At 64.0% G+C, this 55,017-nt stretch carries 56 protein-coding genes, 1 other RNA gene and 3 pseudogenes (1 of these 60 only partly in view); 34 read left to right on the top strand and 26 right to left on the bottom strand.

Translation table 11 applies throughout. The features are described from left to right. The 3 genes and pseudogenes from FJ471_RS03335 to FJ471_RS03345 form a co-directional block, all read right to left on the bottom strand. Positions 1–293, bottom strand: a pseudogene (locus FJ471_RS03335) (ABC transporter permease); the annotation flags it as partial. Next, positions 290–1,180, bottom strand: a complete 891-nt coding sequence (locus tag FJ471_RS03340; protein ID WP_140801744.1) for an ABC transporter permease — start codon at positions 1,178–1,180, stop codon at positions 290–292. The pseudogene FJ471_RS03335 and the gene FJ471_RS03340, both read right to left, overlap by 4 nt. A 106-nt stretch (positions 1,181–1,286) precedes the next feature. Continuing rightward, positions 1,287–2,570, bottom strand: coding sequence for an FAD-dependent oxidoreductase (locus FJ471_RS03345; protein ID WP_140801745.1), 1,284 nt, complete (start codon positions 2,568–2,570; stop codon positions 1,287–1,289). Between the two features lie 199 nt (positions 2,571–2,769). Between FJ471_RS03345 and FJ471_RS03350 the strand changes: the two genes are divergently transcribed. The 7 genes from FJ471_RS03350 (at position 2,770) to FJ471_RS03380 (ending at position 10,728) form a co-directional block, all read left to right on the top strand. Then, positions 2,770–3,927 (top strand): fumarylacetoacetate hydrolase family protein, encoded by a 1,158-nt coding sequence (locus FJ471_RS03350; RefSeq protein WP_140801746.1) that lies wholly within the window; start codon positions 2,770–2,772, stop codon positions 3,925–3,927. A gap of 105 nt (positions 3,928–4,032) precedes the next feature. Further along, positions 4,033–5,571: a sugar ABC transporter ATP-binding protein gene (locus tag FJ471_RS03355; protein ID WP_140801747.1), complete on the top strand. Its 1,539-nt coding sequence runs from the start codon at positions 4,033–4,035 to the stop codon at positions 5,569–5,571. Beyond that, the gene (locus FJ471_RS03360) at positions 5,568–6,602 is read left to right on the top strand and encodes an ABC transporter permease (RefSeq protein ID WP_140801748.1); all 1,035 of its coding nucleotides are present in this window, start codon (positions 5,568–5,570) and stop codon (positions 6,600–6,602) included. Before FJ471_RS03355 ends, FJ471_RS03360 begins: the two co-directional genes overlap by 4 nt. 218 nt (positions 6,603–6,820) lie before the next feature. After that, entirely contained in the window at positions 6,821–7,753 is a 933-nt protein-coding gene (locus FJ471_RS03365; RefSeq protein ID WP_140801749.1) for a substrate-binding domain-containing protein, read from the top strand. 93 nt (positions 7,754–7,846) lie between these two features. Next, entirely contained in the window at positions 7,847–8,833 is a 987-nt protein-coding gene (locus FJ471_RS03370; RefSeq protein ID WP_140801750.1) for an ABC transporter permease, read from the top strand. 4 nt (positions 8,834–8,837) lie between these two features. Beyond that, positions 8,838–9,632, top strand: a complete 795-nt coding sequence (locus tag FJ471_RS03375; protein ID WP_140801751.1) for an ATP-binding cassette domain-containing protein — start codon at positions 8,838–8,840, stop codon at positions 9,630–9,632. 73 nt (positions 9,633–9,705) lie between these two features. Next, positions 9,706–10,728: a LacI family DNA-binding transcriptional regulator gene (locus tag FJ471_RS03380; RefSeq protein WP_140801752.1), complete on the top strand. Its 1,023-nt coding sequence runs from the start codon at positions 9,706–9,708 to the stop codon at positions 10,726–10,728. 407 nt (positions 10,729–11,135) lie between these two features. Here the strand turns inward: FJ471_RS03380 and FJ471_RS03385 are convergent, their stop codons facing one another. After that, entirely contained in the window at positions 11,136–11,717 is a 582-nt protein-coding gene (locus FJ471_RS03385; RefSeq protein WP_140801753.1) for a TetR/AcrR family transcriptional regulator, read from the bottom strand. Positions 11,718–11,968: 251 nt separating this feature from the next. Between FJ471_RS03385 and FJ471_RS03390 the strand changes: the two genes are divergently transcribed. From FJ471_RS03390 to FJ471_RS03400, 3 genes are read left to right on the top strand one after another with little or no spacing between them, the layout of a single operon-like run. Beyond that, positions 11,969–12,205 (top strand): hypothetical protein, encoded by a 237-nt coding sequence (locus tag FJ471_RS03390; RefSeq protein WP_140801754.1) that lies wholly within the window; start codon positions 11,969–11,971, stop codon positions 12,203–12,205. After that, on the top strand, positions 12,199–15,396 hold the full coding sequence (locus tag FJ471_RS03395) for a multidrug efflux RND transporter permease subunit (RefSeq protein ID WP_140801755.1): 3,198 nt from the start codon (positions 12,199–12,201) through the stop codon (positions 15,394–15,396). The genes FJ471_RS03390 and FJ471_RS03395 overlap by 7 nt, the downstream gene beginning before the upstream one ends. 14 nt (positions 15,397–15,410) lie before the next feature. Next, entirely contained in the window at positions 15,411–16,559 is a 1,149-nt protein-coding gene (locus FJ471_RS03400; RefSeq protein ID WP_140801756.1) for an efflux RND transporter periplasmic adaptor subunit, read from the top strand. 62 nt (positions 16,560–16,621) lie between these two features. On the opposite strand, the gene FJ471_RS03405 is transcribed toward FJ471_RS03400, so the two are convergent. Beyond that, positions 16,622–17,527, bottom strand: a complete 906-nt coding sequence (locus FJ471_RS03405; RefSeq protein WP_140801757.1) for a LysR substrate-binding domain-containing protein — start codon at positions 17,525–17,527, stop codon at positions 16,622–16,624. Between the two features lie 100 nt (positions 17,528–17,627). Here FJ471_RS03405 and FJ471_RS03410 point away from each other — a divergent pair, with 100 nt between their 5' ends. After that, positions 17,628–18,419: a 2OG-Fe(II) oxygenase gene (locus FJ471_RS03410; RefSeq protein WP_140801758.1), complete on the top strand. Its 792-nt coding sequence runs from the start codon at positions 17,628–17,630 to the stop codon at positions 18,417–18,419. Positions 18,420–18,486: 67 nt separating this feature from the next. Here FJ471_RS03410 and FJ471_RS35505 read toward each other — a convergent pair whose 3' ends face one another. Both FJ471_RS35505 and FJ471_RS03420 read right to left on the bottom strand, forming a co-directional pair. Beyond that, complete coding sequence (locus FJ471_RS35505) at positions 18,487–18,618, bottom strand: hypothetical protein (RefSeq protein WP_281408498.1); 132 nt, start codon at positions 18,616–18,618, stop codon at positions 18,487–18,489. 67 nt (positions 18,619–18,685) lie between these two features. Further along, a pseudogene (locus FJ471_RS03420) lies at positions 18,686–18,913 on the bottom strand (transposase); the annotation flags it as partial. A 779-nt stretch (positions 18,914–19,692) separates the two neighbouring features. Between FJ471_RS03420 and FJ471_RS03425 the strand changes: the two are divergent. From FJ471_RS03425 to FJ471_RS03460, 8 genes are all read left to right on the top strand, one after another. Further along, positions 19,693–20,382, top strand: coding sequence for a GntR family transcriptional regulator (locus FJ471_RS03425; RefSeq protein ID WP_140801759.1), 690 nt, complete (start codon positions 19,693–19,695; stop codon positions 20,380–20,382). 24 nt (positions 20,383–20,406) lie between these two features. Next, positions 20,407–21,510 (top strand): mandelate racemase/muconate lactonizing enzyme family protein, encoded by a 1,104-nt coding sequence (locus tag FJ471_RS03430; protein ID WP_140801760.1) that lies wholly within the window; start codon positions 20,407–20,409, stop codon positions 21,508–21,510. Between the two features lies 1 nt (position 21,511). Then, entirely contained in the window at positions 21,512–22,696 is a 1,185-nt protein-coding gene (locus FJ471_RS03435; RefSeq protein ID WP_140801761.1) for a mandelate racemase/muconate lactonizing enzyme family protein, read from the top strand. A 237-nt stretch (positions 22,697–22,933) separates the two neighbouring features. Continuing rightward, entirely contained in the window at positions 22,934–24,595 is a 1,662-nt protein-coding gene (locus FJ471_RS03440) for an ABC transporter substrate-binding protein (RefSeq protein WP_140801762.1), read from the top strand. A gap of 119 nt (positions 24,596–24,714) precedes the next feature. Continuing rightward, positions 24,715–27,069: a molybdopterin guanine dinucleotide-containing S/N-oxide reductase gene (locus tag FJ471_RS03445; RefSeq protein ID WP_140801763.1), complete on the top strand. Its 2,355-nt coding sequence runs from the start codon at positions 24,715–24,717 to the stop codon at positions 27,067–27,069. Positions 27,070–27,081: 12 nt separating this feature from the next. Further along, positions 27,082–28,035: an ABC transporter permease gene (locus FJ471_RS03450; RefSeq protein WP_140801764.1), complete on the top strand. Its 954-nt coding sequence runs from the start codon at positions 27,082–27,084 to the stop codon at positions 28,033–28,035. Next, positions 28,032–28,922: an ABC transporter permease gene (locus FJ471_RS03455; RefSeq protein ID WP_140801765.1), complete on the top strand. Its 891-nt coding sequence runs from the start codon at positions 28,032–28,034 to the stop codon at positions 28,920–28,922. The genes FJ471_RS03450 and FJ471_RS03455 overlap by 4 nt, the downstream gene beginning before the upstream one ends. Beyond that, the gene (locus FJ471_RS03460) at positions 28,915–30,948 is read left to right on the top strand and encodes an ABC transporter ATP-binding protein (protein ID WP_140801766.1); all 2,034 of its coding nucleotides are present in this window, start codon (positions 28,915–28,917) and stop codon (positions 30,946–30,948) included. The genes FJ471_RS03455 and FJ471_RS03460 overlap by 8 nt, the downstream gene beginning before the upstream one ends. A 6-nt stretch (positions 30,949–30,954) precedes the next feature. Here FJ471_RS03460 and FJ471_RS03465 read toward each other — a convergent pair whose 3' ends face one another. Beyond that, positions 30,955–31,863 (bottom strand): LysR family transcriptional regulator, encoded by a 909-nt coding sequence (locus FJ471_RS03465; RefSeq protein ID WP_140801767.1) that lies wholly within the window; start codon positions 31,861–31,863, stop codon positions 30,955–30,957. Positions 31,864–31,988: 125 nt separating this feature from the next. Between FJ471_RS03465 and FJ471_RS03470 the strand changes: the two genes are divergently transcribed. From FJ471_RS03470 to FJ471_RS03480, 3 genes are all read left to right on the top strand, one after another. Next, the gene (locus tag FJ471_RS03470; protein WP_140801768.1) at positions 31,989–33,647 is read left to right on the top strand and encodes an ABC transporter substrate-binding protein; all 1,659 of its coding nucleotides are present in this window, start codon (positions 31,989–31,991) and stop codon (positions 33,645–33,647) included. Then, positions 33,644–34,540 carry a DUF427 domain-containing protein gene (locus tag FJ471_RS03475; protein ID WP_140801769.1) on the top strand — a complete coding sequence of 299 codons (897 nt, stop codon included), beginning with the start codon at positions 33,644–33,646 and terminating at the stop codon, positions 34,538–34,540. Before FJ471_RS03470 ends, FJ471_RS03475 begins: the two co-directional genes overlap by 4 nt. Positions 34,541–34,631: 91 nt before the next feature. Further along, on the top strand, positions 34,632–35,396 hold the full coding sequence (locus FJ471_RS03480; RefSeq protein WP_140801770.1) for an SDR family oxidoreductase: 765 nt from the start codon (positions 34,632–34,634) through the stop codon (positions 35,394–35,396). A 70-nt stretch (positions 35,397–35,466) separates the two neighbouring features. Here the strand turns inward: FJ471_RS03480 and FJ471_RS03485 are convergent, their stop codons facing one another. Further along, positions 35,467–36,825, bottom strand: coding sequence for an NAD(P)/FAD-dependent oxidoreductase (locus tag FJ471_RS03485; RefSeq protein WP_140801771.1), 1,359 nt, complete (start codon positions 36,823–36,825; stop codon positions 35,467–35,469). A 259-nt stretch (positions 36,826–37,084) separates the two neighbouring features. On the opposite strand from FJ471_RS03485, the gene FJ471_RS03490 reads away from it, so the two are divergent. Beyond that, positions 37,085–37,807 (top strand): XRE family transcriptional regulator, encoded by a 723-nt coding sequence (locus tag FJ471_RS03490; protein WP_140801772.1) that lies wholly within the window; start codon positions 37,085–37,087, stop codon positions 37,805–37,807. Positions 37,808–37,977: 170 nt separating this feature from the next. Here the strand turns inward: FJ471_RS03490 and FJ471_RS03495 are convergent, their stop codons facing one another. Then, positions 37,978–38,619 (bottom strand): TetR/AcrR family transcriptional regulator, encoded by a 642-nt coding sequence (locus tag FJ471_RS03495; protein WP_140801773.1) that lies wholly within the window; start codon positions 38,617–38,619, stop codon positions 37,978–37,980. 84 nt (positions 38,620–38,703) lie between these two features. On the opposite strand from FJ471_RS03495, the gene FJ471_RS03500 reads away from it, so the two are divergent. Both FJ471_RS03500 and FJ471_RS03505 read left to right on the top strand, forming a co-directional pair. Then, a complete protein-coding gene (locus FJ471_RS03500; protein WP_140801774.1) occupies positions 38,704–39,561 on the top strand; it encodes an NAD(P)H-binding protein in 858 nt (285 codons plus the stop codon). A gap of 1 nt (position 39,562) precedes the next feature. Then, positions 39,563–40,039, top strand: coding sequence for a DUF1772 domain-containing protein (locus FJ471_RS03505; protein ID WP_140801775.1), 477 nt, complete (start codon positions 39,563–39,565; stop codon positions 40,037–40,039). Between the two features lie 34 nt (positions 40,040–40,073). On the opposite strand, the gene FJ471_RS03510 is transcribed toward FJ471_RS03505, so the two are convergent. The 3 genes from FJ471_RS03510 to FJ471_RS03520 all read right to left on the bottom strand — a co-directional run bounded on the left by FJ471_RS03510 (position 40,074) and on the right by FJ471_RS03520 (position 41,678). Then, on the bottom strand, positions 40,074–40,385 hold the full coding sequence (locus FJ471_RS03510; RefSeq protein ID WP_140801776.1) for a SelT/SelW/SelH family protein: 312 nt from the start codon (positions 40,383–40,385) through the stop codon (positions 40,074–40,076). A 19-nt stretch (positions 40,386–40,404) separates the two neighbouring features. Beyond that, positions 40,405–41,154 carry a YebC/PmpR family DNA-binding transcriptional regulator gene (locus FJ471_RS03515; RefSeq protein WP_140801777.1) on the bottom strand — a complete coding sequence of 250 codons (750 nt, stop codon included), beginning with the start codon at positions 41,152–41,154 and terminating at the stop codon, positions 40,405–40,407. 200 nt (positions 41,155–41,354) lie between these two features. Further along, positions 41,355–41,678, bottom strand: a complete 324-nt coding sequence (locus tag FJ471_RS03520) for a helix-turn-helix domain-containing protein (protein ID WP_140801778.1) — start codon at positions 41,676–41,678, stop codon at positions 41,355–41,357. Between the two features lie 51 nt (positions 41,679–41,729). Here FJ471_RS03520 and FJ471_RS03525 point away from each other — a divergent pair, with 51 nt between their 5' ends. The 4 genes and pseudogenes from FJ471_RS03525 to FJ471_RS03540 all read left to right on the top strand — a co-directional run bounded on the left by FJ471_RS03525 (position 41,730) and on the right by FJ471_RS03540 (position 43,518). Beyond that, entirely contained in the window at positions 41,730–42,212 is a 483-nt protein-coding gene (locus tag FJ471_RS03525; RefSeq protein ID WP_140801779.1) for an SRPBCC domain-containing protein, read from the top strand. 16 nt (positions 42,213–42,228) lie between these two features. Continuing rightward, the gene (locus FJ471_RS03530; protein ID WP_140801780.1) at positions 42,229–42,621 is read left to right on the top strand and encodes a VOC family protein; all 393 of its coding nucleotides are present in this window, start codon (positions 42,229–42,231) and stop codon (positions 42,619–42,621) included. Positions 42,622–42,671: 50 nt separating this feature from the next. Further along, positions 42,672–43,034 carry a hypothetical protein gene (locus tag FJ471_RS03535; protein WP_140801781.1) on the top strand — a complete coding sequence of 121 codons (363 nt, stop codon included), beginning with the start codon at positions 42,672–42,674 and terminating at the stop codon, positions 43,032–43,034. A 24-nt stretch (positions 43,035–43,058) separates the two neighbouring features. Continuing rightward, a pseudogene (locus FJ471_RS03540) lies at positions 43,059–43,518 on the top strand (SRPBCC family protein). Positions 43,519–43,522: 4 nt separating this feature from the next. Here FJ471_RS03540 and FJ471_RS03545 read toward each other — a convergent pair. The 9 genes from FJ471_RS03545 to ssrS all read right to left on the bottom strand — a co-directional run bounded on the left by FJ471_RS03545 (position 43,523) and on the right by ssrS (position 47,878). After that, the gene (locus tag FJ471_RS03545; RefSeq protein ID WP_140801782.1) at positions 43,523–43,813 is read right to left on the bottom strand and encodes a BrnA antitoxin family protein; all 291 of its coding nucleotides are present in this window, start codon (positions 43,811–43,813) and stop codon (positions 43,523–43,525) included. Next, positions 43,794–44,033 carry a BrnT family toxin gene (locus FJ471_RS03550; protein ID WP_224668483.1) on the bottom strand — a complete coding sequence of 80 codons (240 nt, stop codon included), beginning with the start codon at positions 44,031–44,033 and terminating at the stop codon, positions 43,794–43,796. The genes FJ471_RS03545 and FJ471_RS03550 overlap by 20 nt, the downstream gene beginning before the upstream one ends. Positions 44,034–44,135: 102 nt before the next feature. After that, positions 44,136–44,903, bottom strand: a complete 768-nt coding sequence (locus FJ471_RS03555; RefSeq protein WP_140801783.1) for a TerC family protein — start codon at positions 44,901–44,903, stop codon at positions 44,136–44,138. 70 nt (positions 44,904–44,973) lie between these two features. Further along, entirely contained in the window at positions 44,974–45,798 is an 825-nt protein-coding gene (locus FJ471_RS03560; protein ID WP_140801784.1) for a YmdB family metallophosphoesterase, read from the bottom strand. Further along, positions 45,795–46,082 (bottom strand): transcriptional regulator, encoded by a 288-nt coding sequence (locus FJ471_RS03565; RefSeq protein WP_140801785.1) that lies wholly within the window; start codon positions 46,080–46,082, stop codon positions 45,795–45,797. The genes FJ471_RS03560 and FJ471_RS03565 overlap by 4 nt, the downstream gene beginning before the upstream one ends. Before the next feature lie 25 nt (positions 46,083–46,107). Next, positions 46,108–46,332 carry a BrnT family toxin gene (locus tag FJ471_RS03570; RefSeq protein ID WP_246684586.1) on the bottom strand — a complete coding sequence of 75 codons (225 nt, stop codon included), beginning with the start codon at positions 46,330–46,332 and terminating at the stop codon, positions 46,108–46,110. A 126-nt stretch (positions 46,333–46,458) separates the two neighbouring features. Continuing rightward, positions 46,459–46,977: a DUF3592 domain-containing protein gene (locus tag FJ471_RS03575; protein ID WP_140801787.1), complete on the bottom strand. Its 519-nt coding sequence runs from the start codon at positions 46,975–46,977 to the stop codon at positions 46,459–46,461. Positions 46,978–47,055: 78 nt separating this feature from the next. Continuing rightward, complete coding sequence (locus FJ471_RS03580) at positions 47,056–47,640, bottom strand: 5-formyltetrahydrofolate cyclo-ligase (RefSeq protein WP_140801788.1); 585 nt, start codon at positions 47,638–47,640, stop codon at positions 47,056–47,058. 82 nt (positions 47,641–47,722) lie between these two features. Then, positions 47,723–47,878, bottom strand: a non-coding RNA gene (gene ssrS / locus FJ471_RS03585) — 6S RNA. A gap of 139 nt (positions 47,879–48,017) precedes the next feature. Here ssrS and FJ471_RS03590 point away from each other — a divergent pair. The 5 genes from FJ471_RS03590 (at position 48,018) to msrB (ending at position 51,366) form a co-directional block, all read left to right on the top strand. Next, complete coding sequence (locus tag FJ471_RS03590) at positions 48,018–48,857, top strand: MoxR family ATPase (RefSeq protein ID WP_140801789.1); 840 nt, start codon at positions 48,018–48,020, stop codon at positions 48,855–48,857. A 75-nt stretch (positions 48,858–48,932) separates the two neighbouring features. Beyond that, positions 48,933–49,379 carry a GNAT family N-acetyltransferase gene (locus FJ471_RS03595; RefSeq protein ID WP_140801790.1) on the top strand — a complete coding sequence of 149 codons (447 nt, stop codon included), beginning with the start codon at positions 48,933–48,935 and terminating at the stop codon, positions 49,377–49,379. A 34-nt stretch (positions 49,380–49,413) separates the two neighbouring features. Continuing rightward, a complete protein-coding gene (locus tag FJ471_RS03600) occupies positions 49,414–49,674 on the top strand; it encodes a type II toxin-antitoxin system HicB family antitoxin (RefSeq protein ID WP_140801791.1) in 261 nt (86 codons plus the stop codon). A gap of 3 nt (positions 49,675–49,677) precedes the next feature. Then, positions 49,678–50,868, top strand: coding sequence for a VWA domain-containing protein (locus FJ471_RS03605; RefSeq protein ID WP_140801792.1), 1,191 nt, complete (start codon positions 49,678–49,680; stop codon positions 50,866–50,868). 93 nt (positions 50,869–50,961) lie between these two features. Beyond that, positions 50,962–51,366, top strand: a complete 405-nt coding sequence (gene msrB / locus FJ471_RS03610) for a peptide-methionine (R)-S-oxide reductase MsrB (RefSeq protein WP_140801793.1) — start codon at positions 50,962–50,964, stop codon at positions 51,364–51,366. A 54-nt stretch (positions 51,367–51,420) separates the two neighbouring features. Here the strand turns inward: msrB and FJ471_RS03615 are convergent, their stop codons facing one another. The 4 genes from FJ471_RS03615 to pyc form a co-directional block, all read right to left on the bottom strand. Then, the gene (locus FJ471_RS03615) at positions 51,421–51,717 is read right to left on the bottom strand and encodes a hypothetical protein (RefSeq protein ID WP_140801794.1); all 297 of its coding nucleotides are present in this window, start codon (positions 51,715–51,717) and stop codon (positions 51,421–51,423) included. 10 nt (positions 51,718–51,727) lie between these two features. After that, positions 51,728–52,168, bottom strand: coding sequence for a hypothetical protein (locus tag FJ471_RS03620; RefSeq protein ID WP_140801795.1), 441 nt, complete (start codon positions 52,166–52,168; stop codon positions 51,728–51,730). Positions 52,169–52,433: 265 nt separating this feature from the next. Beyond that, entirely contained in the window at positions 52,434–52,694 is a 261-nt protein-coding gene (locus tag FJ471_RS03625) for a DUF2312 domain-containing protein (protein ID WP_140801796.1), read from the bottom strand. 151 nt (positions 52,695–52,845) lie between these two features. Beyond that, positions 52,846–55,017, bottom strand: partial view of a pyruvate carboxylase gene (gene pyc, locus FJ471_RS03630; protein WP_140801797.1) — the 3' portion only. The gene runs 1,287 nt beyond the window's last position; only the last 2,172 of its 3,459 coding nucleotides appear in the window; its start codon lies off the right edge, out of view; it ends in the stop codon at positions 52,846–52,848.

Genomic DNA, 55,017 nt, shown 5'->3' on the forward strand with positions numbered 1-55,017 from the left:
GAACGGCCGTAAAGGTCCATATAGGAGACGGTTATGCCGCAGAGCGTCGCGCCGGAGGCGGCGATGAGGCCGATGACCAGGCTGTTGGCCAAGGCGCCGGAGAGCGCCGGATTGCCGTAGAGCGTGCGGTACCAGTCAAGCGTGAAACCCCGCAGCGGGAATGCCGCCTGGATCGAGTTGTTGAAGGAAAACAGCGGGATCAAAAGCACCGGCAGATAGAGGAAGACGAGATAGCCAAGCACATAGAGGCCGAGCCAGCCGCCGCCTGAATTGATGTCGGTGCGCGCGCTCATGTGCGGCTGCCAAACCGGCGGTCGACGCCGCGCGCGACCAGAACCACGCAGAGGATGACCAGCATGACGCAGACCGACAAGGCCGCGCCGAACGGCCAGTCATTGGCCTTGCCGAATTGCGACTGGATCAACGTTCCGATCATGGTGCTGGCCGGACCGCCGACCATGGCCGGCGTGACATAGTCGCCGACCGTCGGCACGAAGACGACGAGGGCGGCCGCCAGCACGCCCGGCATGGAGTTCGGCAGCACGACGCGGCGGAAGCTGGTGAAAGGCCGCGCGCCGAGGTCGGAGGCGGCTTCGAGCAGCGATTTCGGGATCGTGTCCAGCGCCACATAGATCGGCAGGATGGCGAAAGGCGCGTAAGCGTGGGCGAGCGTGACGACCACCGCCGCCGGCGTGTTGAGGAAGGCAAGCGTCGGCTCGGACCAGAGGCCGGTCTCGATGAAGGCCGAATTCAGCACCCCATTATAGGCAAGCACGATCTTCCAGGCGAAGACGCGCAAGAGATAGCTGGTCCAGAAAGGCAACGTGACCAGGAAAAGCAGCAGGTTGCGGCGGCGGCCGGCATGGAAGGCGAGGTAATAGGCGACCGGATAGGCGGTGGCGACGGTAGCGAGCGTCACCAGGCCGGCGATGACGAGCGAGCGCAGCGTCACCGTCCAATAGAGTGGGTCGGTGGCGACGGTGACGAAATTCTCCGCCGTCAGGCCAATGCCGAGCAGCGAGCCGTCATTGCCTCTGAAGGCGAGGAAGACCACGAGGCCGAGCGCGAACAGGATCAGGAAGAAGGTGACCAGCCCGCCCGGCAGCAGCATGGCGAAGCGGAACGCCGGCGAGATGCGGGTTTCCGGCAATGGCAGTGTTGGAGCGATGGTCGACGACATCGAACTGTCCATCGGATTTTTGAAATCGACTAATGCTTTTTCATATTCATGAAACTGTCAAGCTGAATCGCAAGCTGAATCGCTTGTGCGCCGCACGCGTTCGGCCTCAACGCTCGAATGCGTCGAGCATGCGGTACCAGGTGATTGCAGCAGCGACGCCGACCTGGCGGAATGCGTGGAACGGGATCGGCCGGATCGGCGACAAGGGAAATGGCAATTGCCCGGCGTCACCGCTCGCAAGGTAGTTTGCCATGCGCCTGCCCAGCGCGCTCATCAGGCCGACGCCCCTGCCCTGGCAGCCGACGACGGCGAGCAAGCCTTTCTCCGGCTCATGCAGATGCGGCAAGTGATCCGGCGTCAGCGCCACGCGGCCGAACCAGCGCTTTTCGACGGCGACGCCGGCGAGCGCCGGATAGAGGCGGATGAGCGCGCGTTCGCAATGCGCCCAATCCGCCGCGCGTGAAGGAAGCGCCATGCGGCCGCGGCCGCCCAGCACCATCCTACCGTCGGGACTCCGGCGGTAATAGATCAGGATGCGGCGGGAATCCGAAACCGCCTGGCCGCCCGGCAGGATGGTTGCGGCAAGGTCGGCTGGCAACGGCGCGGTGGCAATCTGGAAGGAATGCAGCGGCACGATCGTCTGCGCGAGGCCGGGCAGCAGCCCATCCGTATAGGCGTTGGTGGCAAGCACGACCGCCTTGGCGCGCAATTCGGTGCCGCTTTGGGTCGAAACCCGCCAGACGCCGGCTTCCTTGGAGAGCTTCACCACTCGCTGCTGCTCGGCGATGCTGGCGCCGGCGGCCGAGGCGACGCGGGCGAGTTCGAGTGTATAGGACAGCGGATCGATGACGCCGGCACGGCGGTCGAGCCAGCCGCCGAGATAGCCCCTGGCGCCGGTCATCGCCGCGATCCCGGCCCTGTCGAGCAGCTCGACGTCGGCGCCGCGCGAGCGCCATTGGCGATCGCGGTTGGCCGCCGCCGTCAAAGCGGTCTCGGTGTGCGCCGCCTGGATCCAGCCATTGCGCGTGAACGGCACGGCCAGCTTCTCGTTGCGGATCAAATCGAACACCGCGTCGGCCGTCGCGGCGGTGAATTCCACCAGGGCTTCGCCGCGCTCCTTGCCGAAATGCCTGAGCAGCCATTCAGGGTCGTATTTGAGGCCGGGAATGACCTGGCCGCCATTGAGGCCCGAAGCTCCCTGCCCGATCGCGCCGGCATCCAGCACTTGCACCGAAAGGCCGGCGCGTGCCGCATGCAGCGCCGTCGAAAGGCCCATGATGCCGCCGCCGACGATGACCGCGTCCAGCGTGCCGCCGCTCGACAATCCGGACTGAAATGCCGGGACTGCCTTGGGCTTTCGCCAGATCGGATCGGAAAAGGCTACGGGCAAGAGGTCACCTCGGCGCTGGAGCTTCGTGAAAATCCTATTGTCGATTTCACAAATTTGAAAGGTCGCTTCGATGGGCCAGTCCGGCCATGGCTGTGTGACAGCATACCGATGGCCATAAATGTTGCGGCGGGCGGGATAGACGTTTCCACGAAATCGGGGAAAAGTGCCGCGCGCGAAAAAACCGAGAGGAAGCATCACCATGACCGATCCGACCCGCCTGCCCGCCGACGGAATGTTCGTTGGCCGCGCCAGGACAAGCGAAAGTTCCCATCCGCTGGTGGTCACGGTACGCGAGAGCCAGGTCATCGATATCACCTCGAACGCGGCGCCCACGGTGCGCGACCTTTGCGAACTGAAGGATCCGGCCGGTTATGTGCGCTCGGCCAAGGGCAAGGCGATCGGCTCGCTCGCCGACATCGCGGCGAACAGTTTCGAAGACAAACGCGATGCGAAGAAGCCGATCCTGCTTTCGCCCGTCGACCTGCAGGCGGTGAAGGCTTCCGGCGTCACCTTCGTCGTCAGCCTGCTCGAGCGCGTCATCGAGGAGCAGGCACGCGGCTCGGCCGAAAAGGCGGACGCCATCCGCGCCGACATCGCAGGGCTGATCGGCCATGACCTGTCGAAGCTGAAGCCCGGTTCGCCCGAAGCCATGGAGATCAAGGCCAAGCTGATCCAGCGCGGCGCCTGGTCGCAATATCTGGAGGTGGGCATCGGCCCGGATGCCGAGATCTTCACCAAATGCCAGCCGATGGCCTCCGTCGGCTTCGGCGCCGATGTCGGCCTGCATCCCGTCTCCACCTGGAACAATCCGGAGCCGGAGATCGCCATGATCGCCGACGGTTCCGGCCGCATCGTCGGCGCCACGCTCGGCAACGACGTCAATCTGCGCGACGTCGAGGGACGCTCGGCGCTGCTGCTCGGCAAGGCCAAGGACAACAATGCTTCCGCCTCGCTCGGGCCGTTCATCCGCCTGTTCGACGAGACGTTTTCCATCGCCGATGTGAAGCGCGCGACGGTGCGGCTCAGCGTCGAAGGCGAGGATAGCTTCTCGCTGGAGGGCGCAAGCTCGATGGCGGAAATCAGCCGTTCGCCGGAAGAGCTGGTCAAGGCGGCGATGGGACCCCATCATCAGTATCCCGACGGGCTGGCGCTCTATCTCGGCACCATGTTCGTGCCCTCGAAGGATCGCGGCGAAAAGGGCAAGGGCTTTACTCACAAGGTCGGCGACATCGTCACCATCTCGTCGGAAAAGCTCGGCGCGCTCACCAACCGCGTGCGCCTGTCGCCGGATTGCCCGCACTGGACCTACGGCGCCAGCCACCTGATGCGCGACCTGTCCAGAGCGGGCCTTCTCTGACGACGTCGGCGAGGCCGGCTGCCATCAGCGTAATTTTTTATGAAATACAGGTGACTACGGGCGCGATCCGCTCCAAGATCGCATCGCGGTCGGGGGGCCGCCTGAATGTCAGATTCGCCACTGATCTCGGTGCGCAACCTCGCCAAGCGCCTTGGCGGCTTTGTCGCGCTCGAAGACATGAGCCTTGCCGCGGAGCGGGGCACGATCCATGCCGTCGTCGGCGAAAGCGGCGCCGGCAAGTCGGTTCTGGCCAGGATATTGGCCGGCATTGAGGGCGCGGATGGCGGCGCGATCGAAATCGACGGCCATAAGGTCGCCATCGACAGCCCGAACACGGCGCGCAAGCACGGCTTAGCGGTGGTGCAGCAGCAATCCGCTCTGTTTCCTGACCGCCCGGTGCTCGCCAATCTGTTCGTCAATCGCGAGCCGTTGCAGAGCGGCCTGGTCTCGCGCCGCGAGATGAGGGCGCGCAGTTTTGCGCTGCTGCGCCAGCTCGGTCTCGCGGTCGATGTCGGCGCGCCGCTCGGCGAGCTCGATCCCGGCGAAAGGCAACTCGTCGGCATCGCCGCCGCACTGCTCGAACATCCGAGGCTGCTTGTGCTGGACGAGCCGTGCGAGGCGCTCGACCGAAACCAGCGCGACAGGCTGTTCGCGGTGCTGCGCGAGCTGAAAGCGCGTGGCATGACCATTCTCCATCTCACCAACCGGCTTGAGGAAGCGCTCGCGCTCGCCGACCAGGTCACAGTCATGCGCAACGGCCGCGACGTGCTCTCCAAGCCGCGCTCCGACCTGACGGCGACCGAGGAAGCGATGATCGGCCAGTTGGGCCTGACGCTCTTCCCGCTGCCCTTGCGATCGCTGTCGAACCTCGCCGGCACGCTGCGGCCGCAACTTACCGTTTCCGGCCTGAGCGGCGGCCGGCTCGCGGGCGTCGAGTTCAGCGCCCGCGGGGGCGAGATCATCGGCCTCGCCGGCCTTCCCGGCTCCGGTGCGTCGGACGTCCTTGCCATGCTGTTCGGCCACCGCAGGGCGCGCAAGGGCAAGGTGCGTTTCCCCGACGGCGATGGCCTGCCGAGGACCCGCACCGAGGCCGCGCGGCGCGGCATCTGCCTGACCTCCAGCCACGCCGGCGTGATGGCCGACAGATCCATCGCCTTCAACCTCTCCAGCGTGGTGGTCGGCGCGCGCGACTGGGGCCGTCGCTGGTATTCGCCGAAGGCAGCGGCCGAGCGCGCGGCACGGCAGGTCGAGGCGCTGCGCATTCGAAGCGGAAGCGACGAGCTCGCCGGGTCCCTGTCCACGGGCGGCCGGCAGAAGGTGGCTATCGGCAGATGGCTGGAGATCGGTCCGCAGGTCGTGCTGCTGGATGAGCCGGCGCGCGGCATCGACACCGGCAGCAAGCAGGAGATCTACGGGCTGATCCGGCAAATGGCCGCCAGCGGCTGCATCATGCTGCTGCATTCAACCGAAATGTCCGAGTTGGCCGGACTTTGCGACCGCGTCCTCGCCTTTCGCGACGGCCGGATCGCCGGTGAAGTCGCCGGCGCCGAGATGGACGCCGCGGCTCTTCGCAAGCTGATCACCGGCGACACGGCGGCACCTGCACCCGAGCCGGCAACGACCAGCCAAAGGAACGCCGCATGACCACTGCCGACACCAGCCCGCGCCTGGCCGGATCGGCGACGCCGAAGACGAAGCCGAGCTTCCGGTTGCCGGCCGAGGCCGGCGTGGTCGTCGCGCTGGTTGTGCTGGTCGGGCTGCTTGGCTGGCTGCAGCGGTCGTTCCTCGAACCCGCCAATCTGTTTGCGCTGATCGAGCAGGCCGCCCTTCCCGGCATCGCCGCCATCGGCATGGTGTTCGTGCTTTCGCTGCGCGAGATCGACCTGTCGGTCGGCGCCGTGTTCCACCTTGCGGCGGTCGTCGCGGCAGTCCTGATCGCAGCCGGAATAGATCCCTGGCTTTCGGCGCTCGCCGGCGTCGCGCTCGGCACCTGCATCGGCCTCGTCAACGGCCTGCTTGCGCAGGCATTGCGGGTGCCGGTTATCGCGGTGACGCTCGGCACCTGGTGGATAGCCTACGGCCTGTCGTCGGTCGTTGGCAAAGGACAAGCGATCACCCCGCCGGCGGACGACGGCGGTTTCTTCTCGACGCTTTCCGGCAAGGCTTTCGGCGTGGTGCCGGCAAGCGTCGTCATCTTCGTCCTGCTGGCGCTCACGCTGCACATCGTCCTGCACCGCACGCGCTTCGGCTACCGCGTGCAGGCGACCGGCAGCAATCCGGAAGCGGCCGCCGATGCCGGCATCGCAACGGCCACCGTGCGGCTGATGGCGCTGGCGCTGATGGGCGCGGTCGCGGGGCTCGCCGGCGTCATTCATCTTGGCGCGCAAGGCGCGATCGCGCCCGCCGACGGCAATGACTTCGCCCTGTTCGCCATAACGGCGGCGCTGATCGGCGGCACGCGATTGTCGGGCGGCCACGGCAGCGTCGTCGGGGCGGCGATCGGCGCGCTGGTAATCCAGGTCGTTTTGAGCGGCATGGCGTTGCTTGGCATCGCCAGCGCATGGACCAGTTTCGCGGTCGGCGTGCTGCTGGTCGCAGCACTTGCGGTCGACCGGCTGGGCAGGATCTGGCGCAGCCATCGCGCTGATCGCAGGCAGGCGGCCAAGCGCGGCTGAGGCCCGGCGCCCTCACAGAAAAATCGCCGCAGCTGATGCAATCTGATGGGATTGCTGATGGCGTGCGCGCCTGTGCCAACATCCACTGGCGATGGAGGCTTGCCACCGCCCGAAAAAGAGAATGCTCTAGACGTTCCGGTCGGCGCTGGCAGGAGATGCGGTCCCAGGCCCGCATTGCGCTGATCCAGGAGGAGAGTTTCAACATGGGAGGAAATCGAATGCTTTCGCGGCTAAGACTGCTCGCGCTTGGCTTGATCATGGCCATCGCCATTCCGGCGATGGCTCAGGCCAAGACGTTCTATTGGATTTCGCATGGCGGCCCGGCCGATCCGGTCTGGACCTACTTCCTGGCCGGGGCCAAGCAATGGGCCAAGGACACGGGCAACACCGTCAACACCTCGTTCCACAATGGCGACGTCGCGTCCCAGCAGGAGGCCGTGCGCGCCGCGATCGCGGCCAAGGCCGACGGCATCGCCACAACGAGCCCCGATCCGGGCAGCCTCGTCGAGATCGTCAAGGAGGCCCGCGCGGCCAACATCCCGATCATCAACTTCAACACGCCCGATCCGAAAGCGAACTTCAATGCCTATGTCGGCGGCGACAACGTCACCTTCGGCAAGCACTGGGCACAGTATCTGGTCGACAAGGGCCTGGTGAAGAAGGGCGACTTCGTCTGGATGCCGGTCGAGATCCCCGGCGCCACCTATGGCGTGCAGGAAGAGGAAGGCATCAAGAGCGTGTTCGAGCCGGCCGGCATCACCTATGAGGTGACCGAGGCGACGCTCGACCAAGCCGAAGCGATCAACCGCATGGTCGACTACCTCACCGCGCACAAGGGCAAGGTGAAGGCGATCATCGGCCTGGGCGACCTCGTCACCGGCTCGATCAAGCGCGTGTTCGACCAGGCCGGCGTGAAGCCGGGCGAAATCCCGGTCGTCGGCTGGGGCAACTCGCTCGACACCACGCAGGAAGTGCTGAACGGCTACGTCAACGCCGGACAGTGGCAGGATCCGCAAGCGACCAGCTATATCGCGCTGTCGATGGCCAACATGGCTGCCAGCGGCATCCCTCCGGGCTTCAACGTCATCACCGGCGCGCTCTATGAGAAGGACACCGCCGGCGTCTACGACAAGATCCTGTCCGGCAAATAACCCTCAAGCGAACGGTCGCGACGCCCTGTCGCGGCCGTTTTTCTTCTCCCCGCGCCGTCCCAATCGGACGGCCGCGCTTTTGTCGCGGGTTCAATGGAAAACCGTTCCTTCATCCAACGCCTGATCGCGCGAGCGGAATTCGGACCGCTGGTGCTGCTCATCGTCGAGCTCGTCGTCTTCTGGGGCATCAATCCCGACTTCCTGTCGCCGCAGAACATCTCCAACATCCTGGCCTTCACCGTCGAGCTCGGCCTGATCGCGCTGGCGATGACGCTGTTGATGACATCGGGCGAATTCGACCTTTCGGTCGGCTCGCTGTTCGGCTTCTCGCCGGTGCTGATGTGGACGCTCTACAACAGCGGCGTCACCTCGCTGGAAGTGGGCCTGCTGATCGCATTGCTGGTCGCGGCCGTTATCGGACTGGTGAATGGCTGGTTCGTCACGCAGCTCAAGATCCCGTCCTTCCTGGTGACGCTCGGTATGCTGCTGGTCGTGCGCGGCACGGCATTGTTCATCACCGACGGCTTTCCGCAGCGCACCTGGAGCGCCGAAGGCAGCTGGCTTGCGAACATCCTGGTCGGCGACTTCTATGTCGGCCCGTTCCGCGTCTACGCCTCGCTGTTCTGGTTCATCGGTGCCGCGATCGTGCTCGGCTACGTGCTGACGCAGAGCCGGACCGGCAACTGGATCCAGGCCGCCGGCGGCAATCCGAACGCGGCCCGCGCGCGCGGCGTCAACGTCAACCGCGTCAAGGTCGGCCTGTTCATCCTGTCGGCGGTGATGGCCTCGCTTGCCGGCGTCATCTCGTCGCTGCGCACGTCCGCCGCCAACCCCAACAGCGGCACCGGCTACGAGCTCGAGGTCATCGCCATGGTGGTGATCGGCGGCACGGCGCTGACCGGCGGGCGCGGCACCATCATCGGCACGGTGCTCGGCATCCTGATCCTGCGCGTCATGCGCAACGGCATCGTGCTGATCGGCGTGCCAGGCCTTGCCTACAACATCTTCATCGGCGCGATCATCCTCGGCATGATGGCGCTGCATTCATGGCTCGAACGCCGGCACCAGGCAGGGACTTAAGACGATGGCCGAGCCCCTGATTCGCATGGAAAATATCCGCAAGTCCTACGGGCGCGTGCAGGCGCTGGTGGACGCCAATTTCCACGTCAACGAAAAGGAGATCGTCGGCCTGCTCGGCGACAACGGCGCCGGCAAGTCGACGTTGATGAAGGTGCTGTCGGGCGTCGTGCCATTGACCAGCGGCGACATCTTCATCCGCGGCAAGAAAGTGACCCTGCGCTCGACCAGCGACGCGATCGCGCACGGCATCGAGACGATCTACCAGGACTCGGCGCTGGTCACGCAGCTGTCGATCGCGCGCAACCTGTTCCTGGGGCGCGAGCCGATCAAAGCGCCGCGCTTCTTGAACCGCATGGACCAGGAGGCGATGAACGCGGTGGCGCGCGACCTGCTCAGGCAAGTCGGCATCACCAAAAACATCCCGCCGACGACGCCGATCGGCTCGCTGTCGGGTGGCGAGCGGCAGGCCGTGGCGATCGCGCGCGCCATGCATTTCGACAGCGATCTCATCATCCTCGACGAGCCGACCAACAATCTCGGCGTCGCCGAGACGCAAGGGGTGCTGAGCTTCGTGCGCAGCGCCCGCGATTCCGGCCATTCCTGCATCTTCATCGCGCACAACATCCATCACGTCTTCCAGGTGGTCGACCGCATCGTGGTGATGCGCCGGGGCAAGGTGGTGGCCGACGACATCGATCCGAAAAAGACGACCGTCGCGGAGGTCGAGCGCGTCATCACCGGCATGTCGGACAAGGAGATCAAGGACGCGATTTCCGACGGCCCGCAGCAGCATGGCTGATTTGGCCTGGCGTTGATCGACCGGTATTGATTTGGCCTGATAGGGGCTCGCATTCCATCCTATGACTGGACCCATGAAAGCCACCGTAACCGACATCGCCCGGAGCTGCGGCCTGTCGACCGCGACGGTCGACCGGGTGCTCAACAACCGCCCAGGCGCGAGCGCGGCCAACCGGCAGCGCGTGATGGAGGCTGCCAAGCAGCTCGGCTATCTGCCGACGCTCGACCAGGTCGTGCTGCCGTCGAAACCGGCGCATCTCGAATTCTTCCTGCCGATCGGGTCCAACGCCTTCATGGCCGATCTCGCCCATCACATCGAGGACTACGCCGCGCGCCTGCCCCTGGTCGCTTCCTGCCGCATCCATAACCTTGCCGGTATCTCACCTGGCGCGCTGCAGAGTGCTGCGGAGAATCTGTCGCTGAAGGCCAATGGCGTCGGCGTCATCGCCGTCGACCACCCGCGCACGCGCAACATCCTGCGCGAGCTGGTCGATGCCGGGATCAGGCTGGTGACGCTGATCTCGGACGTGCCGGCAGCACCCCGCTCGGCCTATGTCGGCATCGACAACCGAGTGGCGGGTCGCACGGCGGCGTTGCTGATGGGCAGATTCTTGAGCGGCCGCACCGGGCATCTGGCGATGGTGGTCGGCTCACGCTCCTATCGCGGCCACGAGGAGCGCGAGATGGGCTTTCGTTCGGTGCTGAGCGAGGAGTTTCCCAACCTCACCGTCTCAAGTGCCGCCGAGAGTAATGACGACCCGGACGCCAGCTACAGCGCAACCATCAAAGCGCTGCACAACGAACCGGAGCTGCTCGGCATCTATTGCGTCGGCGCCGGACGCTCCGGCGTGGCCAAGGCCCTGCTCGAGGTCAAGCCGCGCAGGAAGCCGGTCTTCATCTGCCACGATCTGACCAAGGAGACGCGGCGCTATCTCGTCGACGATCTCGCCGACGTCGTCATCGACCAGAATGCGCGGCTGATCGCCGAGCAGTCCGTGATCCGCCTGCTGGGCTCGATCGCCTCCTCGGCACCCTATCTGACGAAAAAGTTCATCGAGCCGCGGCTGATCTTCAAGGAAAACGTGCCTGTGCAGTAGCAGGCGCCCGCCGCCAACGGCTGGTTGTGGATTTGTCTGACGATTGATCCGGCAATTCTGCACAGCAGCTATGCACGTTTCGCAATTGCCGAATCGTTAGGCACCCCGTATCTATTTGGGTGTCGGCCGTCTCCTCCTCCCAGATGTGATGCCGACGATGGATACGGTACACCTCCTCCCGTGCCGTATTCGAAATCGAAGCCCGCTGCCACCTCCTCCCGGCAGCGGGCTTTTTCTTTGCCCGAACAGCGTGACCTGGAGGCGCACCAGCCCCTCACCCGGATTGCCAAACCGAATTGCAAAGCAATTCGGGCAATCCGACCTCTCCCCGAGGGGAGAGGAGACTCCCCTCGGGGAGAAGGTGGCCGCGAAGCGGCCGGATAAGGGGAACTCCGTGAGCAGCGCGATCAGCGCACCCGGAACGAGACGATCAAGCTCTCGGCCATGCGCACGAACTGCGCGCTCGGGCCTTCGGCGCCGACACTCTGCATCGAGACGCGCGCGCCTTCGAGCAGCAGCGATAGCGTGTCGGCGAGAAGCTCGGCCTGGCCGATGCCGGCGTCGCGGCAAAGCGCAACCAGCTTCTCGCGCTGGGCCTCCTTCAGCTCCTTGATGACGCGCCTTGCCGGGTGATCGGTCTCGGTAAGCTCGACGGCGGCATTGGCCATGTCGCAGCCGCGGCTGTCGGCGCTGAGCAGTTCCGAAGCTTTTTGAACCCATGCATGCAGCTGGGCGAGCTTGTCGCCGGGATGCTGGGCCTCGAACTCGTCCCAGATCCTCGATGCCTTCGCCGCCGTGGCGCGCAGGCATTCGATGACCAGTTCGTCCTTCGACTCGAAGTGACGGTAAAGCGTCATCTTGTTGGTGCCGGCAGCCTCGGTGATGGCGTCGACGCCCACACCCTTGATGCCGTGCTTGTGGAACATGTCCTGCGCCGTCTCCAGGATTCGATCCCGGGGGCGGGAACGCTCCGCGACGCCGTCAGTCATCATGATCTCCTTTCGTCGTTTCCAAAAAAACCGTCGCCACCTCTTGACTAGGGTGTTACCGGTCTGTAACTTCCAGCATGTTACTTACTGGTAACACCTATATCACTCGCCGTCAAACGACAAGGCCCTCCGATAGCCCTGCCAGAGTGAGATAGGACACAAAACCTGCCTGTCATGCGGCTTCGGCCGGTGAAGAACGAGAAAAAGCGGTCCGTGATCAATCGATGCGGGCCGGGCAAGGAGCCACTCCTATGCAAAAGCGCAAAGACCTGACGATCGACGAAGCCATCCGGGATCCGATGATCCGGCTGGTGATGAAGGCTGACGGGGTCGACCCCAAAGCCTTCGAACGGATGCTGCGCTCGCGCGCGGCTGACCAGGCGCCGGACAACATCGCGCCATCCTTCCTGGAGGATCCCGGCTCCGGCCGGACCCGGCGCCTGCGCCATTTCGCAAAACCGTTCGGCGAGGCGTCCGCATCATGGTGAACTTCTTCATCCACCGTCCGATCTTCGCGTCGGCGATCGCCATCATCATGGTGCTCGCCGGTGCGATCGCCTATTTCCTTTTGCCGGTCTCGCAGTTCCCCGACATCACGCCCCCGCAAGTCGTGGTCAGCGCCCATTATCCCGGCGCCAGCGCGCAGGTCGTGGCCGATACGGTCACCACGCCGCTCGAGCAGCAGATCAACGGCGTGCAAGGCATGACCTACATGTCGTCGACGAGCTCGAATGACGGCTCGTCCACCATCACCATTACCTTCGATGTCGGCTATCCGCTCAGCACGGCGGCGGTCGACGTGCAGAATCGCGTCAGCCAAGCGGCATCCTCCCTGCCCGCCATCGTCAACCAAGGCGGCGTGACGATCAAGAAGCAAAACCCCAATTTCGTGCTGATCGTCGACCTCACATCGCCGGACGGCTCCGTCGATCCGGTGGCGCTGAGCAACCTCGCCTATCTGCAGGTGGTCGATCCGCTGAAGCGCCTGCCCGGCGTCGGCGACGTGCAGATCTTCGGCGAGCGCCGCTATTCGATGCGCGTCTGGCTCGACCCGGACAAGCTGGCCAATCTCGGCATCACCGCCGTCGACGTGCAGAACGCGATCGCCGAACAGAACGTGCAGGTCGCGGCCGGCAAGATCGGCCAGTCGCCCGCGCCCGCCGGCACCGCCTTTGAAATGCAGGTCAATGCCGTCGGCCGCTTGAGCGATCCCAAGGAATTCGGCGACATCGTCGTGCGCGCCAACTCCGAGAACGGCTCGCTGGTCAGGCTGCGCGACGTCGCCCGCATCGAGCTCGGCGCGCTGCAATATTCTTCCTCCGCCTTCTTCGGCAAGGACCCGACCGTGGTTTTGGCCGTCTACCAGATGCCCGGCTCCAACGCCCTCGACCTGCAGCAGCGGGTCAAGGACAAGATGCAGGAGCTGTCGCAGCGCTTCCCGAAGGGCGTCCACTACGCCATGCACTACGACACGACGCGCTTCGTGTCGGCCTCGATGCATGATGTGCTGATCACGCTCGGCGAAGCGCTGGTGCTGGTCGTGGCGGTGGTGTTCATCTTCCTGCAGAGCTGGCGCACCACCATCATCCCGACCATCGCCATTCCCGTCTCGCTGATCGCGACGCTGGCGATCATGTACATGCTGGGCTTCTCGCTCAACATGCTGTCCCTGCTCGGCATGGTGCTGGCGATCGGCCTCGTCGTCGACGACGCCATCGTGGTGGTCGAAAATGTCGAGCGACAGCTGGAGGCCGGGCTCAAGCCGCTTGCCGCGACGCGCGCGGCGATGGCCGAGGTGACCGGACCGATCATCGCCACCACCGCGGTGCTGATGGCGGTGTTTATCCCCGTCGCCTTCATCCCCGGCGTTTCCGGCCGGCTCTACAACCAGTTCGCGCTTACCGTGGCGATCTCGGTCGGCATTTCGGCCTTCAACTCGCTGACGCTGTCGCCTGCGCTGAGCGCCGCCTTCCTGCGCCATCGCGGCGAAACGCAGTTCGTGCTGTTTCGCTGGTTCAACGCCGGCTTCGACTGGCTGTCGCATGCCTATGCCCATGGCGTGCGCATCCTGATCAAGCTGCGCTGGATCATGCTCGGCCTGTTCGCGGCCGGTCTCGTCGCCACCTATTTCGTCTGGCAGAAATTGCCTTCGACCTTCCTTCCCGTGGAGGACCAGGGCTATTTCTTCGTCGTCATCCAGTTGCCGGACGGCGCTTCCCTGGAGCGCACCGACGCGGTGGCGCAGAAGGCGCGCGACATCCTGCAGAACACGCCAGGCGTCGACATCGTCGGCTCGATCAGCGGCCTCAACTTCCTGACCAGCGCCGCGCAGTCGAACTCGGCCGTGGAATTCGCCATCCTGAAGCCATGGGACGAACGCGGCCCCGACCAGAGCGCCTCGAAACTGGTCGAACAGGTGCGCGGCAAGCTCTTGCAGATGCCGGATGCGTTCGCGCTCTCCTTCGATCCACCCTCGATCCCGGGCATCGGAACCACCGGTGGCTTCGAGTTCCAGGTGGAGGACCTGTCGGGTCGCGGCAGCGCTGCGCTGAACGACGTCACCCAGGCGCTGCTGGCCGAGGCGCGCAAGCAGCCGGAACTCAATCCGCAGCAGCTGTTCTCGTCCTTCTCGACCTCGACGCCGCAGTTCAACTACGACCTCGACCGCAGCAAGGCGAAGCTGCTCGGCCTCAACCTGCCGGACGTTTTCAACACGCTGCAGATCTATCTCGGCTCGCTCTACGTCAACGACTTCAACCTGTTCGGCCGCACCTTCCGTGTGACCATCCAGGCCGACAAGGACGCGCGCGCCGACGCCACCGACATCTCCAGGCTCTATGTGCGCAACGCCTCGGGCGGCATGGTGCCGCTGAGCACGCTGGGCAAGCTGGTGCCGATCGTCGGTCCGGAGACCGTGCCGCATTACAACAACAATGCCTCGGCCCTGATCAATGGCGGCGCTGCCCCAGGCTTCTCGTCCGGGCAGGCGGTGGCGGCCATGGAGCGGGCGGCTGCAAATGTGCTGCCGCGCGACTTCGGCTACGAATGGACCGGCATCACCTATCAGGAGCTCAAGGCTGGATCGATCGCCTCGGTGGTCTTCGGGCTGGCGATCGTCTTCGTCTTCCTGATCCTGGCGGCGCAGTATGAAAGCTGGGCGATGCCCTTCATGGTGCTGCTCGCCGTGCCGCTTGCTCTGTTCGGCGCCTTCGTCGTGCTTTTGCTGCGCGGCATGCAGATCGACGTCTACTCGCAGATCGGCTTCGTCATGCTGATCGGCCTGGCGGCGAAGAACGCGATCCTGATCGTCGAGTTCGCAAGACGGCGGCGCGAGGAAGGCCTGACCATCGTCGAGGCGTCGATGGAAGCGGCAAGGCTCAGGCTGCGGCCGATCCTGATGACGGCCTTTGCCTTCATCCTCGGCGTGCTGCCGCTGATGTTCGCGACAGGCGCGGGTGCTGCCAGCCGGCAATCGATCGGCACCACCGTCTTCGGCGGCATGGTAGCGGCGACCATCCTGTCGCTGGTGTTCGTGCCTGTCTTCTACGCGGTGATCGAGCAGTTGCGCGAACGCCGTGGCGAAAAGGAACCAGCCAGGGGACACCACGACGCCCCCCAGCAGCAAGAAATTGAACCGACCGCCGAGCCGGCGCTTCAGCTCGCCCAGGCGGCCGAATAGGATTGGAGACCAAAATGCGTAAATGGAAAATCGCTTTAGGGACGGCCGTTGCGCTCGGCGCAATCTCGGTGGCCAGCGTGCATTTGCTCGATATGGGCAATCTCAGCGGCGGCTCGGCGGGCGCGGCGCCCGCGCCGGCAGCCTTCGTGATGCCGGTGCCGGTGGTGAATGTCGTCAAGAAGACGCTGCCGATCTATCTCAACTACGCCGCGCGGGTGGAGTCGATCCGCAGCATCACGCTGCAGGCGCGCGTGCCGGGCTATCTGCAGGAGCAGACGGCGGCCGACGGCAGCGACGTCAGGCAGGGCGACATGCTCTACCGCATCGCGCCGGATGATTATCAGGCCGCGCTGGACCAGGCGAAGGCCCAGGTGCAGCGCGATAGCGCGACGCTCGAATATGCCAAGTCCAATCTTGGCCGCGGCACCGATCTTGCCAAGGCCGGCTACCTCGACAAGGACAGCTTCGACCAGCGCACCAGCAATCTGCGCACGGCGCAAGCCGCCCTCGCCGTCGACCAGGCGACGGTGCGGACGGCCGAGCTCAACCTCGGCTATGCCGAGATCAAGGCCCCCTTCCCTGGGCGTATCGGCCGCAACCAGGCCTCGGTCGGCACGCTGGTCAGCGTCGCCGGCACGGTGCTCAACACGCTGGTGCAGCTCGACCCGATCTATGTGACCTTCAATCCGAGCGAGACCGATCTCATCCAGATCGAGCAGGCGAAGGCCAATGGTCCGATCGCCGTCGACGTGCTCCTGCCCGGCGAGACCCAGGCCAGCCAGAAGGGCGAGCTGACCTTCATCGACAACACGATCGACCATTCGACCGGCACGATCACGGCGCGCGCCACGATCGGCAACGCCAAGTTCACGCTGCTGCCGGGGCAATATGTGCGGGTGCGGCTGCATGTGAAGGAACAGCCCAACACGCTGATGGTGCCGCAGGTGGCGCTGGGTTCCAGCCAGCTCGGCAAGTACCTCTATGTCATCGGCAAGGGCAACACCGTCGACCAGAAGCTGGTGTCGCTTGGGCCCACCGACGGCGACCTCATTTCCGTGACCTCCGGCATATCCGAGACCGACCAGGTGATCACGGGCAATCTGCAGAAGATCGGACCCGGAATGCCGGTTTCTCCCTTGCCGCAACCGAAACCGGCCAGCTGATAACCCCCATCAGTTTCCGGTCCGACGGCGCCCTCGACACCCACGTCGAGGGCGCCGTTTTGCTATGAGCGCTCATTCGTTCCAAGAAGCTCCACGAGCCCGGCGATGTCGGCACGTTCCGATTTCGCCGGCAGCATGAAGGCGCAATAGGGTTGGCCGAGGCGAACGGAGACGGAAGACAGCGCGATGAGCCGGCCTGCTCCGAGATCGGCGCTCGCCATGATCCGTTGCCCCAGCGCAATCCCCAGCCCCAATCGCGCGGCGCCGATCGCCAGGCTGGAGAGGCCGACGCGGCGGCCATGCGAAGGGTCCGGCGCGCGGCTGCCGCCGGCGGCGGCGAACCAGTCCGCCCAGCTCGGATGCGAGGCATAGTTCGGCCCCCAATTGGTGTGGATGAAGTGGCTTTCATGCACGTCCGCCAGGCCGGCGGCCCCGTTGCCATGTCGCTGCCAGAAGTCGGGCGCGGCGACCGGCAGCACCTCGTCATGAACGAGCCGCACCATCTTGAGCGCCGGATAGTGGTAATCGCCGTAGGAGATGCGCAGGTCGATGTTCTGGCGCACCACGTCGACTGGATCGTCCTCGACGCGGACGTCGATCGCCATATTCGGAAAGCCGTCGAGCAGCACGGCCAGCCGCGGCGCCAGCCAAAGCTCGGCCAGCGAGAACGGCACGCTGACCACGAGGCGCGTGCGCAAACCGCCTTCCAGCATGCGCCGGCCGACCGCCGCGATCTCGCCCAGCGCATGCGCCGTCTGCGGATAGATGGCGTGGCCGGCATCGGTCAGCGCGATGCGATTGCCGTTGCGCATGAAGAGTTGCTTGCCGAACCAGTCTTCCAGGTTGCGGATCTGCTGGCTGACCGCGGCCGACGAGACACCGAGCTCGGTGGCGGCGAGCGTGAAGCTGCCGGCGCGGGCCGCGACCTCGAAGGTCCGCATCGCATTTAAAGGAGGAAGCTTGTCCACGCTTGCCCTCAAAAGATTTTCTTGCCCAACCCTAACAATTTTCCACGTTGCGGCAAAGATTTCCTTGGCGTGTAGTGATCACAGGATTTCGGAGGACGCTATGCTCGAAAACATTCTCGACCTGGACCGCTACCCGCTCGACCGGGAAGGCAGTGCCGAATGGCAGCGGCTGGTGGACGAGTCCAAGGCCGCGCTCGCGGCAAACGGCATGTTCAATCTCGAAGGGTTCCTGCGCCCCGGCATTGCCGAAAAGGCGGTCGCCGAGATTCGGCCGGTGATGGACACGCGCTCGCATGTCCACAAGCGCATGCACAACATCTACTTCAAGCCGTCGATCCCGGAATTGGCGCCGGATCATCCGGCGTTGCGCAAGGTCGAGACGATCAGCCACACGGTCTGTGCCGACCAGATGCCGGGCAGCACCGTTTTGTCGATCTACGAATACGCGCCGCTGGTGCGGTTCCTGGCGGCGACGATGGACAAGCCGCAACTGCACGTTATGCAGGATCCGCTGGCCCGCGCCAATGTCATGGGCTACCGCGCCGGCGAAGCGCTCAACTGGCATTTCGACCGTTCGGAATTCACCACGACGCTGTTGCTGCAGGCCCCGGAAATCGGCGGCGACTTCGAATACCGCACCGACCTGCGCTCGGACAGCGACCCGAACTATGACGGCGTGGCGAAGCTGCTCGAGGGGCGCGATCCCGAGGCAAAGATCCTGCGCATCAAGGCCGGCACGCTCAACGTCTTCCGCGGCAAGAACACCGCACACCGCGTCACCACCGTCGAAGGCAATCGCGAGCGCATGATCGCGGTGTTCTCCTATTATGAACGTCCCGGCGTCATGTTCACCGACGAGGAGCGGGTCGGCTTCTACGGACGGGCGGCTTGAGACAGTTTGGAAATTCTACTCTGGCGGCCATCTGCCGGCGTTTTCTGCGCTTCCGGTGCTCACGGACCTAACAGGCTGTTGAAGAAGCCTGACGCATAGCCTTGAGGATGGCCTCGTCGCCGTTGTGGTAGGCGAATGTGATCTCGATCGAGCCGTCGTCGAGCAATTCGGCATGGCCATCGCCTGTGACTTCATCCATCTCGTCACATCCACTCCATGTGAAGTGAGCTATCGAGGGGCAGTAGCTCAAATCGAGGCCGGCTTGCCGAGCGGATCGAATAGAACGCCTGCAAAAGCATCGCCCGCAACAGCTTCTCCGGCGGGATCGATGGTCGTCCGATCGGCGAATACAGCGCCGCGAACTCACGCTCCAGCGTCGACAGGGCTTCTGTCACGATCGTCCGGATCGCACGCAACGGATGATTGCGCCGAACCCGGGCCTCAAGGTCCACGTAGCTGAACAGTTCGCCAGTTCGATCGTCGCCGCCGCGCACTCGTCACCTCCGAATCCCTTCGGGCCCAGGTGAATCACCGCTGCGGTTCGGTGGCGAGTGCCTTTTTCAACAGCCTGCTAGGCCTTCGGGTACGCTCTTGGGAGAACGGCTAAGCCTGATTGCGCGCTGTGCGACTGTCCTGCACCGCTCTTCTTTTCTATAGGCTCCACTCTACCTCATGAACGACACTTGCATCGTTCAGATCAAAAGCTATGTCCACGAACAATGATCGCGTGTACAAAAAGTATCTTCCAAAATCATACCTGCAAATCATACTCGAAGAAAGATCGACTTTGTATTGCTGCTCCTTTCTCGCGGTGAGCGGCTTATCCCAACTGGCGTCACAGTGAAATCCAGCATTTGTCAAAAAACTGGTTGCCTCAGCCCTTGAGTGAGGTTCTGTGAAGTATGAGTTAATTGCTCGGACCGCCTTTTGCCCATCCGTTCCGCCACCCTCCGTATCTCGAAAATAACTGAAAGGCCCAGATTTCGATGAATGCCAAGATGTTACCAATTCAGCAGACATGCCAAGCAGGACGCAAACCGTTAAAATGGTAATGATCACTTTAAACATTTATTTCCCCTAAAGTTGATGTTTCACAAGCGAAACCAAATCGCATGCAAACTTTTTATCATGATCCCTAACAGGCTGTTGAAGAAACCTGACGCATAACCTTGAGGATGGTCTCTGTACCTGCCAACCTCGATCTAAAAATAGGCTCTTGTTAGATTGTCGACAATCTGCTTGTCTTGCAGAAATTCCTCTTGGGAGTCGACCTATGGCAAAGCTGGATTTCAGTCCGATCGCGGATACAACGCGCAGGGCGGAGATCGTCGCCCTGCTGCGGCGCGCCATCCTGACCGGACAGCTGGAACCGGGGCAGAAGCTCAACGAGCTCAGGATTTCCGAACAGATGCGAGTGAGCCGCGCGCCGCTGCGCGAAGCCATGCGCGAGCTGGTACAGGAAGGCATCCTGACCAGCATCCCCTATGCCGGAACCTTCGTCATCGAGGTCACCGCCAAGGACATCATCGATGCCTATTCGCTCAACCAGGTGCTGGACGAATTCGCCATCGAGCGGACCTGGCCGCTGCGCGACCAGCGCTTCTTCGACGAGCTCGACCGCCGCCATGAAGCGGTGAAACAGGCGACGCGCGCCGTCGACACCACGCGCCAGATCGAGACGGCGCTGCAATTGCACGGGCTGATCTACGAATGGGCCGACAATTCGGTGCTGCTGGAGACCTGGCAGCGCCTGACCAGCCGGCTGCAGATGTATTTCGCCCTGCACCAGCGGGCGCGCAACGAGCCGGTTCCGGCCGTAGACGTGCACGAGACCTATGTGGCGCTGCTCAAAGGCGCCGACATGCGCGCCGCCCAGCGCCATGCGCGCGAGCATATCGACCTCGATTTCGAAGAGCTTCTTGCCTACGCGCGCGGCCTCGAAAAGCGCGCATCGAAGAACTGACAGACCCGGACAGCGGACAGCACAGTGAAGATCAAGAGCATCAAAGCCTATAATGTCGTGCAGCCCTTCGTGGACGGGCCCTACCGCATGTCGAAGGGGCGCGTCGCCGACTGCTTCGACGCGGTGATCGTCGCCATCACGTCGGACAGCGGCGTGACCGGCTGGGGCGAGATGGCGCCGCTCGGCAATTTCTACTCGGCCGCGTTCCCGGCGGGGACACGCGCGGGCGTGCCGGAAATCGCGCCGCATCTCATCGGCCAGGATCCGCGTGGGTTTGCCGGCATCGGCCGGCTGATGGACACGGTGTTCAAGGGCCACCCTTATATCAAGTCGGCGCTCGACATGGCGTGCTGGGACCTGGCGGCGCGAGCGGCCGACGTGCCGCTGGTGACCATGCTTGGCGGCCGCGAGAGCGACATGGCGGAGACCTACCGGGTCGTCACCCACGGCACGCTCGATCAGATGGCGGCTTTGGCCAAGCGGATCATTGCCGAAGGCTGCCGCCGCTTGCAGGTCAAGGTAGGCGGCAATGTGCACGACGACATCGAGCGCGTGACGACCGTGGCCTCCGCGGTGCCAAAGGGCACGGTGATCTTCTGCGACGCCAACGCCGGCTGGACGCCCTATCAGGCGCGCCAGTTCGCCGATGCCACGCGGTCGATCGACTACACGTTCGAGCAGCCCTGCACGACGCTCGATGAGAACATGTCGGTGCGCCGCATGCTCGACAAGCCGATGGTGCTGGACGAATCCGTCACCTCACTGGGCGAGATGCTGGAAATCCACCGCCGAGGCGCCGCCGACGGGCTGACGCTGAAGATCTCGCGGCTGGGCGGCGTGACGCAGACACGGCTGATCCGCGACGTCGCCGTCGATCTCGGCTTCATGATCACGGTGGAAGACACCGGCGGCGCCGAGATCGATACCGCCGCGATGGCGCATCTGTCGCTGTCGACGCCGGCGGAGCGCCGGCTGCATGCGATCGCCTTCCACGAATGGGTGACGGTGCGCACGGCCATGAACGTGCCGCCGGTGACCGGCAGCCATATGGGAATTCCCGACGGCCCCGGGCTCGGCATCGACGTGGACCCCAGCCTGCTCGGCGAACCCTTCTTCGAGGTCGGCTGACATGAAGATCAGGCGCGTCAAGGCGACACCGATCAACTACCGGTTGGAGGCCCCCTATATCTGGGTCTTCGGCGAGCTCGACGGCTTCTCGCCCACCATCGTCGAGGTCGAAACCGAGGACGGGCTCGTCGGCATCGGCGAGGCGCCGACGCCGGGCGCGGCAGCCGTCATCAACGACGTGCTGGCAACCCGACTCACCGGCCGCGACGCCTTCGACATCGCCGGCGCGGAAGAAGTCTGCCTGCCGTTCTGGAGCGGCGTGCAGTCGATCAACGACCGCACCCGCATCATGGCTTTCGGTGCCATCGAGATGGCGCTGTGGGACCTGCGCGGCAAAGCCTGGAAGCAGCCGATCTACCAATTGCTCGGCGGCGCGGTGCGCAAGGAAATCCCCTTCACCGACTATTTCTCGCTGCGCGGCGACGGCGCCAAGGTGAAGGGCGAGAAGACACCGGAAGAAGTCGCCGACTACTGCGTCGAACTCCACGAGCGCCACGGCACGACCTTCTTCGAGGGCAAGTTCTCGACGCAGGACCCGAAAGTGTCGCTGACGATGGTCGAGCTGATCCGCAAAAAGCTCGGCGACGCGGCGATGATCCGCATCGATTCCAACCAGGCCTATTCGCTGGCGACCGCCAGGCGGCTGGCGCGGCCGCTGGAAGAGCTTGGCGTGCGCAACTGGGAGGATCCGGTGGCGACCATCGAGGAGATGCGCGAGTTGCGCCGCCACACCTCGATCCCGTTCTCGACCCACAACATCGACATCGCCCGCGCCATGGAGCTCAAGGTACCCGACGCCTTCGTCGGCAACCCGACGGCGCATGGCGGCATCAACCGCATGCTGCGCTTCGTCGGCGCCTGCGAGCATGCCGGCATCGACTATTGGTGCTACAGCGGCGACACCGGCATCGGCAGCGCCTGCTACCTGCATCTGTGCGCCGCGCTCGGCTGGATCAGGGAGCCCAACCAGTCGCTGTTTCGCATGCAGCCGATGGACATCATCGAGGAAGGTCCGTTCGCGCCGAGGAACAATGTTGTGCCCGTGCCGGAAGGCCATGGCCTCGGGGTGACGCTGTCGCAGGAAAAGCTTGCCGCCTGCCATCGCGATTTCGTCGAGAACGGGCCCTGCAACAAATATCACGACCCGGAAAAACCCGGGACTTTCCGCAGACTGCCGCTGAATTAGGAGGGAGGTCGAAAAGCAAGCAGGATTTATCGGGAAAAAGGCGGCCACGGGTCGCCTTGCCGACAGACAATTCATCAAGAAAATCTGACTTTTCCGTCCCAACGAGCGGATGGACCGGTCGGAACCGCATGTTACTGTACATCGACCGATACCGAGTGCCTGGACCGGAGAACTCCACGGAACTCGCAAATTGAATGCACTCGCCAACCACAACAACTGGGGAAAGGGCTTAGACCCATGAGCAAGAACTATCGCATTCTCGATCTCCTGCGGCGTGGCCGCACGCCACTCGAAAACCACCTCATCGACGGCCTGGTCGACGGCCGCCTCAGCCGCCGCGAATTCGTCCGCCATGGCAGCCTGCTCGGCCTGTCGCTGCCGCTGCTCGGCCGTATCGGCATGGCCGCCGGCTTCGGCGCGGCGCCCTCGCTCGCTCGCGCCGGCGCGCCCGGTGCCACCATCCGCGTCGGCAGCAGCGTGCCGGCGGCGGCGATCGACCCCGTCACCATCGCCGACGCCGGCGGCCTGCTCGTCATGCAGCAGGTGGCCGAATTCCTCTGCGTCGACGGTCCGGACCTCGTGCTGAAGCCGGCGCTGGCGGAAAGCTGGAAGCCGAATGCCGACGGCACGGTGTGGACCTTCGCGCTGCGCAAGGGCGTCAAATTCCACTCGGGCGGCGAGATGAAGGCCGAAGACGTGGTGGCCAGCATCGACCGGCTCGCCGATCCGGCCAACTCGTCCAACGCGCTGTCGGTGTTCACCGGCATCCTGCAGAAGGGCAACACCAAGAAGGTCGACGACTACACGGTCGAATTTCATCTCGACGCGCCGAACGGCAACTTCCCCTACATGGTCTCATCCGACAACTACAATGCCGTCATCATCCCGGCGAGCTACAAGGGCGGCTACGAACAGAGCTTCGACGGCACCGGACCGTTCAAGCTGGAGAAATACACGCCAAAGGTCGGCGCCTCCTTCGTGCGCAACGACGATTACTGGGGTGAGAAGGCCCTGCCCGACCGCACCGAATTCACCTTCTTCACCGACATCCAGCCGCAGATCCTGGCGCTGCAGGGCGGCCAGATCGACATCATCAACCAGATGCCGGTGCTGGCGGGCGTCGCCGTGCTCAACGACCCGAATGTCGACATCATCAGCCTGAAGTCGTCGGCACATCAGCAGCTGCATATGCATTGCGACGAAGGCCCGACGAAGGACGCCCGCGTGCGCCGCGCCATCGCGCTCTGCCTTGACCGCGAGAAGCTCGCCGCCGGCCTGATGAAGGGACGCTCGGCGCTCGGCAACGACAGCCCGTTCGCCGCCGTCTACCCCTCGACCGACACCAGCGTGCCGCAGCGCAAGCAGGATATCGCCCAGGCCAGGCAGCTGATGGAAGCGGCCGGCCTCGCCCAGGGCTTCAAGATGACGCTGACCACCGAGCGCTATCTGGAAATTCCGGAATACGCCCAGCTGATCCAGAACTGGGTCAAGGAGATCGGCATCGAGCTCGAGCTCAACATCCTCGACCAGAGCGCGTATTACGGCGATGCCGTGTTCGGCAAGTCGAACTGGCTGGACTCGGCGATGGGCATCACCGACTACGGCCACCGCGGCGTGCCCAACGTCTATCTCGCGGCACCGTTGAAGAGCGACGGCACCTGGAATGCCGCCCACTTCAAGAACAAGGACTACGACCAGATGGCGGCGAGCTATATCGGCGCCCTCGACCTCGAGGCGCAGAAGGCCACCGCCGGCAAGATCCAGAAGCTGCTGCTCGAGGAAACGCCGGTCGTCTTCGGCTATTTCTACGACTATCTGACGGCAACCGCGAAGGGCGTGGCAGGCGTGCAGCCGACCGCTATGTCGCAGCTGTTCCTCGATAAAGCGTCGAAAGGCTGAGCAGAGGCAGGCATAGATCCCGCATCGCCAGCCTCGAAAGGGGCTGGCGCTTGTCGGCGAGACCGGGACAGGACGCCATGCGCCCTGCCCGTTATCGCCGCCGCGGGATGATGCGTCGCATGGGAACCGCTACCCTGCTCACCACCATGCATTGGGGGACCTACGAGATCCGCGCCGAGAACGGCCGGCTCGTCGGCGTCGAGCCGTGGAGCGGCGATCCCGACCCGTCCCCGATCGGCCGATCGATGCTCGGCACGGTGCAGGGCGAGTTGCGCGTCGCCCGCCCGGCCATCAGACGCGGCTGGCTGGAGGGGGACAGGTCCAGCCCGGCAAGCCGGCGAAGCGACGAGCCCTTCGTCGAGGTGCCCTGGGAGACCGCGCTGGATATCGTCGCGGCGGAACTGGAGCGCGTCCGCGCGACGCATGGCAACAGTGCGATCTATGCGGGCTCATATGGATGGGCAAGCGCCGGGCGCTTCCACCATGCTCAGGGCCAGGTCCACCGCTTCCTCAACACGATCGGCGGCTATACCGGCTCGGTGCTGAGCTATTCCTATGGCGCGGCCGAGATCATCCTGCCGCATGTGCTGGGCAGCACCGATGCGCTGACCGGCAACCACACCACCTGGGACGGAATCGAGCAGCACAGCAAACTGATCGTCGCTTTCGGCGGGCTGCCGTGGCGCAACACGCAGGTGCAGGGCGGCGGCTCGGCGCGCCACGAGGCCTCGGCGGCTTTGCGCAACGCCGTCGCCAACGGCGCGCGGCTGATCAACGTCTCGCCGGTGCGCGACGACGCGCCGCGCGGAGCCGACACCGAATGGCTGCCGCTGCGGCCGAACAGCGACACCGCAATCATGCTGGCGCTATGCCATGCGCTGATCAGCAAGGGACTGCATGACGAGGCGTTCCTCGCGCGCTACTGCACCGGCTTCGAGACGGTGCGCGCCTATGTCATGGGCGAAAGCGACGGCCAGCCGAAGGATCCGGCCTGGGCGGCGAAACTCAGCGGCGTCGACGCGGCAACGATCGATGCGCTCGCCCGCGACATGGCCGCCAACCGGACCATGCTGATGGTCAGCTGGTCGCTGCAGCGCGCCGACCATGGCGAGCAGCCCTATTGGGCGGCGATCACGCTGGCCGCGCTGCTCGGGCAGATCGGCCTGCCGGGTGGCGGCATCGGCTTCGGCTATTCCTCGACCAACGGCGCCGGCAGGCCGGAGATGGGATTCCGCTGGCCCTCGGTGCCGCAAGGCAGGAATGCCGTGGCCCATTTCATCCCGGTCGCGCGCATGGCCGACATGCTCCTCAATCCAGGCGGATCGTTCGACTTCAACGGCGCCAAGCTGACCTATCCCGGCATCAGGCTCGTCTACTGGGCCGGCGGCAATCCGTTCCACCACCACCAGGACCTCAACCGGTTGGTCGAAGCCTGGCAGCGGCCCGAAACGGTGATCGTCAACGAGCAATTCTGGACGGCGACGGCGCGCCATGCCGATATCGTGCTGCCGGTGACGACAGCGTTGGAGCGCAATGATCTGGCCTTCTCGAACCGGGAAAACCTCATCGTCGCGATGAAGCAGGCGATCGAGCCTTTCCAGGAGGCGCGCGACGATTTTGCCATCTTCGCCGATCTGGCGGCGCAGCTCGGCACGAGCGATGCCTTCACCGAAGGGCGTGGCGCCGACGAATGGATCCGGCATCTCTATGGCCAGGCGATGGCAAGCGCCGGTGCAGCCGGCGTCGAGATGCCGCTCTTCGACCGCTTCTGGCAAGACGGCCATGCCGAGCTTGCCCGCTCGGTGACCTCGCAGACCTTCCTTGGCGCGTTCCGCGCCGATCCGGAGCGGCATCCACTGGCGACGCCGTCCGGACGCATCGAGCTGTTCTCGGCAACGATCGGGTCCTTCGGCTATGACGACTGCCCCGGCCACGCCGTGTGGCGCGAGCCGCGCGAGTGGCTGGGCAATGACCGCCTCGCCGAGCGGTTTCCGCTGCATCTGTTGTCGCCGCAGCCGGCCGACAAGCTGCACAGCCAGTACGACCATGGGTCGGTCAGCCGGGCGAGCAAGATTTCGGGCCGCGCGCCGCTGCTGATCAATCGCGAGGACGCGGCGACACGCGGCATCGGGGACGGCGCGGTGGTCAAGGTTTTCAACGACCGCGGATCATGCCTCGCCGGCGCCGTGCTCACCGACAGCCTGATCCCTGGCGTCGTGCAACTGCCGACCGGCGCCTGGTTCGATCCGGGCCGTCCCGGCGAACCGGAGGGCCTCGAAAAGCACGGCAATCCGAATGTGCTGACACCCGATCGCGGCACCTCTCGGCTTGCCCAGTCGCCGACCTGCAATTCGACGCTGGTTCAGGTGTCGCGGTTTACGGGACCCGTTCCGCCGGTGACAGCCTTCGATCCGCCTGCCACTATGAGCATGTCCGATGTGCCCGGCGTGACCGGACGCAAAGATCTTTCGTAAGGAGACGCTGCCATTCTAGCTTTCCTCACCCGGCGCCTGGCTCTGTCGCTGATCACGCTGTTCCTGCTCAGCGTGATGGTGTTCCTCGGCGGCCAGGTGTTGCCCGGCAATGTCGGGCGGGCCATCCTAGGACCGTTCGCCGACCAGCGCGCGGTCGATGCGCTGAACCATTCGCTCGGCGTCGACCGGCCGCTGCTTGTGCAGTACGGAAGCTGGATCTGGAATTTCCTGCATGGCGACATGGGCACGTCCTATGTCTTCCGCGCGCCGGTCGCGCCCTTCGTCATGGATGCCTTGGGCAACTCGATGAAGCTGGCGCTGGTCGCCTTCGTGCTGGTGGTGCCGATCGGCATCTTGGGCGGCGTGATCGCCGCGCTCAATGTCAACCGGCCGCTCGACCGCATCATCAGCCTCGGCGGCCTGTCGGTCACGGTGCTGCCCGAGTTCGTCACCGGCATCATCCTGATCCTGATCTTCGGGGTGTGGCTGCGCTGGCTGCCGATCGCCGCCGCCTGGCCGAAAGGCGCCGGCCTCCTCACCCAGCTCTACTATCTCATCCTGCCCTCGCTGCCGCTGTTTTTGGTGCTGTTCGGCTATATCGCGCGCATGGCGCGCTCCGGCATGATCGAGGCGCTCGATTCCGACTATACGCGCACCGCCGTGCTCAAGGGCCTGCCCTGGCGCACGGTGATCTGGCGCCATGTGCTGCGCAATGCGCTGCTGCCGACCATCACCGTGATCGCCACCCAGACCGGCTATCTCATCGGCGGCCTGGTCGTCATCGAGACGCTGTTCCGCTACCAGGGCATCGGCTCGCTGATCTTCACCGCCGCGCGCGGCAAGGATTTTCCCATGCTCGAGGCCGGCATCCTGACCATCGGCATCGTCTATGCGGTGGCGACCTTGGTCGCCGACTTCCTCTATTCCGTGCTCAATCCGCGCATCCGGCTGGGAGCAGAGCAATGAGCGCGACAGACACCCCCGCCAGCCTGCCGGCGCCCGCCGCGCCCGACACCCAACAGCGCAGCCCCTGGGGCGAGGTGCTGCATTCGCTTCTTAGGTCGGGCACCTTCCTGACCGGGCTTTTCATCCTGTTGTTCTGGGTCGTCTGCGCGCTGTTTGGCCAGCACTTCGTTCCCTACGATCCGCTGGCAAGCGACATCATCAACGCGCTGACGCCGCCGGCGGCCGATCACTGGTTCGGCACCGACCAGCTCGGCCGCGACGTGTTCTCGCGCGTCATCGTCGGCTCGCGCGATATCCTGACCGTGGCGCCTTTAGCCACCATCCTTGCGACCATTGCCGGCACCGCGCTCGGCCTCGTCATCGGCTACTTCCGCGGCATCGTCGATGACATCGTCAGCCGCGTGCTGGAAGCCTTCATGGCGATCCCCGTGGTCATCATCGCGCTGCTCGCCATCGTCGCGCTCGGCACCTCCAAAATCACCGTCATCGTCGTCATCGGGCTCTCCTTCGCGCCGATCATCGCGCGCACCGTGCGCTCGGCCGTGCTGGCCGAACGCGAGCTCGACTATGTCGCGGCGGCAAAGCTGCGCCATGAAGGCGCGCTGCATACGATGTTCGTCGAGATCCTGCCCAATGTCATCCCGCCGATCCTGGTCGAGACGACGGTGCGGCTGGGCTACGCCATCTTCGCAGTCGCCACGCTCTCCTTCATGGGCTTCGGCATCCAGCCGCCCTCGCCCGACTGGGGCCTGTCGATCTCCTCCAATTACGGCATGATCGGCGGCGGCTTCTGGTGGACGGTGCTGTTCGATGCGCTCGCCATCGCCTCGCTGGTGATCGGCGTCAACCTGGTGGCCGACGGCGTGCATGGAGCGTTCAATGACTGAGCCTGGCCAAGCCGCCAACGCACTTGAGCTGAAGGACCTTTCGGTCGCCTATCGCGTCGGCCGCCGCAACCGCGCGGTGCTGCGCAACGTCAACCTGACCATCAAGGCCGGCGAAGCCTATGGGCTGGTCGGCGAATCCGGCTGCGGCAAGTCCACCGTCGCGCTCTCGGTGGTGCGCTATCTGCCGCGCAACGGCTCCATCACCGGCGGCTCGATCGCGCTCGACGGCAAGGATGTCATGAAGCTCGATGCCGAAGCGCTCAGACGGGCGCGCGCCGACAGCGTGTCGATGGTCTATCAGGACCCCGGCAAGGCGCTGAACCCGTCGCTGCGCATCGGCCGCCAGCTGACCGAGATTTTCGAGCTCGCCGGCATCACCGGGCAGGCGGCCGAGGACAAGGCGCTCGCCATGCTGAACCGGGTGCGCATCTCCGATCCGGCCGGCGTCATGCAGCGCTATCCGCATCAGCTCTCCGGCGGCATGCAGCAGCGGGTGGCGATCGCCATGGCCTTGGCCAACGATCCCTCGATGCTGATCCTCGACGAGCCGACCACCGGCCTCGACGCCACGGTTGAAGCCGAGGTGCTCGACCTGATCGGCCAGTTGCGGCGCGAGCTGTCGGCCTCGATCCTGTTCATCAGCCACAACCTCGCGGTGGTCTCCAACATGTGCGACCGCGTCGGTGTGCTCTATGCCGGCATGCTGGTCGAGGAAGGCTCGACCAAGGACGTCTTCAACGATCCGCGCCATCCCTACACGGTGGCGCTGCTGCGCTGCCTGCCGCGCGGCGGCCAGCGCAAGGACCAGGGCCGGCTCGACACCATCCCGGGCTTCCTTCCCGGCATCGGCGCCAATATCGTCGGCTGCGCCTTCGCCGACCGCTGCGCGCTGGCGACTGAACGCTGCCGCGCCGAGCCGCCGCCGCTCTATGAGCTGGGCAACGGCCGCCTGTCGCGCTGCCACTATCACGATCAGGCGCAGTCGCTGCCGCGCGCCACGCCCGCCGAGATCGCTGCCGCAGCACCCAAGCAGGCGCCGCCGGTGCTGCAGGTCGAAGGGCTGAACAAGACCTATGGCAGTCACGGCCGTCCGCTCAGAGCCGTCAAGGACGTCTCGGTCAGCCTCAGACCCGGCGAGACGCTGGGGCTGGTCGGTGAATCCGGCAGCGGCAAGACGACCTTCGCCAGACTGCTGCTTGGCCTCGTCGCACCGGACGACGGCGGCTCGATCGAGCTGGAAGGCAAGAAGCTCGCGCCGCGGCTCGCCAGCCGTTCGGAAGACCAGGTCAAGGCGGTGCAGATCGTCTTCCAGAATCCGGACTCCGCGCTCAACCGTTCGCATTCGATCCGGCACATCCTGAGCCGTGCGCTGAAGCGGCTGGGAGGCCTCAGCGGCAAGACGCTGGACAGCCGCCTCGAAGAGCTGGTCCGCTCGGTGCGGCTCACCGACCGGCATCTGGCCGTCAAGCCGCGGCAGCTGTCGGGCGGGCTGAAGCAGCGCGTGGCGATCGCGCGCGCCTTTGCCGGCGATCCGCGCATCGTGGTGTGCGACGAGCCGACCTCGGCGCTCGACGTCTCGGTGCAGGCGGCGATCCTCAATCTTCTGGCCGACCTGCAGTCGAGGCAGGATGTCTCCTACATCTTCATCTCGCACGACCTCGGCGTGGTGCGCTATCTCTCCGACAAGATCGCCGTGCTCTATCTTGGCCGTATCATGGAGTTCGGGCCGTCGGAGGCAGTCTTCTCCGGCCCGCACCATCCCTACACCGAAGCGCTTCTCTCGGCGGTACCGAAACTCGACCGCGCCGAGAGCTCGCGCATCCGTCTCGACGGCGAGATCCCAAGTGCCGCCAACCCGCCAAGCGGCTGCGTCTTCCACACGCGCTGTCCGCGCAAGATCGGCGCCATCTGCGAGACAAAGGAGCCCGAGCTTTCCGAAGCCGAGCCGGGCCACACCATCCGCTGCCATATTCCCTATGACGAACTGGCAAGCCTGCAGAGGCCGAAGACCGTGGAGCCGGCGTAACAGCAATCAAGACAAGGGCGCATCCGCCATGCTGAGGGCGCGGTCGCCCTCGGCAAAGCCGCTTGCATCCGACCAATCCCTGACCAGCATCCGCAGGCCTTTCAGTGCAATGTCGAGCGCATCGGACGACGCCGGGTTCGCAGGATAGGCAAGGTAGATCGGGCGCTGGAATACGGGCGTGCCCTCGACGCGTTTCAGCTCGCCGCGCTCGATATGCGCGCTCACGGCGCTGAGCGGCAGGTAGGCGGCCGCTTTCTGCGACAGGACATGCTGCAGCCCAATGAACACCAGCCCGGCCGAGATGGCGGGGGTCACGATGCCGGCAAAGGCGCGGTCGTGCTCGATGCGGAACTCCAGTCCCCAATCCATCAGGATATAGTTATCGGTCCACGACCCCGGCTGTTCGGCGTGCTGGACGAGAACCACCTGATCGACGGCCAAGGTCTCATAGACGATGCCGGGATGCGGCTTGGGCAGATAGAGGATGCAGATGTCGAGCAGGCCCTCGGCGATCTGGTCGACCGCCAGGTCCGGGAAACTGCCTTCGAGCCGCAGCGCCACATTCGGCCGCCTCTGCCGCATCCAGCCGATCCAGGGCGAGGTGATGCTGTCCCAGAGATAGGCGGGCGCGGTAAGCCGCAGCAGCGTTTCATAGCCATCGGGAACGGCGATGTCCTGCCGCGACTGCTCCCAGGTGCGGGTGATCGTCGAGGCATGCGGCAGGAACTGCCGGCCGGCCGGCGTCAGCGTGACGCCATCGCTGTCGCGGACGAACAGCTTGCGCCCCAATTGTTCCTCCAGGCCGCGAATGCGCGCGCTGACGGTGGACTGGGCGAGGTTCAGCCGATTGGCGGCAACGGTGAAGCTGCCATGCGTCGCGACTTCCAGGAAACTGCGCAGATTTTCGGTATCCATGATCCCTGCCCACTAACCTGCCGCCATCGAAATTTTCGATGGCTGCAATCAAAAAATATCGCTTTGCGGGTGCGGTCAACAGTGGCCTAAATGTCAAAGCCCCACGACAGCCAAGGAATGCCGCCATGCTGAAGCATTTCACGACCATTGATGCCGCCCGCAAGAGCCTCAACGCAATCGAAAATTCCGCTATCGACGAATTGCTCGCCGGCAAGATCGGCCGGCGCGAATTCCTGCGCCATGGCAGCGTGCTCGGCCTGTCGCTGCCGTTCCTGGGCGGCATCGCTTCGGCAATCGGCCTCGGCGCTCCGCAAGCGCGCGCCGAAGGCAAGCCCGGCGGCACGGTGCGCGCCGGCATCGCCGTGCCCGGCGGCGCCATCGACCCGGTCACCTTCTATGACAGCGGCAGCTACCAGCTCGCCTTCCAGACGTCCGAGTTCCTATGCGTGACGCAGCCCGACCTGACGCTGAGGCCGGTGCTGGCCGAAAGCTGGGCGCCCAATGCCGATGGCAGTGTCTGGACCTTCAAGCTGCGCAAGGGCGTGAAATTCCACAATGGCGAGGATTTTAAAGCCGACGACGTCGTGGCGACCTTCGATCGCCTTGCCGATCCGAGCGGCCCGTCCAACGCGCTGTCGGTGTTCAAGGGCCTGCTGTCGAAAGGCGGCACGCGCAAGGTCGACGACCACACCGTCGAATTCCATCTCGACGCGCCGAACGGCAGCTTCCCCTATTCGGTGTCGATCGACAATTACAACGCCGTCATCCTGCCGGCGAGCTACAAGGGCGACTACGAGAAGACCTTCGAAGGCACCGGGCCATTCCGGCTCGAAAGCTACACGCCGAAGGTCGGCGCGAGCTTCGTGCGCAACCCCGACTATTGGGGCGAGAAGGCGCTGCCCGACCGTCTCGAGTTCAAATTCTATGCCGACGTGCAGCCTCGGATTCTCGCGCTGCAGGCGGGCGAAGTCGACGTGCTCGACGCGGTCCCGCTCGACGTCAGCCAGGTGGTGCTGGGCGATCCGGACATCACCGTGCTGCGCGTGGCGTCCACCGCGCATCGCCAGCTCCATATGCGCTGCGACATGGCGCCCTTCACCGACAAGCGCGTGCGCCAGGCGCTGGCCTTGTGCATCGACCGTTCCCAACTGGTCGACGGTCTCTGCCGCGGCATGGCCGCGACCGGCAATGACAGCCCGTTCGCGCCAGCTTTCCCGGTCACCGACAAGTCGGTGCCGCAGCGCGCGCAGGACATCGCCAAAGCCAAGCAGCTGATGGAGGCGGCGGGGCTGGCCAACGGCTTCGACATGACGCTGACGACGCTGCGCTATTCCGACATCCCCGGCTATGCGCAGCTCTTCCAGAACTTCGCCAAGGAGATCGGCGCCCGCATCTCGCTCAACATCGAGGACCAGGACAAGTATTACGGCAAGGCGGTGTTCGGCCAATCGGACTGGCTGGACAGCCCACTCGGCATCACCGATTACGCGCACCGCAGCGTGCCGAACGTCTTCCTCAAGAGCCCGCTGGTCAGCGACGGTCCATGGAACGCGGCGCATTTCAAGAATGCGACCTATGACGGGATGGTCAACAGCTATCTCAAGGCGCTCGACCTCGACGCCCAACGCAAGGCCGCTTCCGACATCCAGAAGCTGCTGCTCGACGAGACGCCGGTGATCTTCAGCTATTTCCCGGACCTCCTGGTGCCGGTGCGCAAGAACGTCAGCGGCCTGCCGCCGATCGCCGCCGGCCTGCTGCTCGATCGCGTGTCGGTGGCGTCATGACCACGGCTGCGCGGAAGAACTTGGCGGCAAACGACGAGAAGAGGACTAGTACCATTCGCAAGCCCCATCTGCGCGGCCGCGGGCCGCATTTCCCGGTGCTCGACACGATCGTGCAGTATGAATTCGAGCCGGGCTATGTCGCCTTCACCATGCCCTCGCTCAAGCGGCTGCGCGTGCAGGTCGGGCCGATGATCGTCGCCGACACCACCAAGGCGCTGGTGTTCCAGGAGAGCGACCATCTGCCCGTCTACTATTTCCCGATGAGCGACGTGCGCGAGGAGTTCCTGCTGCCGAGCAGGACGACGACGGAAGACCCGTTCAAGGGCGTCGCCACGCATTACTCGCTCAACACCGGCATCACGCTGGTCGAGGACGGCGCCTGGCGCTACCTCGATCCGGTCAAGGGCTGCCCGCCGATCGGCGACTACATCTCCTTCTACTGGCCGAAGATGACACACTGGTTTGAAGAGGACGAAGAGATCTTCGTCCATGCCCGCGACCCGTTCCGCCGCGTCGATTGCCTGCCCTCGTCGCGGCGCGTGCAGGTGATCCTCGACGGCGAGCAGGTGGCCGATTCACGGCGCGGCGTGTTCCTGTTCGAGACGGGGCATCCGGTGCGCCACTATCTGCCGATCTCGGACACGCGGCTCGATATGTTTTCGCCGAGCCGCTACATCTCGCGCTGCCCTTACAAGGGCATGTCCAACTACTACCACGTGACGACGCCGAAGAAGCGGCACGAGAACCTCGTCTGGTACTATCCCGAGCCGGTGCATGAGGCCGAGCGGATCAAGGGGCTGGTGTGCTTCCATCACGAGCTGGTCGACAAGATCCTGGTCGACGGGGTGGAGATCCCGAAAGAAGCGACGGCGGCGTCGGACGGGTATTTCTGAGCCTCGAAGCGCGCCCTGCCAGCTAGATCGGGACGGCTTGATCGAGGCACAATTCAGCGCATACCTTCCCGAAAGTCAGGGAGGGCTAACAATGGACCTTTTCAAGCTGGATGGAGACGTCGCGCTGGTCACCGGCGCCGGCAGCGGCATCGGCCAGGCAATCGCGATCGGGCTGGCTGAAGCGGGCGCCGATGTCGCCTGTTTCGGCCATGCGTCCAAGGGCGGGCTTGAAGAGACCGCTCACAGGATCACGGCCCTTGGCCGCAAGGCGTTGGCGCTGGCCGGTACGGTGACCTCAGAGAGCGACCTCGCAGCGGCGGTCGATCGCGTCGAGGCTGAACTCGGGGCACTGACCGTCGCCGTCAACAACGCCGGCATCGCCGGCTCGGAAGCGGCTGAGACCATGTCGCTGGAAAAATGGCGCAAGGTGCACGACGTCAATGTCGCCGGCGTGTTCCTGTCATGCCAGGCCGAAGCGCGCGTCATGCTTCCTCGACGCGCGGGTTCGATCATCAACATCGCCTCGATGTCGGGCACCATCGTCAACCGGGGGCTGACACAGGCGCATTACAATTCCTCCAAAGCCGCCGTCATCCACATGTCGAAGAGCCTGGCCATGGAGTGGGCCGACCGCGGCCTGCGCGTCAATGTCGTCAGCCCGGGCTACACGCTGACGCCAATGAACAAGCGTCCCGAAGTGGCGGAGGAGATAAAAATCTTCAAGCGCGACACGCCGATGGGGCGCATGGCGGCGCCGGAGGAGATGATCGGGCCGACCGTGTTCCTGGCCAGCCGCGCGTCGAGCTTCGTGACCGGCCTCGACCTGATCGTCGATGGCGGCTACGTGGTCTGGTAAACCAATGTGGGATGCCCCGAGAGACACCCCACATTGCTGATTCAACGAATGCGGGCTGAGGCGTGCCGTCCTACTCGGCCGCCACGCCCTTCACCGCCAGATAGCTTTCCATGGAATCGTCCAGCGCCTGCAGCCAGGGCGTATGATGGACCGGCGCCATGGTTCCCGTCATCAGCGAGCGGTAGGCGTTGTCTCGGAAGGTCATGATGTTTTCCATCTTGTGGTGCTCCCACTCCATGAAGGTGTGGTTGACCGCCTCGACGTCGAAGCCCGGATAGTCGGTCTGGTCCATCAATTCCTTGGTGTAGTCGCCCTGGAACCAGATCATCTGCTCGGCGTCCTCCAGCGTCTCCTCGCGGGCGCGCCACTTGGCGCCGTGCTCGGCCATCGCCTCGGCGGACGGCAGCTTGATGCGGCCCATGATGACGTCGCGCGCGTACCAAGCCTGCGCATCGAACATGTTGAAGGTGTAGAACTGGTCCTGCATGCCGATGTAGAAAAGCTTCGGGTTCTTCTCCCAGACGACGCCTTCATAGAGATCGAGCGGCCACATGCGGTTGGCGGTCTTGAGCTTGAGGTCATCGGTGAGGAAAGGGAAAGAATGCAGATAGCCGGTGCACAGGATGATGGCGTCGACGTCCTTGGTGGTGCCGTCCTTGAAATGCGCCGTCTTGCCGACGACCTTCTGCAGCAGCGGCACTTCCTTCCAGTTCTCCGGCCATTTGAAGCCCATCGGCTTTGACCGGTAGCTGGAGGTGATCGATTTGGCGCCGTATTTGTAGCATTGCGAGCCGATATCCTCGGCCGAATAGGAACGCCCGATAATGAGGATGTCCTTGCCCTTGAATTCCATGGCGTCGCGGAAATCATGGCTGTGCAGGATGCGGCCGTTGAAGGTCAGAAAGCCTTCGAAGAAGGGCACGTTGGGCACCGAGAAATGGCCGGACGCGACGACCACGTTGTCGAACTCTTCCGAGTAGGTCACGTCCTTGGCGCGGTCATGCGCGGTGACGGTAAATTTCTTCGTCGCGTCGGAGTAGGTCACCATGCGCACCGGGCTGTTGAAGCGCACCCAGTCGCGCAGGCCCGATTTCTCGACGCGGCCTTTGATGTAGTCCCACAGCACGGCGCGCGGCGGATAGGACGCGATCGGCCGGCCGAAATGCTCCTCGAATGTGTAGTCGGCGAATTCGAGGCATTCCTTCGGGCCGTTCGACCACAGATAACGGTACATCGAGCCATGCACCGGATCGCCATGCTCGTCGAGACCGGTGCGCCAGGTGTAGTTCCACAGGCCGCCCCAGTCGCTCTGCTTTTCGAAGCAGACGATTTCCGGGATCTCGGCGCCCTTGTCGGCTGCCGATTTGAAGGCCCTCAGCTGCGCCAGACCGGACGGTCCGGCGCCGATGACGGCAACACGAGATTTCATTGCGGGCCTCCTCTTTTTTGATTTCCCCAGCGAAACAAATTTCACTGACAGTGACAGTAATTGGGTCTTCGGTACTGTCAACAAACATCTGCGGTAACGGCGTTTGCGTGAAACGGTTTTTCCGCGCAAAGGCGGAGTGGTCGCGTTGAAGCAGGTGCGCCTTGCGACATACAGTGGCTTGCCGTCGCAGTTGCGCTCTTGCATCGCCACCGACTATGTTCACCTTGAGTGAAATAAATCCGCGAGAGTCGGGGGCGACATGGCGAACAAGAATTCCAGCACCAGGTCCACCGATGCGGCAGTGAAGGGCAAGGTGCCGCCGAAGCGCGTTTCGGCCGACGGACGCACGATCCGCACGCCGCTGATGCAGAACCCGCACGCCATCCGCGACACGCGCGAAAAGGTGCTTGAAGTGGCGATCGGCCATGAGGTTCGCGCCTTCCGCAAGAAGCTCGGCATTACCGTCGCCGATCTCGCCGCGGCAACCGACATTTCGCTCGGTATGCTGTCGAAGATCGAGAACGGCATCACCTCGCCGTCGCTCACGACATTGCAGGCGCTGTCGCGGGCGTTGGGCGTTCCGGTGACCGCCTTCTTCCGCCGTTTCGAGGAAGAGCACAGCGCTGTCTTCGTCAAGGCCGGCCAGGGCGTCGATGTCGAGCGGCGCGGCACGCGCGCCGGCCACCAGTACAATCTGCTGGGCCATATCGGCGCCAACACCAGCGGCGTGGTCGTCGAACCCTATCTCATCACGCTGACCGAGAATTCGGACGTGTTCCCGACCTTCCAGCACGCGGGCATGGAGTTCCTCTACATGCTCGAGGGCGAGGTCGTTTACCGGCACGGCAACAACCTCTATCCGATGAAGCCGGGCGACAGCCTGTTCTTCGACGCCGACGCGCCGCACGGACCGGAAGAGCTGACCCAGCTGCCGATGCGGTATCTGTCGATCATCTGCTATCCGCAGAACAGCGCCGGGTGAGACGCTCTGGTTCCTCGCCCCACGATTAGTGGGGAGAGGTGGCTCGGCGAAGCCGAGACGGAGAGGGGAGCGCCCTACGAAGGCCCCCTCTCCGTCCGCTTCGCGGACATCTCTCCCCGCCCTTGGCGGGGGCGAGGAACCCAAGCCTTGCGACGCTGCGGAAATCGTTCCTACCCGCCCACCAGCTCCCTCAGCGCCATAGCCTTATAGGCTGCGACCAGCCTGTCGCCCTCTTCGCGATCGACGGAGATTGCCAGCCGCACGGCGGCCTCGCCCATCTGCCACACCAGGAAGGCCGTCGTTTCCAGCTGGACCGGATCGGCATCGGGCCGCAGCCGCTTCAGCACCGCGACCAGGAATTCGGCATTGGCGCGGCTGTCGGCCAACTCGAGCGCGCGCAGCGCCTTGTCGGCCTGCGTGCCGGACCAGACGTCGCGTATCACCGGCTCGGCCAGAAACAGCTGGTAATAGATGTCCACCAGCTCTGAAAACGCGCTCTTGAAGCCCTCGGCGTCGCCGACGTCCTTCAGCGCCGCCGAGATGCAGGCCTGGCTTTCGGCCGTGTAGCGCTCGGCCAGCGCCCAGACGATCGCCCGCTTGTCCGGAAAGAACTGGTAGAGCGAGCCGATCGACACCCCAGCCCTTTCCGCCACCTCGCCCATGCGCATCGCATCGCTGCCTTGCTCGGCGATCAGCGCCGAGGCGGCCGCAAGCATGCGCTCGACCCGCTCGCGGCTGCGCTGCTGGCTCGGCGACCGGCGCGGCGAAGCGATGGCGGCCTGGTCCGGCTTGGCCGAGACTTTTTCATCCATGGTTCTCTCCGGGCGATTTCCGAAAACTGGCTTGACTTACAAAATACGAGGGTTTATCACGTTTTGCAAATGTGAGGAACACTCATGTTTTCAAACGAGGAAATCGAGACGACTGACACGACACAAAAACCGATTTTGATCCTGGGCGGCACCGGCAAGACCGGGCGCCGGCTGGCCGAGCGGCTGACTGCAAAGGGCATTCCCGTGCGGATCGGCTCGCGCAGCGGCACGCCGTCCTTCGACTGGCAGGATAGGGAAAGTTGGGACGCGGCACTCAAGGGCGTCGGCGCCGTCTACATCAGCTACTATCCCGACATCGCCGTGCCGGGCGCCGCCGAAACCGTCGAGGCGCTGGCCCGGCTTGCGGTGAAACGCGGCATCAGGCGGCTGGTGCTGCTTTCCGGCCGTGGCGAGACCGAAGCGCAGCGCGCCGAGGAGATGGTCAAGGCCTCGGGCGCCGACTGGACGATCCTGCGCTGCTCCTGGTTCTCACAGAATTTCAGCGAAGGTTTTCTCGTCGAAAACATCATCGAAGGCGAAGTCGCCTTGCCGGTCGGCGCCGTCGGCGAGCCTTTCGTCGATACCGACGACATCGCCGATGTCGCCGAAGCCGTGCTGACGCGGCCCGGCCATGTCGGCCAGCTCTATGAGCTCACCGGCCCGAGGTTGCTGAGCTTTACCGAAGCCGTCGCCGAGATCGCCAAGGCCACCGGCCGCGACATCCGGTTCCGCCGGATATCGCATGCCGAATTCACGTCAGCCGTGGCTTCCCACAACTTGCCGCCGGAGTTTGCCTGGCTGCTCGACGAGCTCTTCACCGAAGTGCTCGACGGCCGCAACGAGACGCTGACCGACGGCGTGCAGCGCGCGCTCGGCCGCCGGCCGAAGGACTTTTCCACCTATGCAACCGAAACCGCCGCCACCGGCATCTGGAGTAACTGAGATGATGAAACTTGTTCCCACCCTCACCTTCATCGCCGCGATCGGTTCCGGCGTCGTCGGCGGCGTGTTCTTCGCCTTTTCCAATTTCGTCATGGCCGCACTTGCCCGGCTGCCCGTCCCAAGCGGCATCGCGGCGATGAATTCGATCAACATCACGGTGATCACCCCGACCTTCATGACGGCGCTGTTCGGCACCGGCCTTATCTGCCTGGTGCTCATTGCCGCCGTTTTCCTTGGCTGGAGCCAGTCGGGCTCGTACTGGCTGCTTGCCGGCGCGGTGATCTATTTCGTCGGCAATCCGCTCGTGACCATGGTCTTCAACGTGCCGCTCAACGACGCTTTGGCCGCCGTCGACCCGGCCAGCGCCAACGGCGCCGCCGTGTGGGCGAACCATCTGAGCGAATGGGTGATGTGGAACCACGTCCGCACCATCACGGCCATCGTGTCGATGGCCTGCTTCATCATGGCGCTGATCTGAGGACGGGCAGCCCGCGAGTGCGAAAGACTCCGCCTCAGGCGGGGTCTTTCGATTTATGGCCTTTGCGGTCGGAGTGGCCAAGATCCCGATCCGGATCGATGACATCGCGGACCAGTTGCTTGAGCTTCGCCGCATCCGGAAAACCGCCATCGCGCTTGCGGTCCCAGATGAGTTGGTCGTTGCAGGAAATGGTGAAGATGCCGCCGGTCCCCGGCACCAGCGTCACCTCGCCGAGATCGGTGCCGAAGGTGGACAACAGTTCCTGTGCCATCCAGCCGGCCCGCAGCAGCCACTGGCACTGCGTGCAGTAGGTGATGCGGATGACGGGAAGCGGCTGCGAACTCATCTAGGAACCGGGCAGCCGATCACGCCGCGCTGAGCTTGGCCATGGTTTCGTCGTCGACCTCGAAATTGGCGTAGACGCTCTGCACATCGTCGTCATCTTCGAGCGTGGCCACCAGCTTCATCAGCGACTGCGCCCGCTCTTCGTCGACCGGGACGTTGTTCTGCGGCTGCCAGATCGGCTTGACCGACTCCGCCTCGCCGAGCGCTGCTTCCAGCGACTTCGACACTTCGCCGAGATTTTCGAAGCCGCAATAGATGGTGTGGCCTTCCTCGTCGGACTCGACGTCGTCGGCGCCGGCTTCGATCGCGGCTTCCATGACCTTGTCGGCGCTGCCGGCGGAAGCCGGATAATAGATTTCGCCGACGCGGTTCCACATGAAGGACACCGAGCCGGTTTCGCCGAGCGCCCCGCCGGCCTTGGTGAAGGCGGCGCGCACATTGGAGGCCGAGCGGTTGCGGTTGTCGGTCAGCGCCTCGACGATCAGCGCCACGCCACCCGGACCGTAGCCCTCATAGCGCACCGCTTCGTAGTTCTCGGCATCACCCATCGACGCCTTGTTGATGGCGCGCTGGATGTTGTCCTTGGGCATCGACACCGCCTTGGCGTTCTGCACCGCGAGGCGCAGGCGCGGGTTCATCGATACATCGGGCGTCCCGCTTTTGGCGGCGACGGTGATTTCGCGCGCCAGCTTGGAAAACATTTTCGACCGCACCGCGTCCTGGCGGCCCTTGCGGTGCATGATGTTCTTAAACTGCGAATGGCCAGCCATGGCACCCCTGTCGTGTTCGGCTAGAGCGTCGCGGAGCGAAATGAGACCATTTCACCATCCGCGACTGCTCGAATTCAATTTAGAACGCTCCAGGCATGCCTGCGAAGACGCGCGGCGCTCTTTGTCGGAATGGCCGGCTTATAAATAAATCGGCTCAATTCGTCCAGACGCGCCGTCACTTCGGCGTTGAGCCGGCCCGTTCATCCCTCCAGATCGGATTTCAGCCGGTCGAGAATGCTGATCGCATGGCCGGCATATTGGCTGATCCAGCGATCGTGGATCTGCCTGATCGGCAAGGCATTGAGATGGTTCCAGCGCTCGCGCCCCTCGCGCTTCGCCACCACCAGGTCGGCTTCCTCCAGCACCTTGAGGTGCATCATCACCGTGCAGCGGTCTATGTCCGAAAAAGCCTCGCACAGCATGCCGGTGGTCTGCGGCTGATCCTTCAGGCGATCCAGCAACTCGCGCCGGCGCGGATGCGCCAAGGCCTTGAAAACATGATCATCCGTGGTTTGGCTTGACATGTTATGTTTCTATAACATATCGTTTGGGCAAGCAAGGAAGGAGCTGTGGATATGTCCCTTGGATTCAGTATCTCCGGGCGCATCGGCAAACCGGTCGCCGAGGTCTTCGACGCCGTCGTCAACCCGACGAAGCTCAGCGGTTATTTCACCACCATTGGCGGCGCCTCGGCTCCCCTTGTCGCCGGCACCACGGTCACCTGGTGGAAGATGGTGCCGGTGGAGGTCGACGAAGTGACGAAGGACAAGCGCATCGTGCTGCGCTGGGACGCCACCGACGCCGGCGGCAAACCCACCTACAAGACCCGCATCGAGATGAATTTCGAGCCGCTTGAGGACGGGGGCACCTTCGTCACCATTGCCGAGCAAGGCTGGCACGAAGGCGAGGTCGGCCTGAAGAAATCCTACCTCAATTGCGAAGGCTGGTCGCAGATGCTCGCCTGCATGAAGGCCTATCTCGAATACGGCATCAATCTGCGCGACGGCTATTACCGCAGCGAGCTGAAGGGCGAGCCGGCCAACGAAACCAATATCTGAACAACGGAGGTTGCCGATGACGAAAGTGACGCCATTCCTGATGTTCGAGGGAAAGGCCGAGGAGGCCATGACCCTCTATTGCGAGACCATTCCCGAAAGCAACGTCCTCGACGTCACGCGCTACGGTGCGGGCGAAGACGGACCCGAAGGAACCGTCAAGCTGGCGCGGGTATCCATCGGTGGCGTGGAGGTCACGGTCTTCAACAGCCCGGTCCATCACGCCTTCACCTTCACGCCGTCCTTTTCCTTCTTTGTCGACTGCTCGTCCGAAGAGGAGCTGGAGCGTATCGTCGGCGTTCTTTCCAAGGATGGCAGCTTCCTGATGCCGACCGGCAGTTACGGCTTCAGCCGTCGTTTCGCCTGGCTCAACGACCGCTTCGGCGTCTCCTGGCAGATCAACCTGCCATGACAGGACGCACTTCCGTCACCAGGACAACACCCCAACGCATGGAGAAGCGCATGAACGCGGAGATCGCCGGCGGCATCAACATCGCCATGAAGGTGCCGTCGCACCAATATGAGGCGACCATTGCCTTCTATCGCGATGTCATCGGCCTGAAGCCGTTCACCGCCAAGGCGCCGGCGATCGGCTTCGAGCTCGGCCCCAATCGCCTCTGGATCGATGAGGCGCCGGCGATGAGCCAGGCCGAAATCTGGCTGGAACTCTTCACCTCGGATTTTGCCGGCGCCGCCGATCACCTCGGCAAGGCGGGTGTCGTGCGCTGCGACGCCATCGAGCCGCTGGGCGAGGGCTTCCGAGGCGGTTGGATCGCCAATCCGGCCAACATCGTTCACATGCTGCGGGAGCCGGACGCTTGGTGAACCTGTTTCGAAAAGGAGAACGCAATGGAGATCAAGGAAGCTCCCACCGCCGAGGCCGCCATGCTGATCCGCCGGCCGGTCGCTGAAGTCTTCGAGGCGATCGTCGAACCAAGCATCACCACGAAATTCTGGTTCACGCATTCCAGCGGCCGGCTGGACGAGGGTAAGCCGGTCGAATGGGAGTGGCGCATGTATGGCGTCTCGACCAAGGTCGAGGTCAGCGAGATCGTTCCCAATGAAAAGATCGTCATGCGCTGGAGCGATCCGCCGACCACAGTCGTCTGGACCTTCACTGAAATGCCCGGCGACACCACTTTTCCTCGAAGTCCACAATTTCGGCTTCGCCGGCTCCGGCGACGAGCAGGTCAACCAGGCGGTCGGCTCGACCGGCGGCTTCTCGCTGGTGCTGGCCGGCGCCAAGGCCTGGCTGGAACAAGGCCTGACGCTCGGCCTGATCGGCGACCGTCACCCGAAGGGTTTGTAGAAGGCTAGGATCGACGCCGCTCCTGCTCCATCACATAGCGGCGAAGCACCCGGTTGATTTCCGTTTGATAACCACCGCCCTTCTCTACATGCTCTCTGAACCAAGCGAGCACGTCGGCATCGAGACGAATGGTCACGGGCTGTTTGAGGGGCCGGTAGAACTCTCCCCCGCGAGCGTGGGCCCAATTCTCTGCCGGCACTTCCGGAATATCCAAAGTGTCGATCTGGTCGTCAGGCAGATCGGCCAGCTTGGCCAGTTGATGACGCTGATCCTGGCTAAGGTCCTTCCTGCTCATAGCGCCTCCTTTCATGCGGGGTGGCCTTGCGAGCACCGACAATTCTAACACGTTCTTCATCTGCCGCGGTCGGGTACGTGTGAACAACGAGCAGGATCACCTGAGTTCCAACCATGCCGATCGCATGCCATCGCTGTTCTCCGTCCTCAAAACGATCGGGCACAATCAGATGGAGCGGATCGTCGAAAATCTTCTTCGCGAGGTCAAAAGGCGACGCCATGTTTGGCAAGGTTGCGCCGGGCTTTTTCGGGATCCCAATCGAACCGCATCGCGCGCTCTCAACATACGATTATGTACGTACAAATCTGTAAGAGTCAAGACGTCAATGCCCGCCGCCGGTCCTTTGCTTCTTGCGATTCCTTGCCAGCATGTTGAGGCCCTCGACCAGCGCCGAAAAACCCATGGCGGCGTAGATGTAGCCCTTGGGCACGTGGTAGCCCATGCCGTCGGCGATCAGCGTCATGCCGATCATCAAGAGGAAGCCCAGCGCCAGCATGACGATTGTGGGGTTCTTGGCGATGAAATTGGCGAGCGGCGTCGCCGCCAGCATCATCACGCTCACCGCCACGATCACGGCGATATACATGATGGCGATCTCGTCGGTCATGCCGACGGCGGTGATGATGGAATCGATCGAGAAGACGAGGTCGAGCAAGAGGATCTGGAAGATGGCGCCCGCGAGGCTCATCTGCAGCGTGCCGCCGACCATCGTGTCCTGATGGCCCTGCGGATCGACCGTGTGATGGATTTCCTTGGTTGCCTTCCAGACCAGGAACAAGCCGCCGGCGATCAGGATAAGGTCGCGCCAGGAAAAGCCGTGGCCGAAGGCCGTGAACACCGGCGCCGTCAATTGGACGATGATCGAGATGGTAGCGAGCAGGATGAGGCGCATGATCAGCGCCGCCGAGATGCCGAGCCGGCGCGCGCGGGCGCGCTGCGCTTCCGGCAGTTTGTTGGTCAGGATCGAAATGAAGATCAGATTGTCGATGCCGAGCACGATCTCGAGCACCACCAGGGTCAAAAGCGCGACCCACGCGGTCGGATCGGAAACAAAGTGAAAGTGCGGCGCCAGAAATTCGACAAGCTGCATGGAGGTCGTCCCCTCTACGATCTAGAGCAGTGTTGCCGGCAATTAGGTACTTTGCACACTCATATCAATGTCACGACCAGAAGGACGGCGCCGTTTCTTCCAGCCGAGGCCCGCGACGAAACGGCGCGATCTTGTCCGCAAGCCCGGTGCGGTCGGAAATATCGACGCCGACGCCGCAGAGCGTCGCTGGCCCCGACGCCGCCTCGAAACGGCCCTTCGGCACCTTGGAAAGAAATCGGTTGAGCGGCTCTTCCTTGTCCATGCCAAGCGAGGAATCGTAGTCGCCGCACATGCCGGCGTCCGAAATATAGGCGGTGCCGCCATTGAGGATCTGATGGTCCGCGGTCGGCTGATGCGTATGCGTGCCGACCACGAGGCTGGCGCGGCCGTCGACGAAATGCGCGAAGCACATCTTCTCAGACGTAGCCTCGGCATGGAAATCGACGATCGCGGCATCGGCCTGCTCGCCGAGCGGACAGGCGGCAAGCTCGCGCTCGCCGGCCTGGAACGGGTCGTCGAGCTCGGGGTGCATGAAGACGCGCCCCATGATGTTGGTGACCAGCACGCGCGCGCCGTTGCGCGCGATGTAGACGCCCGAGCCACGTCCCGGCGTGCCCCTGGGAAAATTCGAAGGCCGCAGGAAACGCTCCTCGCGCGGCGCGAAGATCAGCGCATCCCGCTGGTCCCAGACATGGTTGCCGGTGGTGACGACATCCGCGCCCGCGGCGAGCGTCTCGCGAAAAATCTCCTCGGTGATGCCGAAGCCGCCGGCGGCATTCTCGCCATTGACGATGACGAAATCGAGCTTGAAGTCGGAAATCAGCCCCGGCAGCTGTTCCCAGACTGCCGTGCGCCCTGTTTTGCCAACCATGTCGCCGAGAAAGAGGAGTCTCATGCGGCGCTACGCGTCCCGAGCGCCCTCGACACCGTTTCCGGCTCCTTGGCGATAACCTGCAAATAGGCCTGCGCCGCCTGGTCGGGCTCCGTTCTGCCCTGCTCCCAGTCTCTAAGCGTGCCCAGCGGAATGCGGTAGCGGATGGAGAATTCCTCCTGGGTAAGATGCAAGGCCCGACGGATCACTTTGACACGCGCGACAGGCGCCAGTCCGGGCCGGTCCGCGCTGAGCGGAGGATTATCCTTGTCCGCCAAAGCGCCAGCCTCCGCCTCCGCGTCGCTCATGGCGCGCAGACGATCCCAATCGGATTCAGTCCCGGAGTGCTTGGTCATATGCTTTCTGCTCATGGCGCGTCGCCTTTCTGGCGGAGATCAGTCTTATTCGGTCGCCGCGTTCGGTGTAAACCACCGTCAGTACCAATCCATTGACGATACCTATGCCGATGAAGCGCTCCTCTTCGTAATCCATGGAGCGATCCGAATAATGCACAGCATGGATGTCGTCGAACAGGCGCTTGGCATCCGCAAATGCCATACCGTGCTTGGCAAGATTGCTCGCTGCTTTCTCGTCATCCCACTCGAATTCGATTATGTCGAACTACTGGATTTCCGTAGTATTCGCCAGACAGGCTCGAACGTCAAGCGTAGGTGGCAACCGGTCCTAATGCCGGCCGAAAGTGCCGGGCTGCTGTTGCCTTGCGCCCGACATGCGGGTGGCCGCGGACATTATCGGCGAGGCCGGCGGCGTGTTGCGCCCGCGCAGCCAGAAGAACCAGACATAGAAGGCGACGAAGCCACCGGTGACCGCAAGCAACAGCAATCCGCCACGCCAGCCCTTCATCGCCGCGGTATCGAGGTTCGATGGATCGGCGGGGTCGTAGTAGAATTCTATCCTGTCGCCCTTGGCCGCCGTGTAGAGACCGACATCCTTGCCCTTGCCGGACCATGTCGTCGGCGCGTCGTTGACGACATAAGCCAAGGCGACATCGATGCCGTCCGTCTTGAGCCCGTTCGCCTGCATCTCGCTGTAGGGACTGACATCCGTCACGGTGGCGACCGTGCGCTGCCAGGCGGCCTGGTGATGCAGCGAGGTTGCGATGATGTGCGACGCCATCAAGAACAGGATCACCGCGATCAGCGCGAACGGCATCAGCAGATAGCGCGCAAGAACAAACACCACGACCCCCGCCGGCTCGACTATAGCTGCGGGACTATTATCCGACTTGTCTTCGAAACGCGTTAAGCAGGTCGCGATAGTTTAAGCGATATCGAAGCGGCGCAACCCGCTCTCGGTCAATATTTCCGCAATGATGACGTCGTGGTTCTCTTCCGGCACCCGCTCGACTTCCTGGCAGTCGAAGGCGATGCCGATCAGCCTGGGCGTGATGCCCTTGTCGGCGAGCCTGGCGATGGCGCGGTCGTAATAGCCGGCGCCGTAGCCGATCCGGTGGCCGCGGGCGTCGAAGGCGGCGAGCGGCACCAGCATCAGCGTCGGGTCGAGCACTTCCGCCTCCTCGTGCGGCCCGACCGTGCCGAACCCCATCTCGACCATCGGCGCGCCGCGCACAAGCTCGCGGAACACGATCGTGGTCTTGTCGAGGATCGCCGGCAGGCAGAGCCTGGCGCCCTTCTCGCGCAGCGCGAACATCAGCGGCCGCACATCGACCTCCGAGCGCATCGGCCAGAAGCCGGAGACGACCCGGCCGGGCTCGAAGTCGATTTTCTCCTTGCCGGTCTCGGCCATTTCGAGCGCGATCTCGACGCGCCAGAATTCGTCGAGCGCGTCGCGTCGCGCCAGCGCTTCCTTGCGAAGCTGTTTTTTCAGGTCTTTTGAAGGTGACATGCGCCGACGGTAGAGATGACCAGATCTGGGCGAAGTTGCAGGAGCGACGTTTTCTACCGCATGGTTCTCAAAATCGAGAGAGTGACGATCCACACAACCGGTGGAGATGTCGATCCCGGGTGCCTACAAAGTAGGTGGGCGCCGTGTGAGAAAACCCACGGGTCTTCCCAGGGACAGCTCCCTAAGGATCGATAAGGCCCCGGGGATAAGTTTCTCCTGCCGGGAAGCGCAGACCGCCAGAAGCAAATATAGGCCGATGGTTAGCCGAGCGCCAGAGATAGGGGCGTCCTGGTCGACGTTATTCTCACCCTCCACATCCCAGCCTTGCGCGCATGCGCATGGCTCCTTAGGGTCCAGCCGCACGGACAGGAGAAAAGATGCGTTTCGAAGGCACCGCGGCTTACGTCGCCGACAAGGATCTGATGGTTGCGGTCAACGCCGCGATCGCGCTGGAACGGCCCTTGCTGGTCAAGGGCGAGCCCGGCACCGGCAAGACCGAACTTGCGCGTCAGGTCGCGTCGGCACTTGGGCTGGAGTTCATCGAGTGGAACGTCAAGTCGACCACCAAGGCGCAGCAGGGCCTCTACGAATATGACGCCGTCTCGCGGCTGCGCGATAGCCAGCTCGGCGACGAGCGCTTCAACGACATCGCCAACTACATCAAGCGCGGCAAGCTGTGGGATGCCTTCGCGGCGCGGAAGAAGGTCGTGCTCCTGATCGACGAGATCGACAAGGCCGACATCGAATTCCCCAACGACCTGCTGCAGGAGCTCGACCGGATGGAGTTCTTCGTCTACGAGACCGGTGAGACCATCCGCGCCGAGTTCCGGCCGATCGTCATCATCACCTCCAACAACGAGAAGGAGCTGCCGGACGCCTTCCTGCGCCGCTGCTTCTTCCACTATATCCGCTTCCCCGACATCGACACGCTGCACCGCATCGTCGAGGTGCACTACCCCGGCATCAAGCAGAATTTGGTGCGGGCGGCGCTCACCCAGTTCTACGAGATCCGCGATGTGCCCAGCCTGAAGAAGAAGCCCTCGACCTCCGAGGCGCTCGACTGGATCCGCCTGCTGGTCGCCGACGACATCGCGCCCGAAGATCTGCGCGCCGACCCCAAGAACATGCTGCCGAAACTGCATGGCGCGCTCTTGAAGAACGAGCAGGACGTGCATCTGTTCGAGCGCCTGGCCTTCATGGCGAGGCGCCAGCAATAGCGCTTTCCCCGTCCGTGGACCGTTGCCGACCAGTCGTCCTCAGCGCAGCTTCGGGCCTAAATGTTGGAGGAAAAAATGTCCGAGATCATCATCCGCCCGCTCGCGCAGTCCGACCACGCCGAATGGCGCCGGCTGTGGACCGACTATCTGACCTTTTACGAGACGAAGCTGCCGGAAGAGGTCTACGCGATCACCTGGAAGCGCCTGTTCACGGATGGCGAGTTCGAGCCGAAGGGTTTCATCGCCACGCTCGACGGCAAGGCCGTCGGCCTCACCCACTATCTCTACCACCGCTCCGGCTGGTCCGAGAAAAACAACTGCTACCTGCAGGACCTGTTCGCCGACCCGAAGGTGCGCGGCAAGGGCGTGGGCGCGGCGCTGATCAAGGCGGTGCAGGACGAGGCCGGCAAGATCGGAGTCAAGAACGTCTACTGGATGACACACGAAACCAACGCCACGGCGCGCAGGCTCTACGACCATGTGGCGCGGCGGACAGGCTTCATCGAATACGATCTGCTATGAAGAGCGCGGGATTTAGCACTGCAGAGCGGGCTGAATGACTCGCTATATCGGAATTTTGGATGGCTCCAATAACGTGTGGGGCGTGCGGGTGCCTGACCTTCCAGGCTGCCACGGAGGCGGCGTAAGCCCCGAGCAAGCGATTGCCGACGCGGCGTTCGCCGTCTGTGAGTGGACCGAAGCTCGGATAGCGAAGCACTTGCCCGTTCCCAAACCGCGTGCGCTGGTGGATTTGTTGCGATCCGGCGAAATCGACAGTGCCAGCGGTGATTCCGCCGTGATCGTGAGACAGAGATAGCAAGTGTTCATCCCCTTCTTCCTCGAGCTGAAGGCCGCGCGGGTTCCCGTTTCGCTCAGGGAATATCTGTCGCTGCTGGAGGGGCTGGAAGCCGGGTTGGTCGATTATGACGTCGAGGCTTTCTATTACCTCGCGCGCTCGGCACTGGTGAAGGACGAGCGCCATATCGACCGGTTCGACCAGGTCTTCGCGCATGTCTTCAAGGGGGTCGAGGCGCTCGGTGGACCCGATGCCGTCGATGTCGCCAACATCCCGGAGGAATGGCTGCGCCGGCTGGCCGAAAAGCACCTGACCGACGAGGAGAAGAAGCTGGTCGAGGCCTTGGGCGGCTTCGACAAGCTGATGGAGACGCTGAAGCAGCGGCTGGAAGAGCAAAAAGGCCGGCATCAGGGCGGCTCGAAATGGATCGGCACCGGCGGCACCTCGCCCTTCGGCGCCTATGGCTACAATCCCGAAGGCGTGCGCATCGGCCAGCACGAAAGCCGGCATCGCCGCGCGGTGAAGGTCTGGGACAAGCGCGAATTCAAGAATTTCGACGACACGGTCGAGCTCGGCACCCGCAACATCAAGGTGGCGCTGAAGCGGCTGCGCCGCTGGGTGCGCGAGGGCGCCGAGGAGGAGTTCGACCTGCCAGGCACCATCCATGCCACCGCCGAGCACGGCTATCTCGACGTCAAGACGCGGCCCGAGCGGCGCAATGCGGTGAAGCTTTTGATGTTCTTCGATGTCGGCGGCTCGATGGACGACCATATACGCGGCGTCGAGGAACTGTTTTCGGCGGCGCGCGCCGAGTTCCGCCAGCTCGAATATTTCTACTTCCACAACTGCCTCTACGAGCGCGTCTGGAAGGACAATCGCCGCCGCCTCGCCGAAACGATCCCGACCTTCGACCTGATCCACAAATACGGGCCGGACTATAAGGTGGTCGTCGTCGGCGACGCCTCGATGAGCCCCTACGAGATCGCCCATCCGGGCGGCTCGGTCGAGCATTGGAACCCGGAGGCCGGCAGCGTGTGGCTGGCCCGCCTGTTGCAGCAATGGCCGAACGCGATCTGGCTCAATCCCGAAGCCGAGAAGAACTGGCGCTACACGCATTCGATCCAGCTGATCAGCGATATCTTCGGCGGCCGCATGTTCCCGCTGACATTGGCCGGGCTTGAGGTCGCGACCAGGCAGTTGTCGCGCAAGCATTAGCCCACTTCCGCTGGAAGCGTCTGTAACAAACGCCTATGTTCCGACGAATACCCGTTGCAACCAACAACGAGCCGCCAAGGCCGAGGAGATTTCATGGACACGCACGCCTATCCCGTCACCCGCACCGATGCCGAGTGGCGCGCCCGGCTGACGCCGGAGCAATATGCCGTAATGCGTAACCACGGCACCGAGCGTCCCGGCAGTTGCGCGCTCCTCTATGAGAAGCGCGCCGGCACCTTCTTCTGCGTCGGCTGCGACCAGCCGCTGTTCGAATCCAAGCTGAAATTCGAGAGCGGCACCGGTTGGCCGAGCTTCAACGACCCGGTCCCGGGCTCCATCGAGAACACCGTCGACCGCAGCTACGGCATGGTCCGCACCGAATGCCATTGCGCGCGCTGCGGCAGCCATCTCGGCCATGTCTTCGAGGACGGCCCGCCGCCGACCGGCCTGCGCTATTGCATCAATGGCGTAGCGCTGCGCTTCGAACCGGCGGCTTGATGCCTCGGAACCGGCTTCGCAAAGGGCGGCTTCGGCCGCCCTTTTTCGTATAGCTCAAACAACGACCGTCGCGATCAGCCAGAGCGCCGAGCCCAGCATCATCAGCTGCGCCTTCAAGCCGCCGCTCTTCTCGGCCGTCCGCCAGACGGCGATGGTGAGGAAGATGTTGTAGGGAACGGGGAGGAAATGCACCGGCAGCACCAGCCAGAGCGGCAGCTTCAATCCAAGCAGGATCAGCGCCAGCGCCGAAGAGGCGATACTCAAGATCGTCCCGACAATCAGCATGTCGCGCCAGAACAGCCGATCGGGCGGAACCTCGCCCCTCCAGCGCGTACGGAAGAAGTCCGTCATCGCCGGCGACCTATTCCTGCCCCAGAACATCGGTCACGGCTTCTTCGAAGCGCGAGCACTCCGTCACCAGCCAGTCGGTCATCGCCGGCCAATTGTCCTCGGCATAGCAGTTCACGTGCCATAGTGAATTGATGCCGAGGTCCTGCGCGCTCTGGTCGGGCTTGAGCTTCAGCTTCGCCTCGATCGTGGGCTGAAACGGCTTCAGCCGCGACCAGGACTCGGTGGCGCCGAACTTCTCATTGCGCCCGAAGAAGACGCCGACATGGTTCTGCGCCGGCGCGACATACATCGAAAGAACCAGGGCGAAGTCCGGCAGCCCACGCTGCCAGAACCAAGGCCCGCGTCGCGCCATCCTTGGCCTTTCTTCCGGATGCCGCTCGGCGAACAGCGCCCAGAAGCCGCGATGGCGGAACTCCGAGGCGCGCCGGCCGCCGAAGTCGAATTCGTTCATGGCCGGCTGCCCCGCTGGCCGAGACTGTTTCGAAATTCGCTCTGGCGAGTCATATGGTGGCGGTTTCGAGAACCGTAGCGCAGCGGACTTTTGGGTCCGTGAGCCTGCGCATGACCCCGAAAATCGAAATCGATTTTCGGAAAGGATCATGCGCCAAGTAAAATTGCTGCAGCGTCCTTTGCGCGTCCAAGAGGACGCGCGGCGCTGCAGTAGCGCAGAAAACGCCATCAGATGGCCGCCGGAGTAGAATTTCCAAACAGTCTCCTCAGGCCATGCCGAGAGCGGCCTTGTAGAGGTCCAGGATGGTTTCCTCTTCCTGGCGCTCGGCCTGGTCCTTCTTGCGCAGCCGCACGATGGTGCGGATCGCCTTGGTGTCGAAGCCGGTGCCCTTGGCTTCGGCATAGACGTCCTTGATGTCGTCGGAGATCGTCTTCTTCTCTTCCTCGAGCCGCTCGATGCGCTCGATGATGGTGCGCAGCTGGCCGGCGGCTACAGTCTGGCTGGTCTCGGTGATTTCGTCGGCCATTTTTCTCTCCGCGTCTTCTGGAGCCGTGGCGATTCCCGTCACGGCGAATTGGAGCGGGTTCCCTGCCCGAGCGGGCGCGGCGGGTCAAGACACTTGTCGAGCCCCTGTGGACGACTGCTGTCAGTCGTCCATCCGACTCCAGTTCGAGCCGTCACTTAAAGGCTACGAGCAGATCCTTGGCATCGATCTGGTCGCCGGCCTTGACCAGCACTTCGGCGATCTCGCCGTCGCGTTCGGCATGCAGCGCGGTTTCCATCTTCATCGCCTCGATCGACAAGAGCACGTCGCCCGCCTTGACCGCCTGGCCGGCCGCCACGGCGAGCGCCGACACCACACCGGGCATCGGTGCGCCGACATGTCCCTCATTGCCGGGCTCGGCCTTGCGGCGCGCCTTGGCGGCGGAGGCGCCATGCGCCCTGTCCGGCACCTTGACGCGACGCGGCTGGCCGTTGAGCTCGAAGAACACGGTGACCATGCCCTTGTCGTCGACATCGCCGAACGCCTGGCAGCGGACCACCAGGGTCTTGCCCTTCTCGATGTCGAGGAAGATCTCGTCTTCCGACTTCATGCCGTAGAAATAGGTCGGCGTCGGCAGCACGCTCACCGGCCCATAGGTCTCCTGCGCCGCGGCGAAGTCGGTGAACACCTTCGGGTACATCAGCCACGACGCGAACTCATACTCCGAGAGCCTGCGCTCGAGCTTGCCCTCGATGTCCTTGCGGCTGGCCTTGAGGTCGGCTGCTTTCAGCAGCGAGCCGGGCCGCGCCGTGATCGGCTTCTCGCCCTTCAGCGCCTTCTTCTGCAGCGCCGCCGGCCAGCCGCCGGGCGACTGGCCGAGATCGCCCTTGAGCATCGACACGACCGAATCCGGGAAGGCGATGTCCTTGGCCGGGTTCTCGACATCGGCGACGGTGAGATCCTGGCTGACCATCATCAGCGCCATGTCGCCCACCACCTTGGACGAGGGCGTCACCTTGACGATGTCGCCGAACATCAGGTTGACGTCGTGATAGGCCTGCGCCACCTCGTGCCAGCGCGTCTCCAACCCGAGCGAGCGCGCCTGCTCCTTGAGGTTGGTGAACTGGCCGCCCGGCATTTCGTGCAGGTAGACTTCCGAGGCAGGTCCCTTGAGATCGCTCTCGAAGGCGGCGTACTGGTTGCGTACCGCCTCCCAGTAGAAAGAAATGTTGCGGATCCATTGCGGGTTGAGGCCGGGGTCGCGCTCGGTGCCCTTCAGCGCCTCGACGATCGAGCCGAGGCAGGGCTGCGAAGTGTTGCCGGAGAAGGAATCCATCGCCGCGTCGATGGCGTCGGCGCCGCTCTCCACCGCCGCAAGCACGGTCGCCGCCGACAGGCCCGACGTGTCATGCGTGTGGAAATGGATCGGCAGGTCGGTCGCCTCGCGCAGCGCCTTGAACAGCACGCGCGCTGCGGCCGGCTTCAGCAGGCCGGCCATGTCCTTGACGGCGATGATATGCGCGCCGGCCGCTTCCAGCTCCTTGGCCAGCCCGACATAATATTTGAGGTCGTATTTGGCGCGCGCCGGATCGAGGATGTCGCCGGTGTAGCACATCGCCGCTTCGACAAGCTTGCCCTCGGCGCCGACCGCGTCCATGGCGACGCGCATGTTCTCGACCCAGTTCAGGCAGTCGAAGACGCGGAACAGGTCGACGCCGCCGCTGGCGGCTTGCTTGACGAAATGCTGGACGACATTGTCGGGGTAGTTCGTGTAGCCGACGCCGTTGGCGCCGCGCAAAAGCATCTGCAGCAGAAGGTTGGGCGCGGCCTCGCGCACTTTGCTCAGCCGCTCCCACGGGTCCTCGGTGAGGAAGCGCATGGCAACGTCGAAGGTGGCGCCGCCCCAGCATTCGAGCGAAAGCAATTGCGGCAGCGCCCGCGCATAGGTGCCGGCGATGCCGACGATGTCATGCGTGCGCATGCGCGTGGCGAGCAGCGACTGGTGGCCGTCGCGCATCGTCGTGTCGGTGACCAGCACCTGGCGCTGCTCGCGCATCCAGGTCCCAAATTTCTCGGGGCCGAGCGCATCGAGCCGCTGCTTGCTGCCGTCCGGAACATTGCCGTTGAGATAAGGCACGACGGGTGCGGCCGCATTCGCCTTCGGCATCGGCCGGCCGCGCGTCTCGGGGTGGCCGTTGACGCTGACATCGGCCAGATAGGTGAGCAGCTTGGTGGCGCGGTCCTGCCGCTTCACCTGCTCGAACAGCTCCGGCGTCGTGTCGATGAACCTGGTCGTGTAGGAATTGTCGGCGAAGCGCGGGTGGTTGATGATCGCTTCGAGGAAGGTGAGGTTGGTGGCGACGCC

Source organism: Mesorhizobium sp. B2-7-1 (genome assembly GCF_006440735.1).
Classification (GTDB): Bacteria; Pseudomonadota; Alphaproteobacteria; order Rhizobiales; family Rhizobiaceae; genus Mesorhizobium.

Excerpts from the sequence above, each read along its gene's own strand:
- FJ471_RS03340 (WP_140801744.1), bottom strand. The coding sequence starts at position 1,180 with ATGTCGTCGACCATCGCTCCAACACTGCCATTGCCGGAAACCCGCATC.
- FJ471_RS03350 (WP_140801746.1), top strand. The coding sequence starts at position 2,770 with ATGACCGATCCGACCCGCCTGCCCGCCGACGGAATGTTCGTTGGCCGC.
- FJ471_RS03355 (WP_140801747.1), top strand. The coding sequence starts at position 4,033 with ATGTCAGATTCGCCACTGATCTCGGTGCGCAACCTCGCCAAGCGCCTT.
- FJ471_RS03360 (WP_140801748.1), top strand. The coding sequence starts at position 5,568 with ATGACCACTGCCGACACCAGCCCGCGCCTGGCCGGATCGGCGACGCCG.
- FJ471_RS03365 (WP_140801749.1), top strand. The coding sequence starts at position 6,821 with ATGCTTTCGCGGCTAAGACTGCTCGCGCTTGGCTTGATCATGGCCATC.
- FJ471_RS03370 (WP_140801750.1), top strand. The coding sequence starts at position 7,847 with ATGGAAAACCGTTCCTTCATCCAACGCCTGATCGCGCGAGCGGAATTC.
- FJ471_RS03375 (WP_140801751.1), top strand. The coding sequence starts at position 8,838 with ATGGCCGAGCCCCTGATTCGCATGGAAAATATCCGCAAGTCCTACGGG.
- FJ471_RS03380 (WP_140801752.1), top strand. The coding sequence starts at position 9,706 with ATGAAAGCCACCGTAACCGACATCGCCCGGAGCTGCGGCCTGTCGACC.
- FJ471_RS03385 (WP_140801753.1), bottom strand. The coding sequence starts at position 11,717 with ATGACTGACGGCGTCGCGGAGCGTTCCCGCCCCCGGGATCGAATCCTG.
- FJ471_RS03390 (WP_140801754.1), top strand. The coding sequence starts at position 11,969 with ATGCAAAAGCGCAAAGACCTGACGATCGACGAAGCCATCCGGGATCCG.
- FJ471_RS03395 (WP_140801755.1), top strand. The coding sequence starts at position 12,199 with ATGGTGAACTTCTTCATCCACCGTCCGATCTTCGCGTCGGCGATCGCC.
- FJ471_RS03400 (WP_140801756.1), top strand. The coding sequence starts at position 15,411 with ATGCGTAAATGGAAAATCGCTTTAGGGACGGCCGTTGCGCTCGGCGCA.
- FJ471_RS03410 (WP_140801758.1), top strand. The coding sequence starts at position 17,628 with ATGCTCGAAAACATTCTCGACCTGGACCGCTACCCGCTCGACCGGGAA.
- FJ471_RS35505 (WP_281408498.1), bottom strand. The coding sequence starts at position 18,618 with ATGGATGAAGTCACAGGCGATGGCCATGCCGAATTGCTCGACGACGGC.
- FJ471_RS03425 (WP_140801759.1), top strand. The coding sequence starts at position 19,693 with ATGGCAAAGCTGGATTTCAGTCCGATCGCGGATACAACGCGCAGGGCG.
- FJ471_RS03435 (WP_140801761.1), top strand. The coding sequence starts at position 21,512 with ATGAAGATCAGGCGCGTCAAGGCGACACCGATCAACTACCGGTTGGAG.
- FJ471_RS03440 (WP_140801762.1), top strand. The coding sequence starts at position 22,934 with ATGAGCAAGAACTATCGCATTCTCGATCTCCTGCGGCGTGGCCGCACG.
- FJ471_RS03445 (WP_140801763.1), top strand. The coding sequence starts at position 24,715 with ATGGGAACCGCTACCCTGCTCACCACCATGCATTGGGGGACCTACGAG.
- FJ471_RS03455 (WP_140801765.1), top strand. The coding sequence starts at position 28,032 with ATGAGCGCGACAGACACCCCCGCCAGCCTGCCGGCGCCCGCCGCGCCC.
- FJ471_RS03460 (WP_140801766.1), top strand. The coding sequence starts at position 28,915 with ATGACTGAGCCTGGCCAAGCCGCCAACGCACTTGAGCTGAAGGACCTT.
- FJ471_RS03465 (WP_140801767.1), bottom strand. The coding sequence starts at position 31,863 with ATGGATACCGAAAATCTGCGCAGTTTCCTGGAAGTCGCGACGCATGGC.
- FJ471_RS03470 (WP_140801768.1), top strand. The coding sequence starts at position 31,989 with ATGCTGAAGCATTTCACGACCATTGATGCCGCCCGCAAGAGCCTCAAC.
- FJ471_RS03475 (WP_140801769.1), top strand. The coding sequence starts at position 33,644 with ATGACCACGGCTGCGCGGAAGAACTTGGCGGCAAACGACGAGAAGAGG.
- FJ471_RS03480 (WP_140801770.1), top strand. The coding sequence starts at position 34,632 with ATGGACCTTTTCAAGCTGGATGGAGACGTCGCGCTGGTCACCGGCGCC.
- FJ471_RS03485 (WP_140801771.1), bottom strand. The coding sequence starts at position 36,825 with ATGAAATCTCGTGTTGCCGTCATCGGCGCCGGACCGTCCGGTCTGGCG.
- FJ471_RS03490 (WP_140801772.1), top strand. The coding sequence starts at position 37,085 with ATGGCGAACAAGAATTCCAGCACCAGGTCCACCGATGCGGCAGTGAAG.
- FJ471_RS03495 (WP_140801773.1), bottom strand. The coding sequence starts at position 38,619 with ATGGATGAAAAAGTCTCGGCCAAGCCGGACCAGGCCGCCATCGCTTCG.
- FJ471_RS03500 (WP_140801774.1), top strand. The coding sequence starts at position 38,704 with ATGTTTTCAAACGAGGAAATCGAGACGACTGACACGACACAAAAACCG.
- FJ471_RS03505 (WP_140801775.1), top strand. The coding sequence starts at position 39,563 with ATGATGAAACTTGTTCCCACCCTCACCTTCATCGCCGCGATCGGTTCC.
- FJ471_RS03510 (WP_140801776.1), bottom strand. The coding sequence starts at position 40,385 with ATGAGTTCGCAGCCGCTTCCCGTCATCCGCATCACCTACTGCACGCAG.
- FJ471_RS03515 (WP_140801777.1), bottom strand. The coding sequence starts at position 41,154 with ATGGCTGGCCATTCGCAGTTTAAGAACATCATGCACCGCAAGGGCCGC.
- FJ471_RS03520 (WP_140801778.1), bottom strand. The coding sequence starts at position 41,678 with ATGTCAAGCCAAACCACGGATGATCATGTTTTCAAGGCCTTGGCGCAT.
- FJ471_RS03525 (WP_140801779.1), top strand. The coding sequence starts at position 41,730 with ATGTCCCTTGGATTCAGTATCTCCGGGCGCATCGGCAAACCGGTCGCC.
- FJ471_RS03530 (WP_140801780.1), top strand. The coding sequence starts at position 42,229 with ATGACGAAAGTGACGCCATTCCTGATGTTCGAGGGAAAGGCCGAGGAG.
- FJ471_RS03535 (WP_140801781.1), top strand. The coding sequence starts at position 42,672 with ATGAACGCGGAGATCGCCGGCGGCATCAACATCGCCATGAAGGTGCCG.
- FJ471_RS03545 (WP_140801782.1), bottom strand. The coding sequence starts at position 43,813 with ATGAGCAGGAAGGACCTTAGCCAGGATCAGCGTCATCAACTGGCCAAG.
- FJ471_RS03550 (WP_224668483.1), bottom strand. The coding sequence starts at position 44,033 with ATGGCGTCGCCTTTTGACCTCGCGAAGAAGATTTTCGACGATCCGCTC.
- FJ471_RS03555 (WP_140801783.1), bottom strand. The coding sequence starts at position 44,903 with ATGCAGCTTGTCGAATTTCTGGCGCCGCACTTTCACTTTGTTTCCGAT.
- FJ471_RS03560 (WP_140801784.1), bottom strand. The coding sequence starts at position 45,798 with ATGAGACTCCTCTTTCTCGGCGACATGGTTGGCAAAACAGGGCGCACG.
- FJ471_RS03565 (WP_140801785.1), bottom strand. The coding sequence starts at position 46,082 with ATGAGCGACGCGGAGGCGGAGGCTGGCGCTTTGGCGGACAAGGATAAT.
- FJ471_RS03570 (WP_246684586.1), bottom strand. The coding sequence starts at position 46,332 with ATGGCATTTGCGGATGCCAAGCGCCTGTTCGACGACATCCATGCTGTG.
- FJ471_RS03580 (WP_140801788.1), bottom strand. The coding sequence starts at position 47,640 with ATGTCACCTTCAAAAGACCTGAAAAAACAGCTTCGCAAGGAAGCGCTG.
- FJ471_RS03590 (WP_140801789.1), top strand. The coding sequence starts at position 48,018 with ATGCGTTTCGAAGGCACCGCGGCTTACGTCGCCGACAAGGATCTGATG.
- FJ471_RS03595 (WP_140801790.1), top strand. The coding sequence starts at position 48,933 with ATGTCCGAGATCATCATCCGCCCGCTCGCGCAGTCCGACCACGCCGAA.
- FJ471_RS03600 (WP_140801791.1), top strand. The coding sequence starts at position 49,414 with ATGACTCGCTATATCGGAATTTTGGATGGCTCCAATAACGTGTGGGGC.
- msrB (WP_140801793.1), top strand. The coding sequence starts at position 50,962 with ATGGACACGCACGCCTATCCCGTCACCCGCACCGATGCCGAGTGGCGC.
- FJ471_RS03615 (WP_140801794.1), bottom strand. The coding sequence starts at position 51,717 with ATGACGGACTTCTTCCGTACGCGCTGGAGGGGCGAGGTTCCGCCCGAT.
- FJ471_RS03620 (WP_140801795.1), bottom strand. The coding sequence starts at position 52,168 with ATGAACGAATTCGACTTCGGCGGCCGGCGCGCCTCGGAGTTCCGCCAT.
- FJ471_RS03625 (WP_140801796.1), bottom strand. The coding sequence starts at position 52,694 with ATGGCCGACGAAATCACCGAGACCAGCCAGACTGTAGCCGCCGGCCAG.